This window comes from Jeongeupia chitinilytica (assembly GCF_014652315.1).
GTDB classification, from domain to species: domain Bacteria; phylum Pseudomonadota; class Gammaproteobacteria; order Burkholderiales; family Chitinibacteraceae; genus Jeongeupia; species Jeongeupia chitinilytica.
In genome coordinates this window covers 277,018-330,804 of record NZ_BMYO01000005.1, presented here as the reverse complement: position 1 = coordinate 330,804, position 53,787 = coordinate 277,018, and the positions used below count along the sequence as shown (strand labels likewise).

At 62.9% G+C, this 53,787-nt stretch carries 69 protein-coding genes (1 of these 69 only partly in view); 5 read left to right on the top strand and 64 right to left on the bottom strand.

Features of this window, described 5'->3' with window-relative positions; translation table 11 throughout:
- Together IE097_RS11410 and IE097_RS11405 are read left to right on the top strand one after the other, a co-directional pair.
- Positions 1–1,727, top strand: the 3' portion of a protein-coding gene (locus tag IE097_RS11410) for a M23 family metallopeptidase (RefSeq protein ID WP_189460792.1). Its footprint begins 496 nt before the window's first position; 1,727 of the gene's 2,223 nt are visible here — the last part of the coding sequence; the start codon falls outside the window, past its left edge; its stop codon occupies positions 1,725–1,727.
- A 10-nt stretch (positions 1,728–1,737) separates the two neighbouring features.
- Complete coding sequence (locus IE097_RS11405) at positions 1,738–2,505, top strand: hypothetical protein (RefSeq protein ID WP_189460790.1); 768 nt, start codon at positions 1,738–1,740, stop codon at positions 2,503–2,505.
- A gap of 338 nt (positions 2,506–2,843) precedes the next feature.
- Here the strand turns inward: IE097_RS11405 and IE097_RS11400 are convergent, their stop codons facing one another.
- The 64 genes from IE097_RS11400 to IE097_RS11085 all read right to left on the bottom strand — a co-directional run bounded on the left by IE097_RS11400 (position 2,844) and on the right by IE097_RS11085 (position 52,209).
- A complete protein-coding gene (locus tag IE097_RS11400; RefSeq protein ID WP_189460788.1) occupies positions 2,844–3,536 on the bottom strand; it encodes a class II aldolase/adducin family protein in 693 nt (230 codons plus the stop codon).
- Between the two features lie 62 nt (positions 3,537–3,598).
- On the bottom strand, positions 3,599–4,375 hold the full coding sequence (locus IE097_RS11395; protein ID WP_189460787.1) for an ABC transporter permease: 777 nt from the start codon (positions 4,373–4,375) through the stop codon (positions 3,599–3,601).
- 10 nt (positions 4,376–4,385) lie between these two features.
- On the bottom strand, positions 4,386–5,204 hold the full coding sequence (locus tag IE097_RS11390) for an ABC transporter permease (RefSeq protein WP_189460785.1): 819 nt from the start codon (positions 5,202–5,204) through the stop codon (positions 4,386–4,388).
- Between the two features lies 1 nt (position 5,205).
- On the bottom strand, positions 5,206–6,408 hold the full coding sequence (locus IE097_RS11385) for an MFS transporter (RefSeq protein WP_189460783.1): 1,203 nt from the start codon (positions 6,406–6,408) through the stop codon (positions 5,206–5,208).
- Entirely contained in the window at positions 6,405–7,469 is a 1,065-nt protein-coding gene (locus IE097_RS11380) for a PhnD/SsuA/transferrin family substrate-binding protein (RefSeq protein WP_189460782.1), read from the bottom strand. Before IE097_RS11380 ends, IE097_RS11385 begins: the two co-directional genes overlap by 4 nt.
- The gene (locus tag IE097_RS11375; RefSeq protein ID WP_189460780.1) at positions 7,466–8,545 is read right to left on the bottom strand and encodes an aliphatic sulfonate ABC transporter substrate-binding protein; all 1,080 of its coding nucleotides are present in this window, start codon (positions 8,543–8,545) and stop codon (positions 7,466–7,468) included. The genes IE097_RS11380 and IE097_RS11375 overlap by 4 nt, the downstream gene beginning before the upstream one ends.
- A gap of 18 nt (positions 8,546–8,563) precedes the next feature.
- Positions 8,564–8,974: an ExbD/TolR family protein gene (locus IE097_RS11370; RefSeq protein ID WP_189460779.1), complete on the bottom strand. Its 411-nt coding sequence runs from the start codon at positions 8,972–8,974 to the stop codon at positions 8,564–8,566.
- Positions 8,974–9,681 carry a MotA/TolQ/ExbB proton channel family protein gene (locus IE097_RS19480; protein WP_189460778.1) on the bottom strand — a complete coding sequence of 236 codons (708 nt, stop codon included), beginning with the start codon at positions 9,679–9,681 and terminating at the stop codon, positions 8,974–8,976. The genes IE097_RS11370 and IE097_RS19480 overlap by 1 nt, the downstream gene beginning before the upstream one ends.
- A gap of 9 nt (positions 9,682–9,690) precedes the next feature.
- Positions 9,691–10,485: an energy transducer TonB gene (locus IE097_RS19320; RefSeq protein WP_229797549.1), complete on the bottom strand. Its 795-nt coding sequence runs from the start codon at positions 10,483–10,485 to the stop codon at positions 9,691–9,693.
- 13 nt (positions 10,486–10,498) lie between these two features.
- A complete protein-coding gene (locus IE097_RS11355; RefSeq protein ID WP_189460776.1) occupies positions 10,499–11,539 on the bottom strand; it encodes an ABC transporter substrate-binding protein in 1,041 nt (346 codons plus the stop codon).
- 9 nt (positions 11,540–11,548) lie between these two features.
- Positions 11,549–12,718 carry an LLM class flavin-dependent oxidoreductase gene (locus IE097_RS11350; RefSeq protein ID WP_189460774.1) on the bottom strand — a complete coding sequence of 390 codons (1,170 nt, stop codon included), beginning with the start codon at positions 12,716–12,718 and terminating at the stop codon, positions 11,549–11,551.
- A gap of 202 nt (positions 12,719–12,920) precedes the next feature.
- On the bottom strand, positions 12,921–14,207 hold the full coding sequence (locus tag IE097_RS11345; protein ID WP_229797548.1) for an amidohydrolase: 1,287 nt from the start codon (positions 14,205–14,207) through the stop codon (positions 12,921–12,923).
- Between the two features lie 84 nt (positions 14,208–14,291).
- Entirely contained in the window at positions 14,292–16,526 is a 2,235-nt protein-coding gene (locus tag IE097_RS11340) for a TonB-dependent receptor (protein ID WP_229797547.1), read from the bottom strand.
- A 299-nt stretch (positions 16,527–16,825) separates the two neighbouring features.
- A complete protein-coding gene (locus IE097_RS11335) occupies positions 16,826–17,506 on the bottom strand; it encodes a hypothetical protein (protein WP_189460771.1) in 681 nt (226 codons plus the stop codon).
- A gap of 16 nt (positions 17,507–17,522) precedes the next feature.
- A complete protein-coding gene (locus IE097_RS11330) occupies positions 17,523–18,317 on the bottom strand; it encodes a DNA adenine methylase (protein ID WP_189460769.1) in 795 nt (264 codons plus the stop codon).
- Positions 18,265–18,486 carry a Com family DNA-binding transcriptional regulator gene (locus IE097_RS11325; protein WP_189460767.1) on the bottom strand — a complete coding sequence of 74 codons (222 nt, stop codon included), beginning with the start codon at positions 18,484–18,486 and terminating at the stop codon, positions 18,265–18,267. The genes IE097_RS11330 and IE097_RS11325 overlap by 53 nt, the downstream gene beginning before the upstream one ends.
- Before the next feature lie 136 nt (positions 18,487–18,622).
- Positions 18,623–19,105 (bottom strand): DUF4376 domain-containing protein, encoded by a 483-nt coding sequence (locus IE097_RS11320; protein WP_189460766.1) that lies wholly within the window; start codon positions 19,103–19,105, stop codon positions 18,623–18,625.
- Positions 19,106–19,123: 18 nt separating this feature from the next.
- On the bottom strand, positions 19,124–20,434 hold the full coding sequence (locus IE097_RS11315) for a hypothetical protein (protein WP_189460764.1): 1,311 nt from the start codon (positions 20,432–20,434) through the stop codon (positions 19,124–19,126).
- Between the two features lies 1 nt (position 20,435).
- Positions 20,436–21,011, bottom strand: coding sequence for a YmfQ family protein (locus tag IE097_RS11310; protein ID WP_189460762.1), 576 nt, complete (start codon positions 21,009–21,011; stop codon positions 20,436–20,438).
- Entirely contained in the window at positions 21,011–22,075 is a 1,065-nt protein-coding gene (locus tag IE097_RS11305; protein ID WP_189460761.1) for a baseplate J/gp47 family protein, read from the bottom strand. Before IE097_RS11305 ends, IE097_RS11310 begins: the two co-directional genes overlap by 1 nt.
- Positions 22,075–22,425, bottom strand: coding sequence for a phage GP46 family protein (locus IE097_RS11300; RefSeq protein WP_189460759.1), 351 nt, complete (start codon positions 22,423–22,425; stop codon positions 22,075–22,077). The genes IE097_RS11305 and IE097_RS11300 overlap by 1 nt, the downstream gene beginning before the upstream one ends.
- A gap of 349 nt (positions 22,426–22,774) precedes the next feature.
- On the bottom strand, positions 22,775–23,401 hold the full coding sequence (locus tag IE097_RS11295; protein ID WP_189460757.1) for a phage baseplate assembly protein V: 627 nt from the start codon (positions 23,399–23,401) through the stop codon (positions 22,775–22,777).
- Positions 23,391–24,497, bottom strand: a complete 1,107-nt coding sequence (locus IE097_RS11290; protein ID WP_189460755.1) for a phage baseplate assembly protein — start codon at positions 24,495–24,497, stop codon at positions 23,391–23,393. The genes IE097_RS11295 and IE097_RS11290 overlap by 11 nt, the downstream gene beginning before the upstream one ends.
- On the bottom strand, positions 24,481–25,779 hold the full coding sequence (locus tag IE097_RS11285; RefSeq protein ID WP_189460753.1) for a DNA circularization protein: 1,299 nt from the start codon (positions 25,777–25,779) through the stop codon (positions 24,481–24,483). Before IE097_RS11285 ends, IE097_RS11290 begins: the two co-directional genes overlap by 17 nt.
- Positions 25,779–27,989 carry a phage tail tape measure protein gene (locus IE097_RS11280; protein ID WP_189460751.1) on the bottom strand — a complete coding sequence of 737 codons (2,211 nt, stop codon included), beginning with the start codon at positions 27,987–27,989 and terminating at the stop codon, positions 25,779–25,781. Before IE097_RS11280 ends, IE097_RS11285 begins: the two co-directional genes overlap by 1 nt.
- A 118-nt stretch (positions 27,990–28,107) precedes the next feature.
- Positions 28,108–28,488 (bottom strand): hypothetical protein, encoded by a 381-nt coding sequence (locus IE097_RS11275; RefSeq protein ID WP_189460749.1) that lies wholly within the window; start codon positions 28,486–28,488, stop codon positions 28,108–28,110.
- A 3-nt stretch (positions 28,489–28,491) separates the two neighbouring features.
- Positions 28,492–28,863, bottom strand: coding sequence for a phage tail protein (locus IE097_RS11270; RefSeq protein WP_189460747.1), 372 nt, complete (start codon positions 28,861–28,863; stop codon positions 28,492–28,494).
- 11 nt (positions 28,864–28,874) lie between these two features.
- Complete coding sequence (locus IE097_RS11265; protein ID WP_189460745.1) at positions 28,875–30,296, bottom strand: phage tail sheath subtilisin-like domain-containing protein; 1,422 nt, start codon at positions 30,294–30,296, stop codon at positions 28,875–28,877.
- Positions 30,296–30,478 (bottom strand): hypothetical protein, encoded by a 183-nt coding sequence (locus tag IE097_RS11260; RefSeq protein WP_189460743.1) that lies wholly within the window; start codon positions 30,476–30,478, stop codon positions 30,296–30,298. Before IE097_RS11260 ends, IE097_RS11265 begins: the two co-directional genes overlap by 1 nt.
- Positions 30,475–31,140, bottom strand: a complete 666-nt coding sequence (locus tag IE097_RS11255; RefSeq protein ID WP_189460741.1) for a DUF1834 family protein — start codon at positions 31,138–31,140, stop codon at positions 30,475–30,477. The genes IE097_RS11260 and IE097_RS11255 overlap by 4 nt, the downstream gene beginning before the upstream one ends.
- Complete coding sequence (locus tag IE097_RS11250) at positions 31,140–31,559, bottom strand: gp436 family protein (RefSeq protein WP_189460738.1); 420 nt, start codon at positions 31,557–31,559, stop codon at positions 31,140–31,142. The genes IE097_RS11255 and IE097_RS11250 overlap by 1 nt, the downstream gene beginning before the upstream one ends.
- Before the next feature lie 2 nt (positions 31,560–31,561).
- Positions 31,562–31,942: an HI1506-related protein gene (locus IE097_RS11245; protein ID WP_505735617.1), complete on the bottom strand. Its 381-nt coding sequence runs from the start codon at positions 31,940–31,942 to the stop codon at positions 31,562–31,564.
- A 14-nt stretch (positions 31,943–31,956) separates the two neighbouring features.
- Entirely contained in the window at positions 31,957–32,865 is a 909-nt protein-coding gene (locus IE097_RS11240; RefSeq protein ID WP_189460734.1) for a Mu-like prophage major head subunit gpT family protein, read from the bottom strand.
- An 11-nt stretch (positions 32,866–32,876) separates the two neighbouring features.
- Positions 32,877–33,281 carry a hypothetical protein gene (locus IE097_RS11235; protein WP_189460733.1) on the bottom strand — a complete coding sequence of 135 codons (405 nt, stop codon included), beginning with the start codon at positions 33,279–33,281 and terminating at the stop codon, positions 32,877–32,879.
- A gap of 3 nt (positions 33,282–33,284) precedes the next feature.
- Positions 33,285–34,358, bottom strand: a complete 1,074-nt coding sequence (locus IE097_RS11230) for a phage protease (RefSeq protein ID WP_189460731.1) — start codon at positions 34,356–34,358, stop codon at positions 33,285–33,287.
- A gap of 48 nt (positions 34,359–34,406) precedes the next feature.
- Positions 34,407–34,886 carry a hypothetical protein gene (locus IE097_RS11225; protein WP_189460729.1) on the bottom strand — a complete coding sequence of 160 codons (480 nt, stop codon included), beginning with the start codon at positions 34,884–34,886 and terminating at the stop codon, positions 34,407–34,409.
- A gap of 223 nt (positions 34,887–35,109) precedes the next feature.
- The gene (locus IE097_RS11220) at positions 35,110–35,673 is read right to left on the bottom strand and encodes a phage virion morphogenesis protein (protein ID WP_189460727.1); all 564 of its coding nucleotides are present in this window, start codon (positions 35,671–35,673) and stop codon (positions 35,110–35,112) included.
- Positions 35,670–36,506, bottom strand: coding sequence for a phage head morphogenesis protein (locus tag IE097_RS11215; protein WP_189460725.1), 837 nt, complete (start codon positions 36,504–36,506; stop codon positions 35,670–35,672). The genes IE097_RS11220 and IE097_RS11215 overlap by 4 nt, the downstream gene beginning before the upstream one ends.
- Positions 36,493–38,076: a DUF935 domain-containing protein gene (locus tag IE097_RS11210; RefSeq protein WP_189460724.1), complete on the bottom strand. Its 1,584-nt coding sequence runs from the start codon at positions 38,074–38,076 to the stop codon at positions 36,493–36,495. The genes IE097_RS11215 and IE097_RS11210 overlap by 14 nt, the downstream gene beginning before the upstream one ends.
- A gap of 11 nt (positions 38,077–38,087) precedes the next feature.
- On the bottom strand, positions 38,088–39,749 hold the full coding sequence (terL, locus tag IE097_RS11205; RefSeq protein WP_189460849.1) for a phage terminase large subunit: 1,662 nt from the start codon (positions 39,747–39,749) through the stop codon (positions 38,088–38,090).
- 120 nt (positions 39,750–39,869) lie between these two features.
- Entirely contained in the window at positions 39,870–40,055 is a 186-nt protein-coding gene (locus IE097_RS11200; protein WP_189460722.1) for a hypothetical protein, read from the bottom strand.
- A 7-nt stretch (positions 40,056–40,062) separates the two neighbouring features.
- Positions 40,063–40,572 (bottom strand): DUF1804 family protein, encoded by a 510-nt coding sequence (locus IE097_RS11195; protein WP_189460720.1) that lies wholly within the window; start codon positions 40,570–40,572, stop codon positions 40,063–40,065.
- Position 40,573: 1 nt separating this feature from the next.
- The gene (locus tag IE097_RS11190) at positions 40,574–40,801 is read right to left on the bottom strand and encodes a hypothetical protein (RefSeq protein WP_189460719.1); all 228 of its coding nucleotides are present in this window, start codon (positions 40,799–40,801) and stop codon (positions 40,574–40,576) included.
- The gene (locus IE097_RS11185; protein ID WP_189460717.1) at positions 40,801–41,007 is read right to left on the bottom strand and encodes a TraR/DksA family transcriptional regulator; all 207 of its coding nucleotides are present in this window, start codon (positions 41,005–41,007) and stop codon (positions 40,801–40,803) included. The genes IE097_RS11190 and IE097_RS11185 overlap by 1 nt, the downstream gene beginning before the upstream one ends.
- Positions 41,004–41,603 (bottom strand): hypothetical protein, encoded by a 600-nt coding sequence (locus IE097_RS11180; RefSeq protein WP_189460714.1) that lies wholly within the window; start codon positions 41,601–41,603, stop codon positions 41,004–41,006. Before IE097_RS11180 ends, IE097_RS11185 begins: the two co-directional genes overlap by 4 nt.
- Position 41,604: 1 nt before the next feature.
- Positions 41,605–41,847, bottom strand: a complete 243-nt coding sequence (locus IE097_RS11175; RefSeq protein ID WP_189460713.1) for a DUF2644 domain-containing protein — start codon at positions 41,845–41,847, stop codon at positions 41,605–41,607.
- Entirely contained in the window at positions 41,844–42,374 is a 531-nt protein-coding gene (locus tag IE097_RS11170) for an N-acetylmuramoyl-L-alanine amidase (protein ID WP_189460711.1), read from the bottom strand. Before IE097_RS11170 ends, IE097_RS11175 begins: the two co-directional genes overlap by 4 nt.
- A gap of 98 nt (positions 42,375–42,472) precedes the next feature.
- A complete protein-coding gene (locus IE097_RS11165) occupies positions 42,473–42,934 on the bottom strand; it encodes a hypothetical protein (RefSeq protein ID WP_189460709.1) in 462 nt (153 codons plus the stop codon).
- 92 nt (positions 42,935–43,026) lie between these two features.
- Positions 43,027–43,458: a Mor transcription activator family protein gene (locus tag IE097_RS11160; RefSeq protein WP_189460707.1), complete on the bottom strand. Its 432-nt coding sequence runs from the start codon at positions 43,456–43,458 to the stop codon at positions 43,027–43,029.
- On the bottom strand, positions 43,455–43,871 hold the full coding sequence (locus IE097_RS11155; protein WP_189460706.1) for a gp16 family protein: 417 nt from the start codon (positions 43,869–43,871) through the stop codon (positions 43,455–43,457). The genes IE097_RS11160 and IE097_RS11155 overlap by 4 nt, the downstream gene beginning before the upstream one ends.
- Positions 43,872–43,932: 61 nt before the next feature.
- The gene (locus IE097_RS11150) at positions 43,933–44,841 is read right to left on the bottom strand and encodes a recombination-associated protein RdgC (protein WP_189460704.1); all 909 of its coding nucleotides are present in this window, start codon (positions 44,839–44,841) and stop codon (positions 43,933–43,935) included.
- Entirely contained in the window at positions 44,828–45,277 is a 450-nt protein-coding gene (locus tag IE097_RS11145; protein WP_189460702.1) for a hypothetical protein, read from the bottom strand. The genes IE097_RS11150 and IE097_RS11145 overlap by 14 nt, the downstream gene beginning before the upstream one ends.
- Positions 45,278–45,279: 2 nt before the next feature.
- A complete protein-coding gene (locus tag IE097_RS11140; protein WP_189460700.1) occupies positions 45,280–45,474 on the bottom strand; it encodes a hypothetical protein in 195 nt (64 codons plus the stop codon).
- A gap of 1 nt (position 45,475) precedes the next feature.
- A complete protein-coding gene (locus IE097_RS11135; RefSeq protein WP_229797546.1) occupies positions 45,476–46,102 on the bottom strand; it encodes a DUF3164 family protein in 627 nt (208 codons plus the stop codon).
- A gap of 4 nt (positions 46,103–46,106) precedes the next feature.
- Positions 46,107–46,688 carry an HI_1489 N-terminal domain-containing protein gene (locus tag IE097_RS11130; protein WP_189460698.1) on the bottom strand — a complete coding sequence of 194 codons (582 nt, stop codon included), beginning with the start codon at positions 46,686–46,688 and terminating at the stop codon, positions 46,107–46,109.
- Entirely contained in the window at positions 46,676–47,017 is a 342-nt protein-coding gene (locus tag IE097_RS11125) for a hypothetical protein (RefSeq protein WP_189460696.1), read from the bottom strand. Before IE097_RS11125 ends, IE097_RS11130 begins: the two co-directional genes overlap by 13 nt.
- Positions 47,014–47,283 carry a hypothetical protein gene (locus IE097_RS11120; RefSeq protein ID WP_189460694.1) on the bottom strand — a complete coding sequence of 90 codons (270 nt, stop codon included), beginning with the start codon at positions 47,281–47,283 and terminating at the stop codon, positions 47,014–47,016. Before IE097_RS11120 ends, IE097_RS11125 begins: the two co-directional genes overlap by 4 nt.
- Position 47,284: 1 nt before the next feature.
- Positions 47,285–47,575, bottom strand: a complete 291-nt coding sequence (locus IE097_RS11115) for a hypothetical protein (RefSeq protein ID WP_189460692.1) — start codon at positions 47,573–47,575, stop codon at positions 47,285–47,287.
- On the bottom strand, positions 47,568–47,897 hold the full coding sequence (locus IE097_RS11110) for an XRE family transcriptional regulator (protein ID WP_189460690.1): 330 nt from the start codon (positions 47,895–47,897) through the stop codon (positions 47,568–47,570). The genes IE097_RS11115 and IE097_RS11110 overlap by 8 nt, the downstream gene beginning before the upstream one ends.
- Positions 47,897–48,424, bottom strand: a complete 528-nt coding sequence (locus IE097_RS11105; RefSeq protein WP_189460688.1) for a hypothetical protein — start codon at positions 48,422–48,424, stop codon at positions 47,897–47,899. Before IE097_RS11105 ends, IE097_RS11110 begins: the two co-directional genes overlap by 1 nt.
- Positions 48,421–49,146, bottom strand: a complete 726-nt coding sequence (locus IE097_RS11100) for an AAA family ATPase (RefSeq protein WP_189460686.1) — start codon at positions 49,144–49,146, stop codon at positions 48,421–48,423. The genes IE097_RS11105 and IE097_RS11100 overlap by 4 nt, the downstream gene beginning before the upstream one ends.
- 57 nt (positions 49,147–49,203) lie before the next feature.
- Positions 49,204–51,318 (bottom strand): Mu transposase C-terminal domain-containing protein, encoded by a 2,115-nt coding sequence (locus IE097_RS11095; RefSeq protein ID WP_189460684.1) that lies wholly within the window; start codon positions 51,316–51,318, stop codon positions 49,204–49,206.
- Between the two features lie 11 nt (positions 51,319–51,329).
- Positions 51,330–51,812, bottom strand: a complete 483-nt coding sequence (locus tag IE097_RS11090; RefSeq protein WP_189460682.1) for a hypothetical protein — start codon at positions 51,810–51,812, stop codon at positions 51,330–51,332.
- Positions 51,813–51,867: 55 nt separating this feature from the next.
- Positions 51,868–52,209, bottom strand: coding sequence for a helix-turn-helix domain-containing protein (locus IE097_RS11085; RefSeq protein ID WP_229797545.1), 342 nt, complete (start codon positions 52,207–52,209; stop codon positions 51,868–51,870).
- Between the two features lie 196 nt (positions 52,210–52,405).
- On the opposite strand from IE097_RS11085, the gene IE097_RS11080 reads away from it, so the two are divergent.
- The 3 genes from IE097_RS11080 (at position 52,406) to IE097_RS11070 (ending at position 53,515) form a co-directional block, all read left to right on the top strand.
- Entirely contained in the window at positions 52,406–52,852 is a 447-nt protein-coding gene (locus tag IE097_RS11080; RefSeq protein WP_189460678.1) for a hypothetical protein, read from the top strand.
- A gap of 30 nt (positions 52,853–52,882) precedes the next feature.
- Positions 52,883–53,101, top strand: a complete 219-nt coding sequence (locus tag IE097_RS19625; RefSeq protein WP_189460676.1) for a DNA-binding protein — start codon at positions 52,883–52,885, stop codon at positions 53,099–53,101.
- A 138-nt stretch (positions 53,102–53,239) separates the two neighbouring features.
- Complete coding sequence (locus IE097_RS11070) at positions 53,240–53,515, top strand: hypothetical protein (RefSeq protein WP_189460674.1); 276 nt, start codon at positions 53,240–53,242, stop codon at positions 53,513–53,515.
- The last annotated feature ends 272 nt before the right edge of the window (positions 53,516–53,787 follow it).

Genomic DNA, 53,787 nt, shown 5'->3' with positions numbered 1-53,787 from the left:
GAGAGGCTGGGAGAATATATGGCCATACACGCCAACTACACGTAGAAATCTGTTTTGACCAAGATAACCTAACTCGATTGATCGGCCGAGTCCCTGATTGGGTAGATGCCACGGCCATTCCGGCACCAACCGAAGATGGTCGTAGAGATTGCGTTTTTGGCGACATCTGGTTCTACCTACCCGCTACTACGCCTACATCAAGTAATGCGCCAACCAATCATCTGCGAAGCCCAAGCCAAAGCACGCTTGGTCAAGAGCTATGGGTACGCATGCGGTATGCAAGTGGCGACTGTACCGTAGAAAGCCTAAGTGTCACGGGCCAGTCTCTTGGTGAGGTTCCGTTACGAAACGGCGAATACAACCTTTACAACGAAGCAAGCCGTCGCCACAAGGCCATGCCCCAAACTGATCGAGCGAGCAGCAGCCTCAGCGGGTGGTATGAGCTCCTTCGATTCGGGCGGAACTTGGGGCGCAGTCTCACGGAGCGCGATCCCTTGCCAGCCAACGTGGCCCACTGGCGTCAGATACAAGGCCCCAACGGACAACCCGTTTGGGCCGACCTCAACGCGGAAGGAAGCTTCAAGTTCAGCGATGCTGACTTTTTGCCAATCCAGGGCTGGAATTTTATCGATGACGATACGCAAGCAAACGATCAGCGTTGCGACTCCCCGCACCTGAAAGAATTGATTGCAGACTCCGACACAAGCAATGCTCAGCGGTTAGAGGTGGTCCAGCTTGCTACTCGGCTTGGCGATCGTGAGGTCGCCAGAAAACTGCGAAGAATGATCTGCCGTTTCCCGAGCGAATGGGACCAAAATAGCATTTCAACCCGATATGGGTTTTTACTTGACCTCGAGTCTTTTAAGGACAACCCCGACGCATGGACTGCGCAAGAAGCACATTTGCGCGCCCTGAGTTTTACCGACCTCCCCGCAGAGTACCTCGCTGCTGATTGGAGAGTACATCCGGCAGAATATATTGGTTTCCTTCGGAAATGTGTTTGGTTACAGAGAAAGGACCTGAAGAAAATTTTCAACGGCATTGCAGATGCCTATTTGACACAGGTGCTTGATGAGCTGAACAGGATCTCCGGGAAACACTTCCTGAACTCGACGTTGCGACAAGCGCATTTTCTTGGGCAAATCCGCCAAGAGGCAGGCGCTACAATGGCCGCAACTTCTGAAAATCTCAATTACGCCCCCTCAGTATTGAAGAGTAAATTCAGCTACTACTCAGCACACCATGCAGAAGCGGATCAAGACGGCTATGAAAAAGATGCGAGGGGTAATATCACCCGCCGTGCCGATCAAGAAACAATTGCAAATAAGGCCTACGGAGGACGCAACGGCAATAATCAGCCGAGGGATGGCTGGCTGTATCGGGGCAGAGGCTTAAAACAAGTCACCGGCCGAGGGAACTACCGTAGCTTTACTAATGACTATAGGGGCTCTTGGTCAGCTGGCTGGCAGGATTTTGAGGCAAACCCGGACGAGCTATTGAATTTCCCATATTCTCTACGTTCTGCCGTATGGTTCTGGACCGCTAACGAATGCATGAACCCTGCGGATGATGGGATTACTGACAACCATATCGACCGTGTCACCGCTAAGGTGAATGCAGGTGAATTGGGACGTCGACAACCCGATAACACATATCGTCCAGCGGCGGACAGTCCGGCACTGAATCGACGACGATACGCAAAAGATGCCTACGATCATCTAATTTAGGGAGTGCAGTGTGAAACAGATTTTCCTTCTACCTTTGCTCGCCGTGATGGGCACTGCCCCAGCGCATGCTCAACTGACACTAGAGCAAGCGATCAGCCCCAAAAAGGCCGAACAATATGTACGCTCAATTCAGCGATCCGAACTTGATGCATACGTACTTAAGAATGGCGCACCTTATTTGTACGAGGACGGTAGAACTAGCAACGTTGGTCTAACTGCTGTGACGTCACATACAGAATACGCTTGGCGATTGGATGAGCATGACGTTCTCTATTCCTATGTCAAAGCTTTTCGGTCGGATACAACCCCGCCGCCGGCTTGTAGCGTTGACGCTCCTCCAGATAAAGCACTGAGAGACTCAGAGTGCGTTAAGTCGATCGTCAATTTTGCCGAATGCCATTTGTTTGTGTTTGATTCAAACAGCAAACTAGTTGCGGTGCAGCCATTGAAAATACCGCAACCCGATTATATAGTTGCCAAGCCTTCGTGCTTTGACGTTCATGCAATGGCACCTGCAAAAGCAGTTAAGCATGGCATGCTAATCGTGGCCAGTTATTATGACAGTCGATGGACATGCATGGCAGGGCAAGACTGCGCTTCCAATGGCCTACTTGCTTTTCCAGACCCTCTGTACAAAACGACATTTCTGGTTCGCTTTAATAAAGATGCGAGTGGAAAATTGCTTTTGTCGCAAGATACCAGCTGCCTTGAGCCGTTGAATAACTATTCGACGATTGCAGCTGCGAGGCGGGCACTGGAAAAGAAAGGCTGTAATTAGCAGCCATCCGAGCGGCGTCAGTTCCGAAACCTTTGAACAGGCTGCGGCGTGAGGCAGGCATTTATCTACTGAACCCGAGTCCTCCCACTCCAACTATCGAGCCATTACACAATTAATGGTAATCTCGGCCGAAAAGCTGACGACCACACAAGACACGTATGACCGTATGCTTCCGTCACTTATTGTTCGGTAGGCCAGTCGCCTGCGCACGCATGACCAGCTCCGTGGTCATAAGCTTGTTATGTCGTTCGCTATTTTAAAACACAATCTGAAACATACGGGCGGCGAAACGTCCGGATGCCGCCCGTGGTCGAGCACAGCCTGACTCGGCCGCTCACTCAACCCGCTGCTGCCGGATACAACCCGCCCATGCGCCACTGCTGCTCCAGCACGCCGGGGCCGAATTCCTTGCCGCCGCCGAGCTGCTCGGCCAGCCCCTGGAAGTACGCCGCTTCTTCGAGCAGCAGAATGTATTTCGACACGGCAAGGATGTCCGTTCCCCAGAACGTCGCGCCGCCATTGGCTTCGAGAATGGCCGGGGTGTGCGGGTTTTCGGCGATCCGGTCGAGGATGAAGCTGGCTTCGCTCGGCCGCCGGTCGATATAGACCGGGATCTCGCGTGCCAGCGTCACCCGCTGGGCCGGCGCATAGCGGATCGGCAGTACCCGGTGGGCGCTGGCCCAGCCGCCCAGATACGGCGTATGCACGTGGATCACGGTGCCGATTTCGGGCCGCTGCGCGAACACCGCGCTGTAGCGCGCGCCACCGGCACCCTGCCGGCCGTTGCCGGAAAGCGGCGTCCCGTCGAAACGGATCACCGCCGGCTCGGCCGCGTCGTCGTCCCACGGGCCCGACGCCGACTGCACCACGAGTGCGTCCTGACCGGGTACGCGGGTGATCGCCTGGAAGGTATTGGTGGCCGACAGCGTGCGCGTTTCGCGCAGCACCCGGCTGGCCTGCGCGAAGTCGCGTTGCGCCTGCGCGATGAAGTCCGCCAGTTCGATCTGCGGATTGGTGTGTTTGTCCGACATCATGTGCTCCTTGTTGATTCGTCAGTGCCCGTTCAGGCGGAAATGGGAAACGGCTGCGGCGCTCAGGTCGACACCGCGTCGCGCCAGCGCAGCAGCCAGCGCGCCAGCCATTCGAACAAGCGGCTCAGCGTGTAGCCGAGCACGCCGATCACGGCTACGCACACCAGCACCACATCCATGCGCGCACCGGTTTCGGCAGTGAACATCAGCGTGCCGAGGCCCGGGCCGGCGGCAAACAGCAGCTCGGTGCCGACGGCCGCCATCCAGGCCACCGCCAGCGATTGCGACACCCCGGTCAGCACGTTCGGGCTGGCCGCCGGCAGCGACACCTGCACGAAGCCCTGCCACGGCGACAGCTTCGAGATCGCCGCCAGCTCGCGATAGCGCCGGTCGACGCCACGCAGTCCTTCATACGTACCCAGCAGGGTCGGAAAGAAGGCCGCCATGGCGATGACAAAGAGCTTGGCCGGCTCGCCATTACCGAGCCACAGCCCCAGTAACGGCGCCCAGCCCAGCAGCGGCACCTGTCGCACGGCGTTCAGGACCGGCGTCAGCGCACGGTCGAGCGGCCGCAGCGATGCGGTTGCCACGGCCAGCGCAAATCCCGACCCGGCACCGATTACCAGCCCCAGCGCCATCCGCGACACGCTGGCCGCCAGCGCATGGCCAAGCTCTCCGCTGGAAAGCAGTTCGTCGATGCCGGCCAGCATCTGCCCGGCCGGCACGAAGACCATGGCGTAGGCCGGTCCCTGTCCGGACAGCCATTGCCACAGCACGAGCAGCAGCAGCGGCAGCACCAGCGGCTTGCCCTTGCGTAAACGTTCTGCGAAAAGACTCATCATCGCCTCCTCAGCGCTTCCAGCGCGTGGTCAGGGTTTCGAGCTGACGCACGCTGCGGTCGAGCGCGAAGCCGATCACGCCGGTCAGGACGACGCCGAGCATGACGATGTCGATACGGAAGATCTGCCGCGCCATTTCCATCATCTGGCCGATGCCGTTCTCGGCGGCGATCTGCTCGGCAACGACGAGCAGCATCCACGAGCGGTCCAGCCCGATGCGCAGGCCGGTCAGGATCGACGGCAGCGTGGCCGGCAGCAGCAGGTGGCGGATGACGGCCGGCCGCGACAGCTTGTACAGCCGCGCAACCTCGAAGTAGCCGCGCGGAATGTTCCGTACCGCATCGTGCGCGGCGATCGCCACCGGGAAGAACACGCCCTTGACGACGATGAGGATCTTGAACGTCTCGCCGACCCCGAAGGCAAGGATGAAAGGCGGAATCAGCGCAATCGTCGGGATGTGCCGGAACAGGTGGAACAGCCCGCCAGCGTAATCCTCGACATTGCGAGACACGGCCAGCGCCGCGCCGAATGCCAACCCGCCCAGCGCGCCGATTCCGAAGCCGACCGCCAGCCGCGACAGGCTCACGCCCAGATGTCCTTGCAACTCGCCGTCCTGCCATAACGCAATACCCGCGTCGGCGACGGTCAGCGGCGACGGCAGCAATTGCGGCGAAATCCAGCCACTGGCCGACAGCGCCGACCAGACCAGCAACAGCAGTGCCGGCACGGTCAGCGACGACCACGGCAGGATCGATCGCCATGCCGGCCAGCGCACCGGCCACGGCAGGCTGATCGTTTGTACGGCTACGAATCCGTTCGGTTTGTTCATCTCAGGCTCCCGCCGCATTCAGCCGGACCCGCACCGCATGGCGGCCGGCATGCAGGCGGCACGCCACCGCCGTCAGCAGCACCAGCGGAATCCAGGCAAGGAACACCTGCTGCATCGGCAACCAGCGGTTCAGTACGCTGCCGGCCATTGCGCCGGCAAACGCCCCGGCCATCGACGCCAGATTGAACAGGCCGGAAATGCGGCTTTTGTCCATCCGGTGACGACTGAGCTGCCCCATGTTCAGCAGGTGGATCATCGCCGCCCCCAGGCTCATCAGCACCGCGCCAATCGCCAGCGACACGAAGCCACTCCCCAACCCCAGCAAGGCCAGCCCGGCACTCGCCGCGATGATACTGGCCGGATATACCCGCCTTGCACCCAGCGTCTCGACCACCCGGCCCAGCCCCAGCAACCAGAGCACCGATGCCGCGCCCTGCACCATCACCAGCTGCAGCGCCTCGGCCTTGCTCATGTGCAGCGACTGGATCGCCACGACGACGATGAAGGTGCCGTAAAGCGCATTGGTCGCCCCGGCCAGCACTTCGATCAGGCAGCTGTTGCCGATCTCCGGGCTGCGGAGCATGTCGCGCAAACCGGCAATCATCCCGGCCGGCGCCTCCACCGAAGGCCGCGCTTCCGGCAGGAAGGTATGGCCGTACATCGCCATGACGGCAAAGCTCGCGGCGACGACGGCGAAAATGCCGACATGACCGAGCCGCGCGCCGAGCAGATCGGCCGCCAGCGGGCCACACAGGCCGATGCCGACGACCAGTGCCGCCCGGTACCAGCCGGCCCGGTTGCTGCCGGCGTGCTTCAGGTGTTCGAGAAAGGCGCTGTTCATCGAGACGATCCGGAACGGAATGCACAGGCCGATCAGCAGCTGCGTCAGCGCGATCGCGTACCAGATGCTGGTGAACGGAATCAGCAGGTTCAGCAGCAGCGGTCCGAGGCTGGCAATGAAATACACGCGCCGCGCGCCGAAGCGGGCGATCAGGAAGCCCGCCGGCACCGTCACCAGCACCATGCCCAGCGATTCCATTGCCGAGATCAGGCCGACCTGCGCCGCATCGGCGCCCAGATGCAGCGCATAGAACGTCGTCACCAGCTTGGCCGTGCCGATGGTCGCGCCGCTGAGCATCGCCAGCAGCACGAAGTGCAGCAGGAAACCGCGCGGCGATGCACCGGCGTCGCGGGCGGCATTCATTGGCGGGCCACTTTCGTATCGGTCCAGAACTGCGTCAGCCCGAGCGACTTGAGCGCAGCGTCGACGAAGCGCGGCTCGAACGTCGCCGGCATGTCGACATCGCTGCCGGTCAGCTTCGCGCCCTTGGCGTAGCGCGCCACGTCGCGGTAATGCGCGGCGAGCGCATCGGTGAATAGCGGCGAGGCGCGCTGCTTCCATGCGGTCGCATCGCCGTCGTAATCACGCCGGAGCACGCTTTCGGGCAGGCCCGATGCCGACTGCAGCCGGAGATAGGCATCGCGGTTCTGCTCCAGCGACGCCCAGTGCGCCGCCTTCACGTACGCGTCGACGACGAGCTGGGAGATGGCTGGATTGGCGGCAACGAACTCGCTGGCGCCCCACAGCTCGGCGCGCATCTGCCAGCTTTCCGGCGACTGCTTCGAGTTCCAGATGATCTTGCCGACACCCTTGTCGACCAGCAGCCACGCGTCCGACAGCGTGAAGAACGCATCGACGCTACCCGAGCTGAGCGCCGCTGCGCCGGCCTGCGGGTTCAGGTTCACCAGCTTGAAGTCGTTCTGCCCGAGCCGGTTGGCCTGCGCCAGCTGCAGGAACGGAAACTCCCACGGCCGGCCACGGTGCAGCGCGATGCGCTTGCCCTTGAGGTCGGTGATCGACCTGGCGGTGGAGTTGGCCGGCACGACCAGATACGTCGTCGACGTGCCGCCCGGCACCAGCAGCTTGGTCCTGATGCCCGAGGCATTGGCGATCACCGAGGGCAAGTCACCGTAACCGGCGAAATCGATCCGCCGGTTGGCAAAGGCCTCGTTGATCTGCGGCCCGACTGCTGCGGTCGACACCGGCACCCATGTCAGCTTGACGCCGCGCTTGGCCAGCGCTTTTTCCAGATCGCCCTGCTGCGCGATCAGCCCGGATACGCCCGAGTAACTGGTCTTTCCGCCGGTGGCGTAGGAAATCGTCGAAATGCGGACCTCGCGCACCGCATCGGCGGCAGACGCCAAGGCCGGCAGCAGGGCGAGCAGTGCCGACAGTGCGGCGGTCAACAGCGGTTTGCGTTTCATGTCTTGTCCGTCAATTGGGTTCGGGCGGTCCGGTTCAGCACACGCTGCAGCGGCGCCGGATCGATCCACTGGTCGATGTCGAGGTCGCCCGGCAGGAAGCCGTGCGCCAGCAGGAAATCCTTGAACTGCCCCAGCGCAGCAATGGCCTCGGCCTGCAGGCCGGTGCCGAAGCGCTGGTGCACCTCGTCGCCGTACGCCAGCCGCAGCCACGGCTCGGTCGAGCTCGTTTCGCGCCCGAGTTCGTAATGCACCTGCTTGCGGTTCACCCTTGCCCAGCCGTCGACGTCGACCACACGGGTCAGGAATCGGTCGACCAGATCCGGCCGCTCGGCCAGCAGCGCCGCGCTGACGGTGATCGGCCGTGGCGAGCCGTTGTTGATGCGGATGGCCGGATCGGGATGGAAGCCGATGTCGGTGATCACCCGCGCACCGAGCAGCTGCGCAGTTTCGAGGCCTAGCGAGCCCTTGGCGTAGATCGCGTCGACCTCGCCGCGCACCAGCGCCCTGCCCTCGGCCGCATACAGCGACCGGCTGGTCACGCTGCCCGGGTTGGCGAAGTGCGCGCGCAACGGCTCGGCGTCGATCGGCGTGGTGCTCACCGGCACATCGACCAGCTCGACGTCGGCCAGCGTCAGCCCGGCGAGCGACAGCGCGCTGGCAAAGCCGCGCAGCGCGGCGGCCCGGAAAATGTCGATGCGCTCGCCGGCGCGCAGCGGCAGGCCGATGCGTTTGCCCTTGAGGTCGGCGATGTCGCGGATGCCGGCCTGCGGCAGCGCCAGCAGCACCTGCGATTCGTCGATCCAGCTCAGCCCGATCACGCGGGTGTCGGCGCCGGCGGCGCGCGCCCAGATCGCCGGAATGCTGCCCCCCTGACGGAAGGCATTGGCCAGCGAGTGATCGACATGCGCATGCCGGACGGCATCGGCGCCGGCCTGCTGCATCGACCGGACGCGGACCGGCTCACCGGCGAAGGCGTCGTCGAGCCAGCCCAGATGGGCGGCGATACCGAGCGGTGTCGGCACCGGGCAGCGGGTGAACCAGAGCGTATCGGGAGAGGAAGTCGTGGAGGTCGTCATGGTGTATCCGTCAGGAGATCAGCTGCCCGGCTGGGTCAGCACCGACAACCGAGTAATGCCGGCGCGCTCGATGCTGGCCATCGCCTTGGCGACGTGGCGGTAGGCCACGCCCTCGTCGGCCTGCAGGTTCAGGCTGATGTCGGCAGTGCCGCGCTTGAGCGCGGCCAGCTCGGTTTCGAGTGATTCGGCCTTCACTTCGCGCTTGTCGATGAACACGCGCTGCTGTTCATCGATGCTGACCGTGACGGCTTTTTCCGGTGCCGGCGCGGCGGTGGCCGCGGTCTTGGGCAGGTTGATGTGGACCGCGTTGTTCAGCAGCGGCGCGGTGACGATGAAGGCGACGAGCAGCACCAGCATCACGTCGACCAGCGGCGTGATGTTCATTTCGCTGAGGACTTCGTCGCCCTGGCTGGAGGTCGAGATGGCCATCAGGCTGCGACCTCCTTGAACGCCACGCCGCGCACCACCGTCGGTGAGTTGGCCGCCGGGCGGATGCGGAAGCCGTTCTGCTGCGCGAGGTTGACGAAGTCGGTCGCGAAATCGTCGAAGTCGGCGCCGGCCAACTTGAGGCGGCGCAGGAAGAAGTTGTAGGCCAGCACCGCCGGCACGGCGACGGCAATGCCGACGCCGGTGGCGATCAGCGCCTCGCCGATCGGGCCGGCAACGACGTCGATGCTGGCCGATGCCGCGTGACTGATCGCGCTCAGCGCATGGATGATGCCGAACACGGTGCCGAACAGGCCCACGAACGGCGCAGTGGAGCCGATCGACGCCAGCACCGCCAGTCCGCTTTCGAGCGAACGGCGCTCCTTGTGGATCTGCTGGCGCAGATGCCGTTCGAGCAGCTCCTGCCGGTCCCAGCTGTGTTCGAGATCGTGCACGGTGCCATCGCTACCACGCAGCGCGGCAAAGCCGCTTGCCGCCAGCCGGGCCTGCGGGCCGGTCGCGTCATCGAGTGCGGCAGCCTGCTCAAGGCTGGCGGCGGCCCAGAACGCCTTGCCGTAACGGCGGTCCTGCTGCGCGATACGCCAGTGCTGCCAGCCCTTGATCAGGATCAGCGACCAGGTCAGCACCGAAAACACGCCCAGCGCCCACAGGGTGCCGTCGACGATCAGGGTGGTCAGGAATTCGGACATGATTTACCTCTAGTTGGCGAGTTTGAATTCGATGGGAACGATGGCCCAGCTGTCGACCGGTGCGCTGCCGCGCTTGCCGGGTACGAAGGCCCAGCGTTTCACGGCCTTGATCGCGGCCTCGTCGAGCATCTTCCGGCCGCTCGACTGCTTGATCTCGATGCGGTCGGCGCTGCCGTTGGCGAGTACGAAGACCCGCAGCAGCACCTTCTCTTCCCAACCCTGGCTCATCGCCATCGGCGGGTAATCGGGTGCCGGGTTGTGCAAATAAGCGGTCGAGCCGTTGGCTTCGGTAACGGTCTCGGCGGCTGCAGCGGGCGCGGCAGCCGGTGCCGGCTCGCGGCTGACGGCAACCGTATCGGCTGCAGGCGCAGCGGCCGTCGTGTTCGGCACGGCAACCGGGCGAGCTTGCGGCGTGACCACCGCGGCTTTTGCCACCTGGGGTTGCGGCCTGGCCTGAGGCACCGGCGGACGCGGCACCGGCGGTTTGGCCGGCTGCGGGAGCGGCTTGGCGGCCTGCGGCAGCGGTTTGGCCAGCTCGATCCGGATCGGCGGCACCTTGGCCGGCACGATGGCCGGCGGCGGCGCTTTCTGCCCGGACAGCAGCGCTGCGCCGCCCCAGTGCACGGCGGCAACCAGCAGCGCCAGCGTCAGCCAGATCCTGTACGGCGCGGCCGGTTCGTCGGGCAGCACGACCGTTGCCGGGGCCACCCGGTGAACCGCCGGTGCCGGTCGCAGTGCGGCATTCCGTTGCGCAGCGCGACGCGGGGCACGGCCCCAGCCGGTCGCCAGTTCGGCACTGGTCATGGCGTTCTCCCGGTCATGCGGAAATCCGACGCGCGTGTTCGGCCAGCGCGGCCAGCGGCGCCGGGTCGATCCAGGCATCGATGTCGACGTCGGCCGCGAGGAAGCCGTGCCGTAGCAGGAAATCCTTGAAGGTTTTCAGCCCGGCGATCGACGTCGCGGCCAGATCGGTCTGCAGCTGCGTGTGTACGCTGCGGCCGTAGGCATAGCGCACCCACTCGTCCGACGCGTCGGTTTCGCGGCCGATGTAGGCGACCGCGTCGTCCGGGTGTGCAGCAGCCCAGTGACCGGCGGCGACCACCTGGTCGAGGAAGCGTGCAACCAGATCCGGCCGGGCATCGATCAGCGCCTGGTCGACCGTCAGCGTGCGCGGCGTGCCGTTGCCGTTGCGCACCAGCGGGTCCGGGTGTCGGCCGAGGTCGGTGACGACATGCGCGCCCAGCATGTGCACGGTCTGCAGGCCGAGCACGCCCTTGACGAAGACCGCATCGACGTCACCGCGCAGCAGCGCCTGTACCTCGTTCAGATAACCGTGGCGCCGGCTGCCGCCAAAGGGGCTCGGATACACAGGCTGGTCGCCCGCTTCATTCGGTGGAGGATCGCGCAGGTCGACCAGCTCGACCTCATGCAGGCCGATCGCTTCGAGGGCCAGCGCACTCTCGTAACCCTTGAGCGCGGCGGCACGCGTGAAATCGATGCTGATTTCGTGTTTCGGCAGCCCCAGCCGCCGGCCGCGCAACCCGGCGATGTCCGCGATCCCGCTGCCCGGCAGCGTGACGATGCCCTGGAACTCGTCGGTCCACGACAGGCCGATCACCCGCGTGGTCGCACCGCGCGCACGGGCCCAGATCGCCGGGATGTTGCCGCCCTGGCGGAACGAGTGCGCCAGCGTGTGATCGAAATGCGATTCGCGCAGCGCGGGGTCGCCGGTTTCCTGCAGCGAGCGCACGGTGATGCCGTCGGGTCTGAAGGCCTGCTGCAGCCAGCCCTGCTGGAAGGCGATGCCCAGCGGTGTCGGCACCGGGCAGCGGGTGTACCAGAGTGTGTCGATGCTCATCGTCTCCCCCTAGGCCACTTCGGCCAGCGGTGTCGGCGCCACGCTGCGGCGGGCCGCCTGTGCCACCAGCGGCAGCACTTCCTCGCCGACGCGGTACGCTTCTTCGAGGTGCGGATTGCTGGCGAGGATGAAGGAACTGACGCCGATGTCGACGTACTCGGCCAGCCGCTCGGCCACCTGCTCGTGGCTGCCGACCAGCACGCAACCGGGGCCGCCGCGGATCTGCGACATGCCGGCCCAGATGTTGGGACCGACGATCAGGTCGTCGAACTGCTGGCTGCCGCCGTGCAGCGCCTGCTGCCGCGCAGCGCCGACCGATTCGGACTTGCCGCGCTGGCCACCGAAGCCGAAGCCGCGCGTCGTATCGCTCACCGTGGCATGCATCTGCCGCAGCTCGGCCCATGCCTGCTCCTCGGTTTCGCGCGCCAGCACGTCGATGCGCATGCCGAAGCGGATTTCGCGTTCGATGCCGAGCGCGTCGAGCGTGCGGCGGGTCTTGTCGATCACTTCCTGCTGCTTCGCCAGCGGCTCGCCCCAGGTCAGGTGGATGTCGCCATGCTTGCCGGCCACGCGCATCGCCGCGTCGCTGGCGCCGGCCAGATAGATTTGCGGCACCGGCTGGGCATCCAGCGGATGCAGCAGGCCGCCGCCTTCGACGCGATAGTGTTTGCCGTCGTAATCGAACGGCGCGCCGGCACTCACGCCGCGGACGACGTCGAGGAATTCCTCGGTGCGCGCATAGCGCTCGTCGTGGGCGCTGAAATCGCCGTAGCCGCGCTGTGCAACCGGATCACCGCCGCTGATGACGTTCCACTCGACCCGGCCGCGCGAAATGCGCTGCAGGCTGGCCGACATCTGCGCCGCGTACGCGGGCTGGATGAAATGCGGTTGCAGCGCGATCAGCAACCGAAGGCGGCGGGTTTCGCGCGCCAGTGCCGCTGCCACGACCCACGGCTCCTCGGTCATGCGGAAGATCGGGATCAGCGCGCCGTGGAAGCCGTTGATCTCGGCGGCGCGCGCCACCTGCGCCAGATAGTCGATGTAGCCGAAATCGTCGTTGTCGACCTTCGGCGCAACGCGCGAACCGGTCTGGCGATTCCATTCGCCGCGAGTGTGCAGATCGTGGGCGCGACGGCCGTCACCGTGCTGCGGCAGGCGCCAGAGGAAATCGAGGGACATCGTGGATCCTTGTGATGAGTGATCGCCCATGGGGCTTTGAACCAGTAATTAGCAGCAACCGTGCCAGCACACGAAAACCGCCACACACCAATGTTTTAAAAGGAAATTTTCAAGTCATGACCGGACCAGCAACCCCACCCAAGCCGGATGCTGCTGCACACGCGACAACCAGCTGGTGACGGGGTGGTGGTGCATCACCACCTCACTCACCACCAGCCCTGAGGGTGTCAAGCATCAGCCCGGCAAGCACGCGCACACCGACCCGCAGCGCCGCGTCGTCGACGACGAAATCCGGCGAATGGTTCGGCGCGGCGCGGCCGGCCGCGATGCCCGGCGGGGTGACCCCAAGCCCGACGAACAGCGCCGGCACGGCGCGGGAGAAATAGGCGAAGTCGTCGGCGGCATAGCTGCCCGCCCCCAACGTCACCCGGCCATCCGGCGCCAGCGTGCGCAGCACCGGCAGGTAGCGATCGACCAGCGCCGGGTCGTTGTGGCCGGACGGATAGCCTTCGGTGATCCGCGTTTCGGCCCGCCCGCCGGCACTGGCCGCAATGCTGCCGGCCGTCTGCTGCAGCCGCGCCAGCACCGCCTCGCGCTGCGCTGGCGAGACCGTGCGCACGGTGCCTTCCAGCGTCACGGCTTCGGGAATGATGTTCTGGCGCACGCCGCCGTCGATCCGGCCGACACTGATCACCGGCGCGGCCTGCGCCTGCAGGTCCGACTGCCGGCTCGGAATCGTCTGCCACGCCAGTACCACCTGCGCCGCCAGCGTCACCGGATCGATCCCCGCCCACGGAAACGCCGCATGCGTCTGCCGGCCGATGATGCGGGTGACGAAGGTGTCCGAACCGGCGGTGACGCGCTCGCGACTCAGCGACACGCTGCCCGACGGCCCCGGGCCGACGTGCAGGCCGAAGAAGACGTCCGGCTTCGGATCGGCCAGCACGCCCTGCTTGATCATCAGTGCCGCGCCGCCCTCCTCGCCGTCGGGCGGGCCTTCCTCGGCCGGCTGGAACACCAGCTTGACCGTCCCGTGCAGTTGCGTGCGCCGTTGCGCCAGCAGGGTGGCGACGCCGAGCGCCATCGCCACATGCGCGTCGTGGCCGCAGGCGTGCATCACGCCGACGTCGCGGCCACTCCAGGTGCTGCGCGCGGTCGAGGCGAAAGGCAGGCCTGCCGGCTCGGTCACCGGCAGCGCATCGAGTTCTGCACGCAGGGCCACGGTCGGCCCGGGATGGTCGCCGCGCAGCACCGCAACCACGCCGGTGCCGGCGACACCGGTTGTCACCGCGTAGCCGAGCGGCCGCAGCGCATCGGCAACCAGCGCAGCGGTGCGGAACTCGCGGTTGCCCAGCTCCGGATGCCGGTGGATGTCGTGCCGCCAGGCGACGACTTGCGGATCGATCCGTTCGATATCGGCATCGAGCGCCGACCACGGGCCGGCATGCGCGGCACCGGCAAGCGCCAATGCCAACAGGAGGATTTTCATGGGGAGTTCCATGCAGCGGCCGGTTGCCGGCCGCGGAGATCGGTCCGCGCCCGCCGGGCCATGACGGCCCGGCGGCGACGCGGTTCAGAGCTTGCCGGTGAAGGTCAGGCCGAAGGTGCGCTCGTCACCCCACAGCGACTGGTAGGCGCCGTAGGACGGCACGAGGCCGAGCTTCTTGTACTGCTTGTCGGACAGGTTGTTGCCCCACAGCGTGACGCTGTACTTGTCGCCGAGCGCGAAGTAGGCCAAGCGCGCGTTGATCAGCGTATAGCCGTCCTGCCACAGGTTCGGATCGGTCTGACGCGTGGCGCTGAAGTACTCCTTGGCGCGGTAGATCAGGTCGCCGCCCAGCGAGATGGCGCCGTCACCCAGCGGCACGCGGTAGTCGCCACCGAAGCCGGCCGTGGTCTTCGGCGCACGGGCAAACGAGTTGCCGACCGCCCAAGGCACGTTGTCGAACTCGGTGTACTTGGTGCGCAGGAAGCCGAGGTTGGTGTACAGGCTCAGCGCACGGGTCGGCTGGCCCTTGAACTCGAGTTCGAGCCCGTCGGCCCGGCCCTTGCCGGCGTTCGACAGGGTTGCGACGCTGTCGCCGGTACCCAGTGCCGACGGCGCCAGCGCAAACACCTGAATGTCCTTGTAGTCGTAATGGAACGCTGTGGCGTTGAAGATCAGCCGTTTGTCGAACCATGCGCTCTTGAAGCCGATCGAGTACTCGGTCAGGTATTCCGGGTCGACGGTATTGAACGACGCATCACTGTCGGCGCCGGTGTTGTAGCCGCCGGAACGGAAGCCGCGGGCGATGCGTGCAAACACCAGCGCGTCGTCACTGAGGCGGTACTCGGGCGAGAAGTCCCACGTCGGCGCCGACCAGGTGTTGTCCTGCTGCTGCGACAGCGTCACCGGCAGGCCGTTGCTGCCCTGCTGCCACCAGTTGCCCGAATCGCCAAGCGCGATACCCGGCTTGGCCGTCACGCCGTGCAGGTCGATCTGCTTGCGCTCGCGCGTCCAGCGCAGGCCGGCGGTCACGTTGAAGCGGTCGGTCACGTTGTACGTCGCGCTACCGAAGATTGCCTGGCTGTCGGTATCCTGATTGAACCAGGTCCGCTGGTAGGCCGTGCCCGCGGCACCTTTCGGGCCATTGGCCAGCGTGCCGGTCTGCGCATCCGAGCCGAGGTTTTCGCCGAACAGATGCAGGCCGGCGATCCACGTCAGCGTCTGCTTCGGCGACGAGGTCAGCCGGAATTCCTGCGACCACTGGCCGGAGCCCAGATTGCTGTGACCGCGCGCGACCTCGTTCGGCGACGCGTCGTTGTCGCCGAAGAACTCGCGGTCGACGCGCTCGTAACCGGTGATCGACGTCAGCGTGATTCCCTGCGGCAGCGCCCAGTGCCCGGTCAGCGCCGCGCCGCGGGTTTCGATTTCGTCGCCCGACTGCGCGTTCAGCGCCACGTGGTCGACATCGGACGACGCCTTGAAGCCGTACAGATCCTTGCCGTTGAAGATCCCGGTGCTGCGCCACGGGTTGCCCGCACCGGTGTACTTGCGTGCATGCACGTTCAGCAGCAGGTCGGAATCGTCCGACGTCAGCGCCAGCAGCTGCGCCCGCACCGCGTTGTCCTTGAAGCTGCCGAACTGCTCGCCGGTGTAGTCGTTGGTGATCGAACTGTCGCCCTGCTCGTGGTAGACCGAGACGCGCGCCGCCAGTCGTTCGTCGACCAGCGGGGTACCGACGGCACCTTCGAACACGTTGCTGCGGTTGTTGCCGAAACCGAGCTTGGCGTAGCCGTCGGTATCGAAACCCGGTTTTTTCGACAGCACGTTGATCGCGCCGCCGATGGTGTTCTTGCCCCACAGCGTGCCTTGCGGACCGCGCAGCACCTCGACCCGGTCGAGGTCGAACAGCGGCACGCCCTGGCCGAAGACGTTGTTCAGGTAGACGTCGTCGAGATAGAAGCCGATCGGGCTCAGCGAGGTCGGCGACGGATCGTTGCTGCCGACACCGCGCAGGAACCAGCGCGGCCGCTCGCGTCCCTCGGTCGACTGACCGTTGAAGTTGGGCACGTAGCGGGTGATGTCGTTGACGGTGCGCAGTTCGTCATTGCGGATTTCGGCACCGCCGAGCGCGGTCACCGCGACCGGCACGTCCTGAATGCCCTGCTCGCGCCGCAGCGCGGTGACGACGACCGACGACAGCTCGACGCCATCGGGGTTTTTGGCGCTGCTCGTGGTGTCCTGGGCGTGGACCGGTGCGGAAAACGCGCCGGCAAAGCCGAGTGCCATCAGCACGGCCAGTTTGCGTTGACGGGGATGTTGCATCTTGTAGTGGCTCCCTGAAGCATGAATCGGATGCTGCGACTCCCTCGTTCGGGGAGCGCGTGAGTGACAAACCGGGTCATGCATCGCAATTCGCGTGCCAGCAACAAAACACCTTCAAATTCAATTGATTAGAAGATTTGCCCGATCACAGGGAGGGACCGGCTGTTGCAAGCCGTACCGCCCATGGTGGCCAGCTGGTGCCCCATCACCTGTAGCGCCGCGAGATTTTTGGCACCGATTGGCACCACTTTTGTCACGCCCCCCCCTTCCCTGGATTCACGAATGTTTTGGCACGGCGCTTAGGTCGGCCCGTGGTAGGTTGCTGCCTCTTCTTGGTATATGAACACCTCTTTGGAGACTTGCAGACGCTGCTCGCCCTCTACACCATCGGCAGCTATGTAACTGAGGATCAAACTGAAGGCATGGCGGCCAGTCGTCGAACGAAATCGAAGATCGCGCGTATCGTCTGTGCCAACGAAAGCGAATCTCGGGGGCTGCGCGTCGATCCCAGGCACATCGGTCGACACCCTTACCTCAGCTGCGCCAGAACCTCGGTTCACGATCGTGAAATCGGCATAAAAACCAGAGTTATCGCCTGAGCCGCTGATGAAACGAATTTGAAAATTTGGCCTCGATGCCGCACGTTTTTCTCGCGCAGCCAGTTCTGCCTGCTGCTGCTCATGCAAAAGCTGTTGTTGCTGGGTCTCGGACATAATCCGCTGCTGCTCAACGGTGTTCCGCAGCTCTTCGGCTTGCAACCTCAGTGCCTCGCTGTTCTGCCTCAACTCCTGGCCTTGCTGGATGTAACCAAGCACCAACCAAAGGAACGCAACGGGGGAGAAAAAGCCTGCAAGCACGTTCCCCCATCCATCCAGCGTCACGGGACGTGTTGCCAGCGAAGAGCACGCCAGCAGCACTCCGCCTACGATCCATAACAACGAGGCACCAACGCCAAACTCGAATACCGTTGGTTTCCGCATATCCCCTCCTTTTTGACTAAAACAAACCGCCCATCATAGTCGGCCCCCAGTTGCAGATCACCAGCTCACGGCTGGTCTGTGGCGCGCCGTGTGTGTTGCCGGTGCTGTACTTGATATCCAGTCCTTCCATCCAGAATCCGTCGAATACCTCGCGGATCGCCGGGTGGTCGTTGATGCTGACCATGACCTTGCCTTTGCAGGTCCGCATGAACTCGGCCATCTGGAGATAGTTGTCGAAGTCCCACGGCACGCCGTAACCCTCGGTCTCCCAGTACGGTGGATCGCAATAGATAAAGGTATGGGCACGGTCGTAGCGCTGGACGACGTCCTGCCACGACAGGTGCTCGATGTAGACACCGGCCAAGCGCCGGTAGGCGGCGCGCAAGTTGTCCTCGACGCGGCACAGGTTGGTGGTTGGCGCGGTCGTTGCCGTGCCGAAGGTTTGCCCCTGCACCTTGCCGCCGAACGAATGCTGTTGCAGGTAATAGAAACGAACCGCACGCTGGATGTCAGTCAGCGTCTCCGGTGCCTTCTCCTGCTCCCACTTGAACACCTGACGGGCGCTGGGCATCCAGCCGAGTTGCCGAACGAATTCGTCCAGGTGGTGCTGCACCACCCGATATAGATTCACCAGTTCGCCGTTGATGTCGTTGAGCACCTCGGTCTTGGCCGGTACTGGCCGCATGAAGAACAGCGCCGCGCCACCGGCGAACGGTTCGACGTAGCACTCATGCGGCGGAAAAAGCGGGAACAGCTTTTCAGCCAGGCGACGTTTGCCGCCCAGCCAGGGAATGATCGGACTCGCGTCCATGATTCGCTCCTGGTGTGGGCGCTCGCTGGCGCACTGGTGTGAGGCTCTCGGCCTTCAGATGATTCAAGGCCCGACAACGTGGGCACTTGATGGTGAGGAGGGTGTATTGGCCTTCGGCCAGTTTGCGGCCGCAATGGCCGCAGCGGATTTCGTGCGCGTTAGATTTCATTCTGCAAGTGCCAAATAAACCGCTAAACTGCCGGCGCTTTCGGCCGAAGGCGGCAGTCTTGGGTTGGCTTGCAGGCTACGACTGCGGGTCAGCTGTCCGGGTGGGTGTTAGCGCACCCACCCGGTCACTGTCTTGTTTACTGTGCTGGCCAGCCCGGCACGAACGATTCAAGCTGTTCTCGGGTCATCGTCGCAATGTCGGATTCCATCGCAAGGCGGCGCTGGTAGATCTCGGCACCGCGGGTCACGCAGGCGGCCCATAGCTGCTGAAGCTGCGCCAGCGTCGTCGGCACCGCAGCGCGATCGGCATCCACCCAGACGTTGCCGGGAACGATGCCGGCGAGCAGCGCGTCGCGAATGTCCTGCAGTGCCTCTGGCGTGGTGCGCCAGCGATGGCTGGCATGATCGAGGCTGGCGGCCCGTTCGGTAAGCTCCCAGCCGGGCAGCGTGGCGAGCGCTTGATCCCGCAGCGAATCAAGCCCAACTGCCATTTCGGGCGTATTGCCTTCGGCGATCCATGCTTCGTAGTCGTCCCACCAGCGATGGCCGCGAGGGATGCTGGTTCCGTCTTCAAGTCGGATGACTACGTCCGTGTTTTGGGTAAGTTTGTATGCAGTCATGATCGGCTCCCGTTCGGATCAAAGTTCAGCATCGGCAGTCCATCCGTAATAGATGACTTGTGTTTGCGGGATGTTTTGCGCGGATGAAAACTGAACAAAAATGGAGCCCGGCCCGCCATCAGCTAGAGCAGTACCGGGGTAATCGACAGACCCTGACCGGATAGACCCTAAAGCCCCTGTTACGTGATTGATTACCGTTTTGGCTGGCGTTTCTCGTTTTGTTACTGCGAATCTTGTGGAGTTGCCCGGGAAATACAGCGCTGGAACGCCAGCGCCAGAACCAGTGCTGATGTCGCCGATACTAGCGACGCCAGGGGCTACATTAATTCGGAAGCTCTTCTCGTAATACCGCTGGCACATCGCCAACTCGACTGGTGCAGGTCGTTGCTCGAATGGCGTCGCGACCGAACCTTCCTCAAGCTGCACTTGGGCAATGTCGAACGTGCCGGATTGCTGACCGATATTCGACGATCGATCTGCACTCGTAACACCGGCATCCAGCCACAAGACGACAGACAGGTAGTCATTCCCGCCGGAGATGGATTTTCCGGACATCGTTGGCAGCACCCCCGAAACCGTGAACCGCTTCCATGCCGTCGTGAGCGCGACTTGTTGTTTTACCAGCCCGCTGGCCTGCGCAGACCCGCTCGACCCGAAGGATTGGTACAGCTCAACACCAATGTTTTTGGCCGAATCTGCCTTGGCGTAGAAGCTCAGCGTCACCGGTTTACCGGCCAGTGTGCGGACGTTTTCGATGCGCTGCTGAATGGTTACGAAGTTGTTTGCGCCTGCAACTGAGGCGACAACGGCGCGATGGAAGAAGGTCGGCTCTCCCGGAACTTCGGTCTGACCGGGGGGAAATGCCTGTTGGCTGGGCGTGACTGTTGAGCCTAGGACGTAGGCCAGGAAACGGTCAGCCAGATAACTGGACGAGGTTACAGGGGCGGATGTCGTGCCGCGCTGCCAGAAGTCGAAATTGCCGTTGATGATCCGGTTACGGAAGTTGACGCTGCCGGCGGAGCCTATCCGCGCAGATACAAACTCGGTTGTGGCCAGCTTTGTACTCGCGTCGCCAGCCGTAGGCGTCGGCCCAGACACGGAGCCAATGAAGTTGGCACCAGTAAGCAGCGCGTACTTGGAGTACTTCTGGAGCAACGCCTGCCACAGATTGTCATTGGACGACGAAGCCGGAATTCCTATCGCCACAGCAGGCGCCATGATCTCGGCGTAGACCGCATTGAGCCAATCAGCAGTGACCGGCGTCCCCAGCGTCGCAGTAGACGGATTACCGTCGTGGAAGAGGCTGTCGGGTGTTTGAATCGGCAGCATCTCAGCTCCCCAAGTAGGCGAAATCGACGTAGGTCCACGCCGGCTTCAGGTCATTGAAAATCGTCTCAAGCACTGGATCACCGAATGCCAGCAAGCGCTCACCCGCACCCGATTGGCCTGCCCGAAATCGATACGGCAAGCCGTTGCTGCCGCCACTGACGTTGACACGCCAGCACCAGATCGCATCACCGTGAAACAGCGTTTCGCCTGCGCGGCTGGTTCCGGCACGAAACGGCTGCGGCTCGGTAATCGTGATCGTGTAGCCGAGGCCGGCAGCCAAGCGGATGAAGTACGGGATCGATAGCCCGCCGGTCTCGGCCAGCTTGGCGAGCACGGCCTGCTGACGTTGCTGATAACCGGCGCCGGCCGGCGCTGTGATCCCGCAGACACGCTCCCAGTCGGTTAGCAGCGTTCGGGCATCGAACACGGTCACACCCCCGGCAACGCGAGTGGCCGAGTCTTGGACGGCATCAAGTCGCGCGCCTTCGGCCGCTTGCTCTGCGGCAATTCGTGACCCGGTCGGCGCGTAGCTCACCGGCGGCAGCAGCAACGCCAGCAGTCCGGCGTGCGCGGCCATCACAGCAGCCCCACGGTGATCGCGCCGACTCGCAGCCACTCGACCTTCGCCGCATCGATCACTGCGGTCACATTGGAGGCCGGGGCACTGACCTGTCGATCAGCAACACCGGGCAGATCGGAAATCAGCGCCTCAAGCTTGGATTTGATCAACTGATCACCAGGAGCGATGCCGTCGAAAAAGCCCGTCACGGCGGCCGTGATTGCCGGCGTGAGCGTGGCGACGGTGTAGCCCGGCATGGGCGTCACTGCCACGGTGACGGGCACCGTCTTGATCGTCGGAGCAATGACCGCCGCGTTCTTGGCTGTCACCGGCCGGACGTCGTCAATGTAGGCTTGCGCGGCGGTGATCGTGTCTGGCGCCGGAAGCCCGCCCGCTGCCGTGATCACCACGTCGACAGTGCCAACGCCCCGACGCAGCGGATAGACATAGGCATTGGTCACGCCTGGCACGGCCAACGCCCAGCGCCGGAAATCGTACTTGTTGCCACCTGCCGGAGGCCGACGGATCAGTTCGAGCAGGCGCGCGAGCAGCTCACTGTCGCTTTCCTCGTCGACGCCGCCGGTCATCGTGACTAGGGCAGCCTGGCTGGTGACGCCCGATGGAGCCGCAGTCAGTTCAGCCACCGAGTTGGTCGGCGCGTTGCCCTGGAGTCCCGCCACGACGGCCGCAACGCTGACATTCACCACGCCGCTCGCATCGATCACGGCAGCTTGTGTCGTGATGTAGGTCTGGTCACTTCGCTTGGCACTCGTGCCCACCGGGATGGCGCTGCCCGGCGTACCGGTCACGCGCAATTGCCCTTGGGCCGCCACGGCCGGCTTGCGGTTCAGCCTTCGCACGCGCGCATGCAGCTCCAGATACGCGCGGTCCGCCGTGTCCGGGAAAATCTGCCGGACGATCCATGCCTGGTGCTGGTAAAGCCCTTCGACCGCGCTGGCCACCGAGGAGGCACGGACGAAGTAGTCGCTGTCCAGGCCAGTGTCGGCCTCGGGCAGTTGATTCTTCAGGTCGCGCAGCAGGTCGTCGCGGATCTGGGCGAAGGTGGGGACGAGGAACGGCATCAGGCCACCCGCACCGGATGCTGGAAATGCTGGATGCGGCCGCTGGCGTCTTCGACTTCGATCTGGAGTGCAAGCCAGCCTGGCTGCGTGCGTGCCGTGGTCACGCTGACTCGATTCGCACGGCCGTCTTGGGTCAGCGGTGCAAGAGCTTGCTCGCTGTATTGGCGGGCCAGCATGGCCACGCGGCTGACATCCTTCTCGCGCTGCAGCTCGTGCAGTCGGGACCCAAGGGAGCGGTCAGCCCACCAAGCGCCGAGGGGCGTCATCAGCCGCAGGTACACGGCATTGGCCAGCGTCTCGGTGCGGGTACCGGCGTAGTCACCGGTTTTCGGGTCGATTAAAGCGTCCATGCCCCGAATTGTCGGGGCATGTCGCTACGGCCAATCAGCTGACGGCCTTCAGTCCTATCTAAAAGCTAGGCCACTTGGGCTTTAACAAACGCCGTCATTCTTGCCCGCACGTCCTGCAACCTTTCCCATGCAGCTTCAAGCGCTATCGATTCATCTTGGGTAGGGTTTGCGGTTGATGTTCCGGCACCAATAGCCAGAAACTTGGCATTGACGGACGTGAAGGCCGCAAGTTGCGCTTTACGTGCTGCACGGTGTTCCTCGCACAACGTCTGCCATTCCTCTCCAGGTGATGCTTGACTCATAGATTAACCCCCAGTGTTGATGCCACACATGAGCTGGATTAACGAGATCACTCTGGCGGCCCTGTTACGCCCCCGGAGTCACCACGATGCGTGTGGTGCATCAGGCTAGTACCACCTGCGACCACGTCTTGAGTTGTAGTCAATCCACCCTCAACGTGCGCGCCACTCCCGCCCTTGATCGCCATACCGCCGTTGCCGTTGATCTGCGCCCCAGCTGTCACCTGTTGGCTGGCAGTGAGCATCGGCGTATTGAAGTCCGCCTTGTCACTGGCGTTTACTTCCCAGCTCTTGCAGTTGACCTTGAAAACGTCACAGTCAGTTTCTATCAGGCGTCCGCGCTTCATCACGATCTTGGCCCCTTCATCCGTGTACAAGGCCACCTCCCCCGGCTTGAGCGACTGCAATCGGTAGCTTCCATGCTCCGTGGCAATCACGATGCCGTGACTGGTTTTGCCGCCGACCGGCAGAATCACGGCCATACTGCCGGGCGGTGGATTGCTCGTCAGACCATAGTGCTGGAAAACCTCGTTGTCCTGCAGGCGCTCGCCGGCCAAGCCGTCGACTTGTGCGAGCTGCACGGCCGGGCCGCTGTTGACGCGGGTGATAACCCCACGAAATGCCTGGCGTACACCTGCCATAGCACGGCGGATGCGCTTGTCGACGTCAGCCCACATCGACGATTTCCAGCACGTCACCGCCCTTGGTGCGACCCTTCGCACGCTTTTTGGCCCGCTTGTGCGGGTGGGCATCGAGCACCCAAACGCCGTCCTCCTTCAGCGTCAGCTCTGTTTTCGTCCCTTGGTCACGGCCACCACGGAACTTGCGGGCCATCAGGAAGAACACGGCATCGATCTCGTGCGGCTCGCTGATGACGTGGATGCGCTGGCCGGGTTGCCACAGCACGCCGTCGCTAGTGCGGTGCCCCTTCACCTCGGCGCTCAAGGTGAAGCCCCGCAGGCGAGAATCGGACAGCAGCTTGCGCGCCCTGGCACGAGCGGCATCGATGTTCTCGGCGTCATGGTCGACCACAATACGCGGCCGATGCGTGGCCACGGCCGGATCGCGCACGCTGGCCTTGATCGCATGCCGGCCGTTTTCCACGGCGGTGCCGTGTGCCTGGCCAAGCACAGTGATCTCCGAGTAACGCTCGGCCATGCTACGCGTCCGGCTCAGGCGCTCGACGTTGTTGCCCTTGCCGTCACGACGCACGATCAGCGTGGCCACCGGTGGCTTGCTGTAGTCCGGACCACCGATCACCAGCGTCCCGTCCGGGTCGAACCACGGCCACAGCCCGTTCGCTTCAGCCGCGTGCACCAAGGTGTCCCAGGCAGTATCGCCAGGCTCTACGTTGACCTTCTCGCGTGCTGACGTTTTGTCGGCATCGATACGGGCCTTGGTGATGCCAAGCGGCTTGACCACGTTCGCCACGACCTCGGCCAGTGTGACCTGTTTGGCGGTGAAGATCGGCGACGAGCAGTCGGTCAGCACGGCCGCACCATCGCGACCGCTGATTGACAGCGAATGTCCGTTCTTGTCGATCGCATCACTGATGTCGTCGATGCGCCCGGTCAGTACGGTGTCGCGCCCGATGCGCACCTGGACTGCGGCCCCTTCGGCCACGGCCGGCGGGAATTCGCCCTTGGGCAGACCGAGGCCAACACGCCAGGCATCGGCCGGGATCAACAGATCCGAGTCGATCTCGTAGCTGGTCCAGGTGCTGTGCACCTTGCCACCGATCAGCAGGCTGACCGTGTTATCGGGCGTAGGCATACAGCACGTCTCCGGCCTTCAGGGCGTTGGGGTTGATCAGTTTGGGATTGAGCCGGGCCAGTTCCTGGGCGCGGGTGTAATCGCCGTACCAGCGGAATGCGACCAGGTGCAAATTGCCGGGCGCCTCGACGGTGCGCTGGGTCAGCGGCGGTCTGGCATCGATCACCGCGATCGCGGCCTCCTGCACGCCCAGCGCCGTGTCCTTGAGCGCCTCGGTCACGGGCCGGGCGGCCTCGATGTCGAACTGCTCGCGGTGCGTATCGATCGCCTGCTGGACGTTGTCGCGCACGTCGTTGGTGATCTGCTCGATCTCCTGCGGCGCCAGTGTCGGTTGCTCGGCTTCCTGAATCAGGATGTCGCTCGCGGTCTCGGCCAGCGTGGTGGCCACCGCGACCTGGACCAGTGTTGTCACCAGTGCGACGTCGGCCGGCTGTGCCGAAATCGGTTTGACGCCAACCACGCTGCCGCCGTCGCCGCCCGGAGCTGAACCCGAACCGCCGGACGAGTAATCCGTCGCGGTGGTAGCGCCTGCCGTCACCCGGCCTGGCAACTGCACGAGGTCGCCGAATTGGCCGACCAGGCTTTTCCAGTCCGACTGGATGACGCCGACGTCGAAGCCGCGCAAGTCAGCCATGCCGCTGACCAAGCCCATCACATCAGCGGCGAACGAGCGCGGGTAGTCGATCAGGTCGAGCGTGCCACCGGCCATGCCCTGCACCTGGCTGCGCATCGCCCCCAGCGTCCCCGCCATCACTTCGCGCAAGGCGTTCAGGCGCGATAGATTGCCCTTGGCATCGCTGAGGCTGTCGATCGCGCTGGCAAAGGCTTCGATTCCGTTAAATTGGGCAGCTTCGGCGACCTGTTTAACGGCCTCGGCTTGTTGAACGGGCAACTGCTGCACGAAAAACGGATTGCCAGGCGTCGCCTCGACGAAGGTCAGCTCGACCGTGCAGAAGTCCGGCGACTCGGCATCGTGGCCCAACTGGTAGCTGACCAGTTGAGCGGCCTTGATGCTGCCGAACACCGGGTGGATCAGTTCGCCGGCACCGGCCTGATCGAGCACCTGGACGAAAGCCTGCAGCCGCGTCTCATAGTCGTTGCCGTAGAACACAGCCGACAGGGTTATGCGGCGGGCCTTGCGGCCGAGGTCCTCGATGTCGGCGCCGTCGAGGTAGGCATATTCGTGGCTTTCGTAGCCGCGTTCGACAGCATCCTGCGTGCGCAAGCAATCGAAAGTCACACCACGGAACGAGGCATCGAGCAGGTTATCTTTCCAGGCCATCAGCGCCTCCGGGCGTCTTGGGCGTTGGCCGCGTTGACGGCGGCAACGATATTGCCGTTCTGTACGTCGACGGTGACCTTGATCGGGATCGGCTGGCTGAAGGTCTGCTGCATCGCGACGGCAGCCATATCCAGCTTGGTCGATGCGTTGATGGCGTTCTGGACCATATCCGACTGCGGAATCGGTGCCGCACTGCTGGGCGCGTTGCGCTGTGTCACGAGCGGCGACAGCTGCTTGGTTCTGGCTTCGTCAGCCTGATATTGCTTGATCCACTGCTCGTTCTCGGCGGCGTAACCATCGCCGAACTGATACCAGGGCTGATAGCGCTTGCGTGCCGCCTTGATCACCTCCGGCGAGTATTGCTCTTGCAACGCCTTCATCCTGGCGTCGCCGTTCTTCAACTCATCCAGTTCTTCGTCGGTGTTGAAGTTGGCCACGGCCGTGGCTGCCGTTGCGATGCCAAGCGCCCCGGCCACCATGCCGGCACGCGCAGCCGGGCCAGCCGCTGCGGGCGCCATGCCGGGCGCACCACCTGGCATACCGGGCACGCCACCGCGTCCCATCAGCAGCATCGGAATGGCGGCAGCACCGGCGGCCGCAGCCAAGGCCGTCACCGCCGTCGTCGCGCCGGTCAGCGATGCGGTCAGGCCCGGATAGGCGTTACCGTACTCGGCCAGCTTGCCGGCGATGTCGCCAACGGCGTTGCCGAATTTGCCTAGGGCGTCGTACTGGCCCTGTTCCCAGGTGTTCTGGGTCTGCTGGAACTTGAACCCGGCCTGTTCCTTGATGAAGCGCTGGTTGACGTCGACATCCTGCTCTCCGCCCAGCAGGATCGACGCTTTCATGTCCTTGTAGGCTTTCGGGTCGAACAGCATCGGCAGCAGCGCAAGCATCGCCTGCCGGTCCTGGATCGTTTTGCCGACGCCCCGCGCCTGCAGGATCTCGGCCATGCTGCCGTACATGGCCGATTTTTCCTTGTCGTCCTTGGCCGCGCTGGCCAGGCGCTGCAGCCGGGAAAATTCCTTGTCGCTCTCGGCGACTTTGCGCACCAGGCGCGTGAATGCCTCTACCGGGTCCGTGCCCTCCTCGCGGGCTTTGGCCAGTGTGCCGTACAGATCGATGCCGGCTTCGCCTTTCTGCTTGGTGCCCATCGTGCGGGCGCTCAGCTTCTTGAAGTCCTGGGCCGTGTCGGCCGAGGTGATCTTCTGCAGGAAGTTGACGACGTTGTTGCCGGCCTCGTCGTTACTGCCTGCAGCCGTCACAGCCAGTTGGCTGGCCGACAACACCGAGGCCAAACCATCGGTGCCACGCAGACCGGACAATCCGCCCATGGCCAGCATCTTCGGCAGCCACGACGCCATGTCCTTCAGCTCGAAACCGCCCAGTTGGCCAGCGCGCAGCGCCATACCCAGCGCCTTCGGGATCTGGTCGACGGGGATCTTGGCGTTCTGCACCGCCGACATGGCCACCCCGGTCATTTCTTCCGAGGACGAGCCGGCAGCGGTCGCGGCCTTGCTGATCATCGGCAGCAACTGACCGGCCTGCTCCGGCGAGAAAATCCCCCGTGCGATCAGCTTGTCGAGCGCGGCGAGGTTGTCGTCGCGCGTGCCACCTTCGACTGTTGCCGCGCGGACATAGCCTTCCAGTTGCGACTTGCCATCGCGACGACGCTGCAGCTGCTCGTCCGTCGACAGGGTGCGGCCGTTGACTTCCTTGTCGTTGAACGCGGTATTCGACATCTGCGCCAGGCGCATGTCGTAGCTGGCCACACGGAGGACCGGGCTGGCCACCACGGCGGTGCCTGCCGCGACACCGACGACGCCAGCAGCAGCGCCCCTGAGCTGTTTGGCACCGGCCAGCATGCCGCGCTGCGCCTGGCTGACGCCGCCCATCTCGCGGCGCAATTCGGATACATGACGACGCATCGCCTCGTAGGCACGCGACTGCTCGTTGGCCGACAGCGTCCCGCTGCTGGCCAGCCGCTTGTAGGCGGCCTCGGTCAGTTTGATTTCGCGCTGGATCGCCCGCTCGGCACGCACACCGAGCTGTTCGCGCGCCCCCGCCATGCGCTGGCTTTCGCGTGACAAGCCGACCACGGCTTTTTCGGCACGCTGGGTATTCCGCTCGGTGTCCTGCATGACCCGTGCAACGGTGCGGGACGCTTCATCACGCGCCTTGAGCGTCAGGGCTACTTCGGGATTTCGGGCCATTAGCGGGGCTTCTTCTTGCGCTGTGATTTGATCTGGCGCCGCTCGCCACCACCCGGCCTGGGCTTGCCGCCGTTCAGGCGGTGGATGGCGGCGAGATAGCCCTCAAACTGCGCCGCGTTCAGTTCGAGGACGCGGGATTCGGGGATGCCATGCTTGCCGAGGGCGACGACGGCAAGCCGGAAATCGGCAAGCTGGGCTTCGGCCGCATCCGCTTTTTTTTGAGCTTCTCCCGCGCTTCGGCCAGCACGTCGAAATCATCGTCAACGAGACCTTTTTCGAGCAGCTCGTAGGTGATTTCTTCAGGCGGAATGTCGCCCAGTTTGACCAAGCCGCGCGCCATCATTGCGACGTTGAGGCGTAGGTTGGTCGAAACGCCCTGCGCCTCGATCGCGGCGATGTTGTCGCCGATCACCGGCAGCCGCAGCTCGAAGTCGTAGTGCAACTGGCCCGATTCCGGCGGGTATTCCACGCCATAAAGCAGCGAATCTTGTTCAGTCATGACTTACTCCTTCACCTTGCGCAGCGCCTGCAGCTTGAGATCGCGGCGCGCTTCGTTGTCGACGCTGTACTTGTCACCGATTTCGGTGCTGAAGCAGTCGAGATAGCTTTCGCGCTGGCCACCGGGGCTGAGCGGATAGATCGTCAGCTTGGCGCCCTCGATCGCTTCCCAGTCGAGGTCGCCGGTCAGCGGGATCGCCACGGTCACCGACAGGTCGTACTCGGCGATGCCCTTGGCAAAGCCCTTGGCGCGGCCGGTTTTGTTCATGGTCTTGACCAGCTTGCGGCCGGTACGGGTGTTGATGCTGACGTCGATGACCTCGACTTCCTTGCCGTCGACCTCGAGGACGACGGCACCGGCATATTCCTGAAGCATTCAGACTCTCCTTAGAGCAGCAGATCGATGCGACCGGCGAACACGTGCAGGCCGTTGACGACGTCCGCCGGGATCTTGGCGTTGAGGCGGTTGTTGTCCTGCAGATCGCGCTCGACGATCAGGCCTGCCTTGTTAGCCTCGACGGCCTCGACGAACTCCAGCTCCTCGCACTTGGTCAGCACGTCGAGCAGCTCGGAGCGCACCTTTGCCGGCGTCCGTTCGGACAACTTCTCGCGCGGGAAGCGCAGGCTGATCCGCTCGCGGCACGCTTTGCGCACGTAATCGAGCGTTCGGATGGTCGTGATGTCGAGCAGCGCCACGTCGTCGATGCCCTGGGCATCCTTGGTGTACGTGCTGATGGCTCGCACGATCTGCACGCGATCGCCCGGCCCGACCTCCAGCGGCGTCAGGCCGTTGTAGAGGGCATTTTCCTGTTCGGTCCGGATCGGCCGATCGACCAGGCTGGTGACATCCAGTCCGCTGATCTCCAAAGTGTTCAGCGGGCGGGCCGGGTCTTCCTCGCTAGCCAGCACCGCCGCGTAGCCGGCGGCAATCTCGCAGCTCAGCCTGGCCGATCCGCGATGCCACGCACCGGTGATCCGGCCGCTGTTGAGCTGCCCGGCCAGCGTCGTACCGGTGGCCAGTGTGCCCGGCCAGCCGAAGGTGCCGATCGCGCCACGTTGCTCCATCGGCCCGGACACGAACTCCAGATGGGTTCGCAGGGCCGTCAGGCTGGCCTGGTCGGCAAATGGACTTGCCACGATGTGGTGGCCGGCACCCGCGACGGCAGCCAGTGCCAGCGCAAGGTCGGGATCTACCGCGCCGCTGGCCATCGCCACGACAGTCGCCGTCACCCCTGCAGCACTGCTGCCCGCCTTGAGCTTGATGCCGTTGCCGGCCGCGCCCTTGTGGCGGGCGGTCAGCGTAACCACGCCTGCAGCCACGACGGCCGTCACCGGCAGATCGGCCTGCTTGTCGATTGCAGCCTTGAGGGCTGCAGCCACACTGGTCGCCGTATCCGCGCTGGCCACGGCAACGTCGACGCGACGCGTGCCGATGGAGAGGCTGACCACGCCGGTGCCGGTCGCCGTGCCGGTGAGCGTCACCGTGCCGGTCGCGGCCACGCCGGCGGGCGCGTCATCGACAGCGATCATCGTCAGCTGCAGGTACGGGTTGGCCGTGATCGCCGCCCGCGCCATCAGATGAGCATAGGAGCCGCGACCAAACAGGATTGCAGCCTGCTCGTCGCTGAACACGTCGACCGGATCGAGCGCGGCCTGGCTGCCAGCGGTGGTTTTCTGGCCGACCATCAGCACGCGCTGCAGGTTGCCCGGCAACGTGCGGACTGCAAGCTTGGTGTTGAACTCGATGTACTTGCCCGGCTTGCGGATGCTCGACGGGATACCGTCGAAATTGATGTTGGCGCTGGCCATCACTCGGCTCCTTTCTTGGCGTCCTTTTTGTCACCGTCACCGACGACGATCAGATCGCCATCGGTCACGCTGCGCAGGTAATAGGCGCTGTCCGACACCGTGACCGCGTCGGTCTCGGTGATGTACTCGCGGGGCTTGTCTTCCTTGGGCACTTTGATGCCCGGTGCGGCTTTGACTTTCATGGGTTGCTCCCGGTGAGGAGATCCTGGGCATCGGCTTTGCCGTCGTCCGGGTTCAGGTGGTAGTTCAGGCCGGTACGCAGCCAGTCCGGATCGGGCTGGCCGGTCTTGCCCTGATGTTTGACGAAGACCATGTCGGGGTCCGCCTCCGCGCCTGGCGTACCCGGCGCCGGTGGGCTGGGCCAGTGGCTGCGCGGCAGCGCCTCCTCGATCCACGCGGTCTGGAACTCACAGGCGAATACTGAAAACGCCTGGCTCTCCAGCCGCGTGTTGTAGAGGGTGCGCACCCGGCCCGGCATCAGCGGGTCGATCGGCAGATCGAGATCCTGGGCGGACAACAACCGGCGCACCGCGTAGACCAGCGGATAGCTGCCAACCTCGCCCAACGACGGACCACCACGGCGGCCGGCGGCCTCATTGCGCACATTGCGCTCGCCCACCATCACGACGAACTGGCCGGTCGCCTTGAACTTCTGGCGACTGGTACTGGTGGGTTCGGTTTTGCTGACCCCGCCAAACGTCACCCATGCGGCCGGGAATCGACGGATCGCGTCCGGCAGCGCTTCGTCCAGCTCGCCGCCGTAGCAGCCGACCTCCTTCACCATGCGGCCGAGGCCGAGCCGCAGGCGGGCGATGACGGCGTCCTCGATCTGGGTCAGGATCATCAGTAGGCCCCACCGTCACGGGCAAACACCCGCGAGCCGCTGGCAAACTGCACAGTGTTGCCGGTCGGCGCCGGACCACCACCCGGCATGCCTCCGAGGCTGACCTTGCCGTTTGCAGCCAGCTCAAGGAATTTCACGGCATCCCGATAGCGTTCGCGAATGTCATCGGTCAGCAGCGCGCCGCTACCGCAAAGGCGATAGCGGGCAATGTCGCAAGCGTAGCCAGTCAGGATCTTCGGCGACTGGGCGAATGGCAGCGGATAACGTCCAGCAAGGTAACCGTCGATCTCGTCACCGGCCGTAGCAAGCGCACCGGCCAGCACCGCATCGTCGATCTGTCCGGTGTTATCGCGGTCAGTCAGCGCGATCACCTCCTGCGCACCGAAGCGGGTCACCATGTCGTCGCGGGCGGCGTACATGGTCAGCCCGCCTCGCCGATCCGGGCCGGCGTCACGACCAGCATCGGCTCGCCCATCAGCAGCTCAAGGTCGCCCTCGCGCAGCGCATCAAGGCGGATCGTTTCCGGTTCGCGGCTAAACACCCGGCCCGCACGACGGAAGTACTCGCACTTGGCCACGACCTTGATCGCGTCCGGCCCGAACAGCTCGGCAACGCTGCTATCGCCGGCCGATGCAGGCTTGACCTCGATCGGGCTGTCCGTCGATTGCCCCTGGCTTTCACCTGCACTGGCAGTATCAGTTTGCATTGTGGTCGGTTGTTGCTGCCCCTCGATCGAAGTCGACTGCTGCAATTCGCCCTCGGCCGGCGTGGCCGGGGCATCCTTGGTTTTGCGTTCAGCCATGATCACGCCCTCCTTTAGGCCACAGAACCGTCAGAGCCGTAGGCCAGCTGCCAGAAGGCGTAGCCACCATTCCCGCGTGCTTCAGCGCCGAACTTGAACTTCTTGCGCATGAACACGGAGTCGGCCTGCGGGTCGGTCTGCTCGACGAAGACCGGCTTCATGCGTTCCTGGTAGATGAGCGGCTTGACCGGCTTGGTCGTGTCGAGCAGGAACCAGGCGTCGTCCGAAGTCAGGCGACCGTCCACCACCAGTTCGGCCGTGCCTTTGTAGGGGTTGGCTTTGCCATCTTCGAGGCGGTCGTTGGTGAGCAGCGCGCGGGCAGTGTCTTCCAGCGCCGGACCGACCAGCAGCACGTTCGGCGTGATGTTCAGTGGACGGCCTTCTTCGTCCTTGAACTTCTTCATCGCGGTTCGCCCAGCGCCGTAGCTCGCCTGAGCGGCGGCCTGTGTAGCGACCGACAGCTTCTTGGTGCCCTTGTTGGAGACCGACTGACCATTGACCGGATGGTCGACGTCGAAGAAGTACTGGCCGTCGTAGCAAAGGGTGGTAAAGCCGCGATTGACCAGGTCGAAGACGATTTCGTCGGGCAGCTGTTTGGCCGACTGGCCGGCCATCTGCGCCTGGGGTGCGTAGATGCCGAGGTTGTCGTCCATGATGTCGTTGCGGTCGACCTCGACGGTGGCTTCCCAATCGTCGTTGGTAATGCTGTAGCTCGATGCAGCCAGCGCTTTGACCGCCTTCTCGCCGATCCACTTCTGCATGCGCGGAAAGGTCGACAGCCACTTGTAGTCGTTGGAGCGTGCTGTCGACGGCACCAGCATGGCGATTTTCTGCCACTGGCTCGGCGCAGTATCGAAGGCGTTGTTGAAGGTGGTCTTCAGGTTGATGAAGATCGCCTTGAGGTTGGAAGCGTTGATGATCATGGGTTGCTCCTTTAGATGACCCACACACCGTCAGCGTCGACGGCGACGACAATGCCGGCTTGCGAGCGAGTGTTGGTGCCGTTGGTTTTGGCCACGGTCTGGTTGTCGACGATGAAGCACGCCCGGCCGAGGCTGGCCTGGGTCACCGGGTCGCCACTGTCATTGGCCCACTTGAACGCCTTGCCGCGCTGGATGCGCACGGCCAAGGCACCATCGGCGCCTGCAGCGTTGTCGACGGCTTCGTCCGCCATGCCGAGGTAAGCCAGCGTCGTGGACGTCGCGCCCGGCGTGCCAAAACCAGTGGCATTGGCGCAAACGAGGGTGCCGGCCGGAATCTTCACGCCGGCAGCGACCGGCGCGACGACCATTTCGCCGTCCTTGAACGGGGTATTGCGGTCTTGCGAGGTGGCGGCCATGACTTACTCCTTCATCGCGGCCGCGATCGCGGCCGGGTCATTGCCAAATGCCGCGCAGATCGCCAGCGCATCCCCGGCCAGTGCAGCTGGCGCAGTTGCGGCCGGCGGTTGGCCTTGGGTTTGCGTGGTGGTCAGCGCAGCGATCTTGGGCGCCTTGGCGAGGTAGTCGCTCAGCGCTGCGAGGTTCGATGTACCGAGGTCACGCGCCCAGCTTTCCATCGACGGCATCAGGCGGCCGTCCGACAGCGCGGCGACCACCAGCTTGTCGAGTTCGCCGGCACTGTTCTGCGCCGTCAGCGCGACGACCCGGCCCTGCAGTTCGGTGTACGCAGCCAGCGGCACATGGGTCGCCGGGCTGTACTGGCTGGCCGACAGCGCGGCGATCTGGCCATCCTTGCCGGCCAGCAGCTGCAGCAGGTCGACGTTGGCCGCAGTCATGCCCTTGCCACCGGACACCTGGTCGATCAGCTTCTTCAGTTGGGTTTCGATGTCGTCGGCCGTCGCGCCAACGGGCAAATTCAGCAGCCAGATCAGCTGCTGCAGGAGGTCTTCCATCGCATGGTCCTCGTGGTGGGGGGAAAGGGACAAGGCGACCAGACGTGACAAAGCCGCCACCTGCAGTTCAGGCAGCTCGTCCAGCGCGGGGTTGTTGGTCAGGGCGACGTGCAGCAGGCCGGTGACGCGGCCTTGCTTGTCGTAAGAGAAAACGGGGGAGAGGTAAAGGTATTCCCTGGCCTCGATCATGGCGGCTGCGGTTGCAGTCCAATCCACGTCGGTTGCGTAGAGGCCGTCCTGTCGCCACTCCAGCGTGCGGAACCATCCCGCCGCAGGCGCTGGCTTGCCGTTCTCGACGCTACGCAGCGTCTGGTGTTCGTAATCGATTACATAGCGCGTCTCCCGTTGATTGGCTTCGGCAATCAGGGCAACGGCCAGCACCTCGTCCAGATGCCATGCAGCGCAATCGACCGGACGGCCGTCGCGAGCGCGGAAATCACCGGCCGGCAGCAGCTTGATTGCTTTCTGGCCTTGGGAGATTTCTACCGTCAGAGCGGCAATGAGGGGAGCTGGATGTGCCATGCCCCGCATGTTGCGGGGCATGGAGGGGTGTTGATTAGCTGACGGACTTCAGTTGGATGCGTACCCGTCCCGGTCGTGTTTGGCTTCCACGTACCGGATTTGCTTCTGGATGCCTTTGATCGAATCTTCCAGGTTATTGAGCTTGCCCATCGTCAAAAGGACACGAGCTGGAATGCCCATCACGATAGTGAAGACCAACAAAGCCTCGGCAAACACCATGGCAGCACCTTCGGCCCTATATGGAGTTCCACTATGCAAAACGTCGTTTGCAGCAAAACAAAGCGAGGCGAACAAGATCAAGCTGAAAATGAAGTAGCAACCCATTTCAGCGAGATACCGGATCAATGCCGTTGGCTGGTCGTGCAATCGATTCAGCCGTTCGATCTGGGACTCAAGGCGCCTCACTTCGCCTCCTTTGAGCTTCTGAATTGCTTGCCGGACAACTACCACGCCCTTGGCTACAAAACCGATAGCCGTCACCAAGGTCACACCAATGGTCACGATGTTGATTATTTCAGAAGAGGCCATTCCCGTACGGTCCATGTTTTAAAGGAACCGAAATCATAGCCTGTTCGCGACATGGTCGAATTTAAGCCCGCTTTGTCCGCACCGGAGCCAGACGCCGCGCATCTGAAATGCATGACAGGGCGTTTAGAACCCGTTTAATTTCTCTGATCCATTCTTACGACTACCAACGTCACGCTCAAATGGCGAAAACGCGCCAGAACGCCGCATTTCAGCTTTCCCAGAATCACGGCCCAATGGCTTCGCGCAGGTACGTTTCCACCGTTGATTCGATCTCTGCCACGTCCGTGTCGGCTAGTACCAGGAACGGCCGCGCGGGGATGTCACTGCCGGGATGATTGACCTTGCCCACCGGGTGCCGGCCACCGGCCCAGGCAAGTGCCTTCTTGTTGCGCGGCCGGATCTCATGCGGCTTGGTTTTGCCGCCGAACTGGTGGATCGCCGCGTACTTCACATTGGTCCCGACCACCGCGTTGTCGTTGCTGCTGTTCTGGGTGATGCTGCTGGCCAGCCGTCCGGACGACTGCAAGATCTTGCCGCCGCGCACTTTCTTGTCGAAGCGGGCAGCCGACACCTGACCGGTCTTGGTCAGTGCGCCGGCCCGTGACAACCAGGAGCCGGCCTTCAAGCCTTGCCACTCCGGTCGACCTTCACGCGCGAAATTCTCTTCCACTGCGCCGGCCATGATGCCGGCAATGGCCTGCATGACTGGCGCGCGATGCACCACCGCTTGCTCAAGGCGTTCCAGCGTCTGCACAAAGCTGCTGCGGTCAATCTTGATGTCGATCATCGGCTGGCCTGCGCCTGAGTGAACTGCTTGGCCAGCGCGGGCGGGTATCGCCCGAGGTCGGGCTGCCAGGCGGCGAGACCGGGGTTGAGGCCGAAGCCGGCGTCGGCCATGAAGCGCTTGCCGGTCGCCGGGTCGTTGAAGACGATCGCGGGCTGGGTATTGCCCTTGCGATCGACGACCTGGTCCACCGTTTCGAGGCGGCCTTCGCTGCTTGAGGCGGCCAGCCCGAGGCGTTCCATGTCGGACATGCTGCGGGTACGCACCCGGCACCTGCAGTTCCAGCCATTGGGCGGGTAGAAGTTGCGCCAGAACGGATCGTCGTACCGGAACACGCGACCGTGCAGGCTGCGGTGCGCTGGCCGGGTCCGGTTGTCGAGGATCGCAACGTATTCCCACATCGGCCGGAACTCGACGTTGGCCTGTTGTGCCTGGAAACGCCCGGCACTGTAGGCCGACTGCATGTTGGTCCGGAAAATCGTCTCCAGCCTGCGCGGATTGAGGCGCTTGCCTTCGATCTCACCGGTCGCCTTGTCGATGATCCGGCCTTTGCCCCACCAGCCCTTGGCTTCGAGCAACGGCTGCAGTCGCTTCTGGAAATCCGCCAGGGTCTCGCCATTCTTCAGCGCCTCTTTCAGGGCGTCGTGGATGTCGGTCAGGACATCGAGTTTGGTCACGCCACTGACGGTAAACGAACGTGCGTGCGCCTCGGCCCAGACGTCCTGCCAGTTGAAGCTGATGGCATAGCCCTTGCTCTCGAAGTACTGGATCGCCGCTTCAGGCTCCAGCCCGATTGCGTAGGACAGGTCGACCTTGCTGGCGTCAGGTGTCGGCATTCAGGCGCCCCCACACGTCGGCGACAAAGATCGCGCGGGCCAGCAATGTCGACAACGTGGTGTCGTCCATCTCCGGGTAGGACGCCGTGAGCGCCTCGATCGCGTCATCGGGCGTTGCACCGTTGCGGACTGCCTGGATCATGGGCGCGAGCATCTGCTCGACGCCGGCATTCACTGCGTCGGCCGGGAGGTCGACGGCATCCAGCGCGGCCTGATCGGGAAAAACCACCTCGTCCTGGTCGTTGGTCAGCACAGCGCGGTAGCTCAGCGCCGCCCTGGGTTCCTTCGGCCGCAGCTCGGGCGGTAGGGCCATCTCGGGGCGAGGCGCCACCAGCACCTCGTCGTCCTTCTTCGGCTTCGGGATCGCCAGTTTGTCGTAGACCCAGTTGGTCGGCACCTTCAGGCCCAGCCCGACCAGCGCCGGCAGTGCTTCCGAGTACAGCTGCAGATCCTCGGCCTCCCGGGTATCGAACACCAGGCGGGGCATCCGGCGCGGGTCGACCTGGCCGAAGTTCAGCACGGCCATCGGATACAGCAGATCCCGCGTAATGGTGCCTTCCAGTTGGCGTGCGTCGCTGACGGTCAGGTCGTGACGTACTTCGTTGTGGATCTTGCCGAGCGCATTGGTGCTGCTCTTACCATCGGCCTGGCTCGTGAGCGTGCCGCCGAGGACGGCCTTGGAGACCGTGCGCTCGCACAAATCCGTCATGGCCAGAAATGGCGCTTCGCTGCCCTGGGCCGCGTTCTGGAACTCGATCAGCATGCCTTCGGGGATGATGCCTGCCGCGTTGTGGCCGATTTCGGCCACGGCGCGCAGCAGCGTCGCTTTTTCCTGATCGGTCGAGCCACCCGGATATTTGCCGACCCGCATCGGCAGACCATAGATTTCGAGAAACTCGGCCAGATCGCGCACGGAGTAGTTCTTGAACAGGTAGGGCCATGCCAGCACACGGTGCAGACCAGCACGGGTCAGGTAACCGGACTTGGCCTTGTGCTTGTGGATCACCCAGCCGAACTGCCACGGCTCGGCCCCTTCGAGCGTCCCGTCCCGAAGCCGCAGGGTGTTGCCGTCATGCGGTGCGTTCTGGAACCAGCGCTGCGGCCGATGGGTCAGGCTGCTCGGCAGCCAGTCACTGCCGAAGCGCTGCCAGGCGATCTCGATTGCCGAAAAACCGTGACCGATGCCATCGAGGCAGTCGAGCAAAAAATCCTCCCAGTCGGGCATATCGAGCAACCATTCCTGCAGCTGCTCGGCCTGCTTCTTCTCGGCCTCACTGGCGTTGCGCGGCGGCTGGACCGACCAGTCGAGCGTCAGCAGCACGCGCTTGCGTTTGCTCATCTCTGCGAAGATGTGGCCGTCTTTCTCTTCCATGTCCGTGAACAGGTCGGCCTGCGCAGCGAGGTGTCCCTGCTCGGCATCTTCCAGGATGCGGTGCAGCTTCTGCGGCGTCAGACCACGCGAGGGGTGATCAGCAAACTCGCGCGTCACCCAGCCCACGCGGGCGGTCTGCGGCTCCGACGTCACCTCGCGCTGGATGGGTTTGCCGAAACGATCAAGAATTTGCGCCATATTTGTCACTCCTACCAGGCGCCGGCCGAAAAGCGGCCATAGCCCGAATCATCTCTGCCGCCATCGTCGCTGCTGGCTCGCAACACCGGGGTGTATTCAATCCGGCCGCCCCCCGACAACGCCGCAGCCCACAGCATCTGCAGGGCGTCAGGGCCGTCGTCGTGGTCAGCTTTGGGGAAATGGCGCAACTGCTCGATCAGGGTGTGCTGGCTCGGATGCAGCCGAATCAGCTGATTGGCCATGTGGGGCTGCAGCGTCTCGATACGCAGCGTTTTGTCCGCAATCGGCGTCACCCCGCGAGCCGGAACCGGGATACTTCGCGCGGCCGATCTTTTCACCAACTCGGTACGCATGAACTCCTGGAACTGCACCGACTCGACCACCCACAGCACGCAACGGTATTGCGCATGAAAGGCGATCACGTCTTCGATGATCCGGTCTGGCAGGCGCTTGCGGATGCTGGCCTCGATCACGTCGAGGATGCCGGTGAAGCGGTTGTAGCCGCCGACCAGAATCGCGCTGGGATCACGCGAGCTGCCCGCCTTGCCCAGCGATGGATCGCAGGCACCATAGAAGACCCACTCGGCCAGCCGATTGACCCAGAAGTGGATGCACTCGGCGAACGGCGCATCATCGCCCGACAGCGGATCGTTCTGCTGTTCGCTGTCGAAGGCGGCCTTGCCATCCCGCGCCCGCTTGATCATCAGCTTGTAGAAGGTCGTGCCGCCCGGCCAGCAGATCCGGACGTCCCTTTCCATCTCGACGAGGTTGGACACATAAAACGCCCGCGCCTGGTCGGCGCCCTGGCCGAGCAGTATCTCGGTCCAGGTATCCCACAGGTCCATTCGTTCCGGCCATTGCTCAACCGCCTGGAACTTGGCGCTATGCCACAGCGGATTCTTCAGCAGCCGAGCCAGCACCGAGTCGTAATGCAGGATCGTACCGATGATGAACACGTCCATGCTGTCGTCGGCCGGGCCGAGTGACAGCAGGCTCTTGGTGATCCAGCTCATCAGCTTGTCTCGCTGCTCGGGGCTGCGGACGTTTTCGTCGTTCTCAAGGTCGTCACCGATGACCAGATCCGGCCGGTGCGGACCGTGGCGTCGGCCGCGAATTTTCTTGCCGGAGCCGAACACCTCGACCTTGACGTCATTCAAGGTCACGATGGTCCCGACCTGCCACACCCGGCCCCGGCCAGAGGCTTCAGGAAAATCGATGCGCAGCCGGGGATTGAACTCCAGCTCGGCCTTGATCGCCTCCAGCATCGGCAGCGCCTGGTCGAGCGCATCCATCACGATCAGCGGGTAATGCTTGCGGCCGGTACAGATGCACCAAAGCGTGCCGATCTGGGTGATGAGCGTCGACTTGGCATGGCCCCGCGGTGCAGCAACGGCGTCGTGATCACCCATCCCGTTATCGACCACGTCCTGGAAGCGATCGAACAGGTAATCGTGCAGCGAGGCCGGATCATGCTTCACGTAGTGCGGGAAGTACGTCTTCGCGAACACGCGGAAGCTGGCCTGTGCCGCCGCACGCCGCTCCCGGCTCTTAGCCGGGTCCGGATCGAAACCGTCCACCTCCGCCTCGATCTGGACGCGGTAGTCGATGGCCAGCTGCGCGACGACCTGCAGGAATTCCTTGCGCGTGACTTTGTCGGATTTTTGCTTTCTCATTGCTGCAGCTCGTTTTGCTCCGCCGTGGCCCAGACAACCATGGCGAACCAGCGACGATCTTTCATCGCCAGGAAGTGTTGCCAGCGGCACCAAAGGCGGACGTGGCTGTTGTGCAATGCCTCAGACATCAAGCGCAGCCAGTTCGGCGCCCAGCAATGCGATCGCCATCGCAGCCGATCCACTGGGATAGGCCGCCATGACGTCCCGGATCTGCTGCGTTACTGCATGGACCTGTTGCTGCTCGTCGGCCGGCAGCTCGGCGATGGCTCCCTTGATCAGCAGCAGAGTGAGTTGGTCTTCGTTCATGGTTTTTTCATCCAAAGGACTTGGCCAGCTCGGCGCCAAAAGGCTCCAGCACCTCGACAAAGGCTTGCGCGTGCTTGGGGTAGCGGTCACGAATGAATCCGCCCAGCATCTGCACGACAGACATCGCCGTCGCCAATTCGCTGGTTTCTGGCAACACGCGCTTGGAGGCCGCAACGGTCTTGTTGTACGAGTCGGCCAGACTGGCCAGCATCTCAACGCGCTTGACTGCACTCAGTGGGTTTTTCGGGTCATCGGTATTCAGGGCTTCCATCGCGGCCTGGTACTGCAGCAGGAAGCCGGCCAGCATCTGTCGAGCCAGATCCTCCATGCTGCCGCCGGCCAGCGTCTGGGCCGCGCGCAGCTTGTCCCAGTCGTCACCTTCATCGTCGGCGTCTCGTTTCCAGCGTCGGGCCGTTGCCGTGGGCACGTTGAACTTCAACGCGGCCAGCTCCAGCGCCATCTGGTCGAAGATGTAGGCGCGGCGGACCTGCTCTCGGGTTTCCTTGGGGTGCGCCATATCAGCCGGTGATCGCCCGCTTGATGAACTCGACGGCAAGTGCGGTGCCGACTGCGGCAATGGCGCCACCAAGCGCACCGGACTTGGCTGCCTGCGTTTCCACTTCACGCAGTCGCTCCTCAATGCCGTCGACGCGTTCATTCATTGCGGACTGATTGGCCAGCACCATGTCGAGCTTGCCCTCCATCCGTCCCAGCATCAGCGCCAGGCTGTTATCGTTTTCGGCCATCAGCCCTTCCTTTTTTCGGCTTGTTGTTGGCAATGAATGCAGCGGTGGCAGCCTGGTACTGCATGGCGGCGTGCCTCCGGAATAGCCACCCCACAGTCTTCACAGTGGCTGCAGCTCAGTCCGCGTGGCCGGTCGCGGTGAATGGCCAGCGCATCCTCGCGCTGCTGAAGTTCAAGCGCCGCCGCGCGGTCGTAGAAATCGGTCACTGAAGCGGCACTCCCTGATGCAGCTCGATGTAGGCGTCTAGTCGGCCTTCGAGCTGCTGGCACCACTGGCCGTAGTCGCGGGCATGGGCGAGGAGGTCTTGAGGTGGTAGCCCTTGCTCGGCGCCGGGGGCTTGACGGGCTTCTGCAGCATTTCCGGGGTCGGCTGCGGCCCCTGTATCACCACCGGTTGCGGTGTAACCAAGCGCGGTGCTGTAGACGCGCAGGCTGTCAGGGCCAAGGCCGGTATAGCGAGGACCATCCACACGGACGGCTTGATTGATCTGCGCATTCAGCAGCTCCTTGGTCTTGGTCAGTGCGGCGTCGGTGTTGAGCAACTGCAGGCCGAGCCGGCGGGCCTCGTCGGCAAAGAAACGCTGCTTTTCCAGTGCGGATCGCAGAGTGGAGGCAGCGCTTTCGGCGGCGTCCCGCGCTTCGCTGTCATGCTCGGATTGCTGCTTGGACAGCCTGGCTTCGTAGACACGGGTCGTGCTGCTAGTGCCGGCGTAGAAGCCCAGCCAGCCCACCATGCCGAAAGACAGGACGATGGCGCCGACACGTAGCGCCTTGCCGATGGCGACCCCGTAAAGTTCACCCATATCAGCCCTCCTGCTCCACGGCGGTGGCAGTGGCCTTTTCACGCAAGGCGGCGATATAGCGCAATGCCGCCACGTAACCGCCGACGAGGCCGAGGTAGACCGCCCACGCTTCGACGGTCAGCGTGCCTTTGATTCCCTGGTAAATGAAAACACCCGTCGACGCCGCACAGGCCACGTTGGCCCACAATTTCGTGTGTGAGAGGCGCCCGGTGTCGGGGTTGGAAATGAGTTCGAGGATCTTCATGCCGCAGCCTCGATCAGGTGCGACTTGAGCGGCTGCAGGCCACCGGCGAGCCAGTCGGCGACGTTGAAGCCCGGGCAGGTTTTGGTCCACTCGGACGGCTGGATCGTGCCGTCGCCGTTCTTGTCCGGCGACAGGTCGCGGTGGCCGACGATGCGCGCCGCCGGATAGCGCGCCTGCAGGCTGCGCACCTGGCTGTGCAGGGCTTCCCATTGGCGCTGGGTGAACTTGTCGGTGCCGACCATGCAGACGCCGACGCTGTTGGCGTTGTGGCCCGCGACATGGGCGCCAATTTCGCTGTGCGCGCGGCCGGTTTCCTGCCGACCATCGCAGTCGATCACATGGTGGTAACCCAGTGCATACAGCTGCGGGTTGAAGGCTTCGCGGGCGACGGTGTCGCGGCGGAAGCCGCGCTGGCTATGCCAGACATCGATGGTGGCGGCCGCAGTGCGCGTCCCGCCCTTGTACAGCGCCTTACCATTCGGCGTGGCGGCGCAATGAATGACGATCAGGTTGATGGAGCGGGACATGGCGGCCTTCGGTTGAAAGGTACGCCGCCAGAATAAAAAAGCGCCCCTGTTGGGGCGCCATGATGGGCTTCAGTAGCAACTGGCCCTGCTCTACAAACTCAACCGCTATTCCGTGAGCACCGAAGTCTGGTCCGATCTCCGGGAAAGAAAGGGGGAAGCCCGTCCAGGCTAGGGCCGCCGGTACTCTCTGCTACCGATTGTTCAACGGCGCATCCCAAAAGTGCGAAGCGCAGAATCCAATCATCGGGGCTTCGCTGCAACAGGGATTCAAAGTTTCCCGCCCTGCTCAGCTCGCCGATTCTCATCACCATCGAATGCACCAGTAACCCAGCTGCATTCCGCTTTGAAACTTTGAGCGAGTCCCACATGTAGGGCAGCCTTCCTTCCTGGGAAAACCTGATTTTCCACTCCTCAAGCCAACGCCACGACCATTCGGTGCCGCTCAACACGTTGCAAAACGCACGCTCCATTTGGTCATGGCTAGAACCGCTGATCAAATGTTTGTCCAATGCTTTAAGCAGACGCATCTTGGTCTCTTCAGCACAATCGACCGTGCTCATTATCTGCTGAAACCCTTCCTCAACTAGCTCACGGGACGGACAGAATTCAGGACGCTCCACTGCGATACCTCGAAGACAAACACGCTCACATCCTAGAACAGCGCAACCTGCCGCGTCTCATTCACTTGGTCTGCCTTCTTCAAAACCAGCCATACATTGCGTTCGGTCATTTGGTACTTTCGCGCCAGTTGATTCACTGCGTGCACCGCTGGCTGGATTCGGGTCGACTGATCGAACTCCGCTCGCATCATGCGATCGCGAACCTCCCGTAACGCGACTGCACAGCGGGGAATCGACAGCACCTCGCCGCCGAAATGGCCAGTCAGGATCTTCGCAGCCTCAACCCCCACCACCTCGGACAACGCCTCGAACCGGATCTGGCCATCGCGGCGCTTGTTCTTCGATACAGGGAAAGTCGTTCCGCCCCACGCCTCGATCAGTTTCAGCGCCTTGGGCAAACCGATCAGCCGGGCGATCAGTTGCGCCAGCTCCGGTAGTAGGTGCTCGAAATCGGCCAGATTCATGCGCCCCTCCTTTCCGCATCAATACTCAGCGCTGCAATGACGTTTTTCAGACCATCGCTCGTCGACCACTCGATCTGATCCACGCCGGCCAAACGACGCAACATCGACGGCCGCCCACCACTTCCCTTGGTGAGGTAGTCCCACGGCCGCCCGGCATCGGCAAGTAACGCCTCGATCTTGTTCAGCTGTTTCTTACGCGCTGCAGTGACCACCGGCCTTTTGCCGTGCCCGCTCTTCGGCTTCCAGCCGCAGCGCTGCAGGTGTGCTAGCACTTTGGCCGACGTCATGACGGTCAGGTCTCTGGACGACGACACCCCGGCCACGCTGTGCAGCATGGCGCGGTAGGTGGCGTCGTCCATGCCGAGGTCTTTCTTGGCGATATGGATTTTGGCGAGGTCGCGGTTGGTGGCCATGTCGGTTTCCGTTAAATCACATCGCACAGCCCGCTGTTTCTAACGGGCTGTACGCTGGGGTTTAGGCTGGCATCTCGTCGCCGAGCGCATTGATTAACACCGGAATGAAGCCGCGCAAGGTGCCCACGGTCAGCACCAGGCTGCTGTCGAAAACCGCCGCTTGGTCGACCGCGTCCATGTCCTTCAGCTCCTCCTGCAGCACGTCGAGCATCGTCAGGCGCTTGATTTCCAGCTTGTCGGTCAGCACGAACGACAGCTTGTCGTCCCAAGCGAGCGACAGCTTGGTGGCCAGCAAGCCGTTGCCCAGGTGCTGCTTCACCTCGCTGGTGTCCATCGGCTGACGGCCGAGCTTGGTGACCGCGCCGTCGTCGCCTGGCGCGTTCAGCTCGGTGTCCTGACCAAGATCAAAGGGGCCGGCGTCGGCAGTTTCAAGCCACAGCGTCATGGCTGTTTCCGGCGAGACGTGGGTGTTGAGCAGCCGGGTCGGCAGGCTGCCGAGCGTCTCGCGTAGATTGGACAGCAGCTGCTCGGCCTTGCCGGCCGAAGCGGCCTCGACCATTACCAGCCCGAGCTGCAGGTCAATCAGCGCACGCTGACTACGCGAGCGGGAGAACGCCTTCGGCAGCAGTTCCTCGGCAATGCGCTCGCGCAGCTCCTTGGCTTCCTTGCGGCCGACCTTGCGGTTTTCCTCGGCCTCGATCCGGGCAATCCGGTCTTCGGCCTCTTCCTTGACCACGCTGGGCGGGAGCAGCTTTTCCTCGGTTTTCTGCACGACCAGGACAGCATCTTGCTGCTCGTAGGCGATCAGATCCGGCGCGTGCCTAGCCGGAGCAACCCAGCCCTGACTCATCGGGTCGTGAGGGCCGCAGGCCACAAACGGACGCTTGGCCAGCGCTTCAGCGACAGTCTCGGCGCTCAACGCATGGTCGGCGGCGAGCCGGTAAAGCTGGAGATTTTTAAACCACAGCATCGGTGAGTTCCTTGGTTTCTTTCTCGATCACGGTGATGGCGTCGCAGACCTTGCACAGGTGATTCAGGGCAGCCTTGCCACTGGCCCAGCTCATCCAGTAAGTGGTGATGGTCTTGGTCCAGTAAGGCTCTTCTGCGCACATTTTCTTGAAGTGGCGCTTGCCCACTGCCTTCTCCATGCGGTCCCGATCAGCCTTAGAAGCCACCGGCCGAACCGATTTGCGCAGAAATTTCTGTTCCGGATAGGACTCCGAACCAATCATCCATTTGCCATGAAAACTGCCATTCACGTAGGTGCCTACCCGGTAACTCATGCCCTTGGCGCGTTCGACCGATAACGTGATGCGGTAACCATCGCACTGCAGGTCAACTCCGCCCCACGGCATGCTCAGGGTGGCTTCCAGTTTTTCGCGCTGCTCCTTGCTCAGCTTTGCCATGTTTAATCGCGCTCCAGTGAACGAATCCGGCTCCTTACCGCACGCTCGACTGTCTTCTGCAAATCAGTCAGTTCAAGCGCAGCGAGGCATTGCTGTTTGGTGAAGGTTTTGACAGCCTGCATTCGGTCTTCGGCGGTGACGTGGTAGCACTGGTGGCCGTTGTAATTTCCGGCAGCGAATGGATGTACGTTGGCCATCTCACACCCCCGCCACATCGAGGCTGATCGGCTCGTAGCGGTCGGAGCCTTCGACACGCTCATACACACGGATATAAGGTTTGCTGCCCGAGACCTGGACGCTGTCGCCAATCGCCTGCATGGCGCGCTGCCACTTCTCGTCGGTGATGTTCATCCGGCGCAGCCCCAGCACGCGGCCGGTGCTGATCTTTCCTTCTTTGCTGACCTGGAAGGCGTCGTGGATCAGCGCCTTGATGTTGTCGCTGCTGCCTTCGGCCCACTCGCTGATGCACTCGTCGATCAGCTGCTTGGCCGCTTGCAAGCGCTCGTCAAAGGTGATGGTGTCCTGCATCTGCCGGATCACCTTGTAGCGGCCGTCGAACGAGGTCAGCGTCACGTTGCCCTTGATGCCACCCAGTTTCACGTCGTATTGCTCGGCGCTCAGCTCGACGAAGGCGCCGACATCGGCGAATACCCCCGCCTTGAACTGGCCCAACTGTGTCGACATGGTCTTGGCCTGCTCGACGATGCCGCGCACCAACGCGTCGCGCTCACGGTCGACCGGCTTGATCAGATTGACCGGCACCAGACGGCCGAGCGGATCGGTCCAGTGGCTGTCGTTCTCGATGTTTTGCACTTGATTTGTCACTGCGTCATTCCTTTAAAAATCCACGATCGATGAGCGCTTGCCGTGCCTCGGCCGACATAGCCCGCTTGCCGCCGGGGTCCACCGGCGCGGGCGGTGGCGGTGGACTACGCGCCGATGCTTCAGGCCGCACCACGTTGTCGAGGACACTACCGCCGGTGCTACGTGCCGCCTCGCGCTGGCTCTCGACTCGTGCGGCCAGTTGTTCGGCTTTGCCGGCGACCACTTCGTACAGATAGCCGTGGGTTTTCAGGGGCAGGCGCAACGTGCTGCCGGGCTGCCGGGCGCGCTCGACAACGTCGTCCATCGCATCCCGCCACAGCTCGGACGTGATCACGTAGACATTGCCGGCCCGCTTGATCTGATTGGTCGGGATGATCTCGGCCAGCTCGCCGATCAAGCGGGCGGTCTTGCTCGCGGTCGCCTTGCGGCCCTGAACGTTGAACAGCCGCATGTAGCCGACCACCGCAAGCCGTACAGGCCGGGGCATGGCCAGCGCCGCCGTGACGGCGCGGCCCTGGGCCTCGGTCAATAAGTACGCTTCCAGCCCGCTCATGGCACCGCAGCAGGGGCAGGTCAGATCGAGCATGCCCGCCCCTGCGCTAGCCGCCGCCTGGCGATGTGCGCAAGCCGGCCCAACAGCCAATCTGCGATCGAGATCTGCGCACGCAATTGCTGTTCGGCCAGCACGACCAGTTCGGCCTTGTCGAGGCCGAAGCGCGCAGTGCGGCGATACTGGCAAGTCGCCCGAGCGGCCCCCACGTAGGTTTCGCAGACCAGCTCGCCATACCGGCACAGGTCGCGCATTCGTGAGCCGGCATGCGAATCTCCCGTTGCGCGAATGACTTGTGCAGCGATGAAAGGCTCAGGCAGCACCGCGATAGCGGCACGGACCAGATCCAGCTTGGTCATCGTCATGCCGCCTCCCGCCAAACGACCTCAAGGCCAGCAAAACGCACCTTGTTCAGGATCTCGGCACCTTGGCGGCGCCGTACCGGTTTGCTCCCCTGACCATCCAGGCAGCGGCAGGTCGCGGCATCGATCTCGATGGTCAGGCATGAATCCTGCGACACGCGCAGCACCGTGCAACCCAGTTCTCGCAGGGACCGAAGCACCCGGTTCTGCATGGCCAGCCGACTCAGGCTCGTGCCGTTGAAAACAACCACGTTGCTTTGCTCCGACATCTCACACCCCCTTCTCGAACCACTGCACGGCGCAGCCGTTGACCATCGCGCGCCACTGGATTTGCGGCCCGCGTTCGTTGCTGATGCGGCCGATCACCTCCGCGTCATGCTTCTGTTTGAGCAGCTCGCATTTCGGGCTGTGCGCGATCAAGACCCACGGACCTTCACTGCCGCTACCCGAGCCTTGCAGCAGCACCTTGAAGCGGTGTTGTGCCAGCCAGCACACGCAATGCAGGCAGGTCGCGATCGCGTCACGGACCGCCGCGTTGAAAGAGAGCGCCTCGCTATGCATGGCACACCTCATCGCGGTGTTTGCACGACTGGCATGCGCGCCAGTGCGCGGCAGCGGCCGGGCTGCTGGTTGGTACATCTCTCAGGGCGTACTGGCGGCAAAGGTCACCGGTCAGCGCTTGGCCCAAGTGCGGGCATGCGATCGTGTCGAGCTTGGCCAGCACCGCAGCAGCGATGCGATCCGTCTTTCCCGGATACTTGTCACCCAGCACCAAGCTGATCGAGGCAGGGCTGTACCCGAGGCGGTCAGCGACGGCACGCATGCTGGTCCGCTCAGCCTCGGCACGCAGCAGGGTCAACCATCGGGAGGTTTCGTGCGTCATCACACGCCCCCCTTCTGTTTTCCCCAAGGCATCGGCAGTTCACGGCCACTGTTCGGTTCAATGACCACGTGGCGGCGAGAGTCGATGCGAGGTGCCTCCGGGCCGAGGTCGTCAATCAGGGCAAAACGAGGCGGAATCACCGCGCCTGCACGGACAACCAGGCCAACCCGCGATAGGGTCTGGAAATACCCTGTCAGCACCGAAGCAGCGGTCTTCTCCTCGACCCGGGCGGCCATCATGGCGATGTCGGAAATGCCAGCAGCCTTGAGCATGCGGAGCGCTTGCCAACCCCGTGCATACAGTGGCTGACTGCGGCGCATCGCTTCGCCTTCGGCTGCGATCTGCCCTGTGCTGGTCAGATACCAGCGGCCGCCTTTCATTACCACCAACTCCTGGGATTGCAGCAACTGCAACCGAGTGCGAACGGTTCGTTCCTCTTCACCAGTTCGGCCGCAGAGCACGTTGAAGGTCAGGCCTTTTTCGCTACGCCACAGGAGCTGCAAAATCGAATAGGTAAGTTTGCTCACTTGGCCCCCCGGCGGGCGGACTGCCAGTCGTGGGCCAATTCGGCACCGCGCATGTCTTGTAGGCTGATCGACTTCAAGCCGTTGACCTTGGCGAACTGCTCGATACGAGCGATGCCGTTCAGTACCAGACGCATGCGGCCGGCGCACTGCCGGTGCAACTCGGATACCAAGCAGCGGCCGATCTCGACCTCGGCCATATCACGGCAGGTCAGCATCACGTCGGTCTCGGTTACCGGCTCGAACTTGACCACCGTCGCAATCCGGCTAGCGACTTGCGGGTAGCGGGCCAGCTTCTGCTGGATGCGCTCCATACCGACCATCACAACCGGGGTCTGGCACATGTCGCTGATTCCGCGCAGCGCCTCGATCGTGGCGCTGCAGGCAACGACATGATCTGCCTCGTCGACCACGATCGGCACCTGGTTGCGCATCACATGGCCAATCACCGAAGCGCGGGTGTCGCGCAGCGTGTGATGCGCCGGAATGCCTGGCTTGCTATTGGCCATCGCGCGCAGCATTTCGCTGACCGTCCAGCCCGACTGGGCCGTCACGAAAATGGCGTTATTCTCAAGCGCCCAGCGCGTGATGATCGACGTCTTGCCCAAGCCAGGCTCGCCGTTCACCAACAACATGCACGCCTCAGCTGCCCCCCGGTTGTCGACGGCCTGAATACCGTCCGTGAATCGTTCCCAGTTCGAGGTCTTTACGAAAACCGCCTTCATGTATCATCTACTCCGTAGTTGTGGCCTTACGGCCGATTGCTGTGGTGGACCTGCCAGTCACACCGCTACTCCGGATGCGTCGCCCTGCCAGGCGATGCATTCGTTCTCAAAAATGTCGACGCGCTCTGCGTACTCATCACTGGCCACGTAGTCGGTCAGCCACTCCCGATCCGCCCCTGTCCACGCCCCGCGATGCGCCATCAACCAGCGGTAACGATCTGCCGCCCGATTGAATAGAGGCCGGCGGACCTCCGTCATGGCGCTAACGCTCGCGACCTCGATCGCCACCGGCTCGGCCGGCACCACGTCGATCACGGCAGGCGTTGGGCGTGCGTTCAGTGCCTGGTTGAACTGCTGCTGGGTAAGCGTGATTTCCGGGGCCGCCAGTTGTCCCATCAGCGGCGCGGTCAGCCCTTCCATCACGTCGTCGACCCTGGCATTCAGTCGTGCCAAGCGCCCCTCTTCGCGCTTGACCCGGTTCTGCTCGATCACCGGCATCGGCATGTAGTGCGCCTCATTGGCGCCCCAACCGGCCTTGGCGATGAAGGCACCGCGCTGGTCGTAGACCCACACCCAGTTGGCGTCGTGGACGTCGTAAGAGACGCGGACGAACTCACCGTGGAACTCTTCCAGCGCGGCGCTGAAGTACTTGTTGTTGAACAGCTGGACCTCGCCGCGAACCACCTTACGTGTCGCCTGCGGATGGAACAGGTGTTCAGCCTCGGCGGCATCGACGCGATGCAAGTCCGCCGTCGCGCCCTTCTCCGCCCACACCTGATCCGGCGTCCGGCCACCCAAGCTCTTGTGTGACCGGGCGTTGTAGTCGGCAACCTTGCGGTGGCAGAAGGCCATAAATTCAGGCCAGCCCATCAGCGGCTGGGTGCCGCCGTGCTTGAGCGCGCGGCGAGTGACTTTGTGCGCCAACTGACCGGCTTGCCGATCCATGTCGGCGCCGATGTATGTCGTCAGTTCCTTGGCCGCCGCAACCCACAGTGACTGATGCAGGCGCTCGATCACGCCACGTGCCTGCGAGTTGTACGGCAGGCTGTGAGTCATGGTGATGCCCAAGCGATTCAGCAAGCCGGTCGCTTCGTCTTTGAGCATGTCGTTGACGTAGCCACTGCCGTTGTCGACGTAGAAGGTCGCGCAGACCCCGGCATGCACAGCCGAATATCGCAGCGCGTCGATCACGGCCAGGCCAGACTCAGCGAGGTCGACCGAGAAGCCAACGACGCGTCGCGTGGCAATGTCGATGATGCTGGTGATTTCCGGGCGAAATGGCTTGCCGGTCAGCGGGTGGCGCACTTCGGCGTCGAAGCAATGGCCGTCCGCGCTATACACGTCGCCCGGCACCAGTTGATCGAACGTCCGCCGAACAAACGGTTTGATGTTCTTGATGTCGCGGCTGCCCATGCGACCCACTTCGCGGCTGACATTTCCGAGCTTGCCGATGAAGCGGCGCACCTGGTCCACGCTCGGCAGTACACCTTCGGTCCATTGCACCGAGAAAATCCGGTACGCGGCTGACACGCTCGGCTTTTGCGGCGTTTGCCAGATCGCGAGGAAAGCCGGCGCCCATGTCGGCACGCGCATTTCACGCTGCACCTGCTTAGGTGCCAAGGCTCCAACCTTGTCGGCGGCAAACCAGCGCTTGATCGTGCGTACGCTCGGCAGCGTGCTGCTACCCTTGCGGCCGCGCTCGTCCTCGGCCAGCTTCAGCGCGCGGGCCAGTTGGCCTTCGGGGTCTTTCTTGGCCTCGACCAGGACAGCCGTGATCGCCGCCTCTTTGCCAATTCCGCAACCCGCCATTAGCCGCTCGACCGACATCAACACGCCCTTGCGGCAGTCGGTACGCAAGCGCTGCGCATCGGTCAGCTGCAGCATGGTTTGCGCAGCCGGAACCGGCACGCCCATCACCACTTCGGACGTCACGGTCTTGAGGCTCGACGGCACCGGCAGCTTGGCCGAGTCGGCGAGCAGCTGTTGCGCAGTTCGCTCACGGATCTGAGCCATGACGGCTTCAGGCGGTTGAAACTCCTTGCGCACACCTCCGTTGCCAACAACCTCTACAAATGACCAAGCTTCTCGTTCGACGAATAGCAGGACCCCCTTCTTCGACCCCGGCACCCCACAAAGTCGCATCTCGGCCAGCTCAGCTGCGCTGTAGTGCATTTTGGACGCCGTCATGCTTCACCGCGCTCAAAGAGGGCCAACTCTGGCGAGGCGGCCTTGCTGACGTTTTCACGCTGCCACGCCAGTTGGTTCAACGTTGCGGTCAGTGCCGATACCGTGTCTTCCAACCCGGAACCATGTTGATAGAAGCGCACAAGTTGTGACATGGCATCAGTGAAGGTGGCCTGCATCTCCAACAGATCGTTCGCCTTTGAGGCACGCCCCATCGGAACAGCAATGACGACACGTCCAGATGCCACCGCGAGGTAATCACTGATGAAGTGACAGCCCGAAAATGCTTCGAACTGGCGGACCCGATGCAAGGGCATTGAGCTTTCGGCAAGCCAGCGATAGTAGGTTTTGAGTTCTACCCCCATCAGATCGGCCATGACTTTGGCCGGGCGACGGGCAATTTCATCGGCATATTCGGCGGTCAGCTGGATCGCCTCGTCGAGGCTGAATGCCTGCACTTTTTTCCAGTTTCTTTTTCGCATTGCTGTATTCCATCACCTGAGAAATAAGGCCGTAGACCGGCGAGCCAGTCCGCACCTAAGCTGCAACGGCGTCGCGGTTCACTTCACACTTCGCTACACTTCCGGGGGAATTAAGCGTGCCAATAACAGCGCTAAAGACCATCTGCACAATTTCAGGGGAAAGCTCTGCGGCTTGCCGCCGATAGCGACTCGGCCAGATTTCGGCCGGACTCGTACCGATAGCCTCTGCAATGAGCCGCTCTGCCTTCGGCCAAGGCCGCGAGAGCGCACATTTGAGCGTTCCTCCATCCGCATAGCCGTGGTGCAGCGACAGTTTTCTTAACGACCAGCCTTGTTTGCGCAACGCACAAACAACGTCGGCTGGATGCCAGTCTTCTAAGGCTGCTTTTTTTGTCATGGCAACTTCCCTCATGGGATGAGATGAGGGAAGTCTAGGTGTGTAGAAGTGTGTAGTCAACGCTTCACACCTAGGTGTCACCAATAGAAATCAATGAAATTCACGTAAATCATTGATTAATAAACACTTTGCTTGCTATTTTAGCGAGCAAAAGGTGTGTATTTAACTACACACCTTCACATTCATAGGTGTGTAATTGAGTAAGTCCCTCTACACAGCTGCAGAAATCGCTGCCATGGGCCTAGCCGGACTCCCTGGCACGAAGAAGGCGATCCTGACCCGCGCAGACCGTGAGGGCTGGTACGTCGAAGAGAGAGTGGGTTTTGGCGGGACAAGGAAGATGTTTGAGATTCCAGCCAAATACCTATCAGCAACGGCGCAAGGCACCTCGGAAGAGGTGACCACTGCAGCACCGTCGCCTGCCGTAGCCGGTGCGATTGGCCCTGGCGGTCAGTTGGATGCGGAATTACTGGACGCGGCCCAACAGGTCGCCGACTGGTTCTACGCAGCAAATCCGGGGCGTTACAAAGAAGAGATGAAGGGCGACCTGGTGATGATCCTGTACCGGTACGCACTCAAGCACCGTTGGCACGGCAAACTTAACGGCGACCAGATCAAAGAACTGCTGCAACTGATCGCATAGCGTTAAATAGCCATTTCGTCGACTGACACTATGAAACTGTTAAGCATTGCGGAAATCTTGAAACTACAGCTGCCAGGGATGCCGAGATCGCGTGAGGGAGTCAGGTCTAGGGCTAACCTGGAGGGCTGGTCTTACAAGGAGCGCTCAGGCTCTGGCGGCACGCAGAAGCTCTATCTCGTACCAGCGCGCTATACCAATGGCTCACTGATCCCGTTAGATGTTTTGAGGAAACCCCACCTCAAAATCTGACCAAAATAGTCAGATACAACGAAAATTTTGCTTGGCTTGCCGCTGAACCAGCCAATTTAGTGAAACGTCATAAATCAATACTTACATCGGCGACAGTTTATTTACACGCTGATATTCTTGCAGCTCAAGGTAGCTGCAATGAAAGAAGAACTAGAAAAACTCAAGACCTGGCTGCAAGAGGCGCAAAAGCCAGTAACACCCCAAAACGCCTCAGGCTTCACGATCGGCAAGTTGCGCGTTCGCCCCATAGATCAGGCCCATGCGGCCACGCTACATGCCAGCAATGAACAATCTGCTGATCCACGTAGCATCAAAAGCCCAATCCGTGCCATTCAAAGTGCAAAACGCGAAGAGATTCCGCGCGTTTTTTCGCAATCCTGCTCAAGACCCTTCCACGCCCCCGACGCCGCGTAATCCGCGCAAACATTAGGCTTTTTGGCTTTTTTGCTTTGTTGTTGATGGTGACAATCTGAGTACCACCCCACATCACCACACTGCAATGGTCCGACCTCCGCAGTCACCGGCAACCGATCTGGTGATCCACCACCACCGGAGCAGCAATCGCTGTGCAGAATCCAGCAGCCGGTCGTCGACGGATCACGCGCCAGCGCCAAACTGTCGCATGGCTTGCTTCTTGCTTGAGTCCGTCTCCGCCTGCTGCACTGCACGGGCGGCATTTTCCAACC

Bases quoted from the DNA above. Each gene is read 5' to 3' on its own strand.
- IE097_RS11400 (WP_189460788.1), bottom strand. From the start codon at position 3,536: ATGTCGGACAAACACACCAATCCGCAGATCGAACTGGCGGACTTCATC.
- IE097_RS11395 (WP_189460787.1), bottom strand. From the start codon at position 4,375: ATGAGTCTTTTCGCAGAACGTTTACGCAAGGGCAAGCCGCTGGTGCTG.
- IE097_RS11390 (WP_189460785.1), bottom strand. From the start codon at position 5,204: ATGAACAAACCGAACGGATTCGTAGCCGTACAAACGATCAGCCTGCCG.
- IE097_RS11385 (WP_189460783.1), bottom strand. From the start codon at position 6,408: ATGAATGCCGCCCGCGACGCCGGTGCATCGCCGCGCGGTTTCCTGCTG.
- IE097_RS11380 (WP_189460782.1), bottom strand. From the start codon at position 7,469: ATGAAACGCAAACCGCTGTTGACCGCCGCACTGTCGGCACTGCTCGCC.
- IE097_RS11375 (WP_189460780.1), bottom strand. From the start codon at position 8,545: ATGACGACCTCCACGACTTCCTCTCCCGATACGCTCTGGTTCACCCGC.
- IE097_RS11370 (WP_189460779.1), bottom strand. From the start codon at position 8,974: ATGGCCATCTCGACCTCCAGCCAGGGCGACGAAGTCCTCAGCGAAATG.
- IE097_RS19480 (WP_189460778.1), bottom strand. From the start codon at position 9,681: ATGTCCGAATTCCTGACCACCCTGATCGTCGACGGCACCCTGTGGGCG.
- IE097_RS19320 (WP_229797549.1), bottom strand. From the start codon at position 10,485: ATGACCAGTGCCGAACTGGCGACCGGCTGGGGCCGTGCCCCGCGTCGC.
- IE097_RS11355 (WP_189460776.1), bottom strand. From the start codon at position 11,539: ATGAGCATCGACACACTCTGGTACACCCGCTGCCCGGTGCCGACACCG.
- IE097_RS11350 (WP_189460774.1), bottom strand. From the start codon at position 12,718: ATGTCCCTCGATTTCCTCTGGCGCCTGCCGCAGCACGGTGACGGCCGT.
- IE097_RS11345 (WP_229797548.1), bottom strand. From the start codon at position 14,207: ATGAAAATCCTCCTGTTGGCATTGGCGCTTGCCGGTGCCGCGCATGCC.
- IE097_RS11340 (WP_229797547.1), bottom strand. From the start codon at position 16,526: ATGCAACATCCCCGTCAACGCAAACTGGCCGTGCTGATGGCACTCGGC.
- IE097_RS11335 (WP_189460771.1), bottom strand. From the start codon at position 17,506: ATGCGGAAACCAACGGTATTCGAGTTTGGCGTTGGTGCCTCGTTGTTA.
- IE097_RS11330 (WP_189460769.1), bottom strand. From the start codon at position 18,317: ATGGACGCGAGTCCGATCATTCCCTGGCTGGGCGGCAAACGTCGCCTG.
- IE097_RS11325 (WP_189460767.1), bottom strand. From the start codon at position 18,486: ATGAAATCTAACGCGCACGAAATCCGCTGCGGCCATTGCGGCCGCAAA.
- IE097_RS11320 (WP_189460766.1), bottom strand. From the start codon at position 19,105: ATGACTGCATACAAACTTACCCAAAACACGGACGTAGTCATCCGACTT.
- IE097_RS11315 (WP_189460764.1), bottom strand. From the start codon at position 20,434: ATGCTGCCGATTCAAACACCCGACAGCCTCTTCCACGACGGTAATCCG.
- IE097_RS11310 (WP_189460762.1), bottom strand. From the start codon at position 21,011: ATGGCCGCGCACGCCGGACTGCTGGCGTTGCTGCTGCCGCCGGTGAGC.
- IE097_RS11305 (WP_189460761.1), bottom strand. From the start codon at position 22,075: ATGCCGTTCCTCGTCCCCACCTTCGCCCAGATCCGCGACGACCTGCTG.
- IE097_RS11300 (WP_189460759.1), bottom strand. From the start codon at position 22,425: ATGGACGCTTTAATCGACCCGAAAACCGGTGACTACGCCGGTACCCGC.
- IE097_RS11295 (WP_189460757.1), bottom strand. From the start codon at position 23,401: ATGTGGGCTGACGTCGACAAGCGCATCCGCCGTGCTATGGCAGGTGTA.
- IE097_RS11290 (WP_189460755.1), bottom strand. From the start codon at position 24,497: ATGCCTACGCCCGATAACACGGTCAGCCTGCTGATCGGTGGCAAGGTG.
- IE097_RS11285 (WP_189460753.1), bottom strand. From the start codon at position 25,779: ATGGCCTGGAAAGATAACCTGCTCGATGCCTCGTTCCGTGGTGTGACT.
- IE097_RS11280 (WP_189460751.1), bottom strand. From the start codon at position 27,989: ATGGCCCGAAATCCCGAAGTAGCCCTGACGCTCAAGGCGCGTGATGAA.
- IE097_RS11275 (WP_189460749.1), bottom strand. From the start codon at position 28,488: ATGACTGAACAAGATTCGCTGCTTTATGGCGTGGAATACCCGCCGGAA.
- IE097_RS11270 (WP_189460747.1), bottom strand. From the start codon at position 28,863: ATGCTTCAGGAATATGCCGGTGCCGTCGTCCTCGAGGTCGACGGCAAG.
- IE097_RS11265 (WP_189460745.1), bottom strand. From the start codon at position 30,296: ATGGCCAGCGCCAACATCAATTTCGACGGTATCCCGTCGAGCATCCGC.
- IE097_RS11260 (WP_189460743.1), bottom strand. From the start codon at position 30,478: ATGAAAGTCAAAGCCGCACCGGGCATCAAAGTGCCCAAGGAAGACAAG.
- IE097_RS11255 (WP_189460741.1), bottom strand. From the start codon at position 31,140: ATGATCCTGACCCAGATCGAGGACGCCGTCATCGCCCGCCTGCGGCTC.
- IE097_RS11250 (WP_189460738.1), bottom strand. From the start codon at position 31,559: ATGTACGCCGCCCGCGACGACATGGTGACCCGCTTCGGTGCGCAGGAG.
- IE097_RS11245 (WP_505735617.1), bottom strand. From the start codon at position 31,942: ATGGCTGAACGCAAAACCAAGGATGCCCCGGCCACGCCGGCCGAGGGC.
- IE097_RS11240 (WP_189460734.1), bottom strand. From the start codon at position 32,865: ATGATCATCAACGCTTCCAACCTCAAGGCGATCTTCATCAACCTGAAG.
- IE097_RS11235 (WP_189460733.1), bottom strand. From the start codon at position 33,281: ATGGCCGCCACCTCGCAAGACCGCAATACCCCGTTCAAGGACGGCGAA.
- IE097_RS11230 (WP_189460731.1), bottom strand. From the start codon at position 34,358: ATGGCACATCCAGCTCCCCTCATTGCCGCTCTGACGGTAGAAATCTCC.
- IE097_RS11225 (WP_189460729.1), bottom strand. From the start codon at position 34,886: ATGGCCTCTTCTGAAATAATCAACATCGTGACCATTGGTGTGACCTTG.
- IE097_RS11220 (WP_189460727.1), bottom strand. From the start codon at position 35,673: ATGATCGACATCAAGATTGACCGCAGCAGCTTTGTGCAGACGCTGGAA.
- IE097_RS11215 (WP_189460725.1), bottom strand. From the start codon at position 36,506: ATGCCGACACCTGACGCCAGCAAGGTCGACCTGTCCTACGCAATCGGG.
- IE097_RS11210 (WP_189460724.1), bottom strand. From the start codon at position 38,076: ATGGCGCAAATTCTTGATCGTTTCGGCAAACCCATCCAGCGCGAGGTG.
- terL (WP_189460849.1), bottom strand. From the start codon at position 39,749: ATGAGAAAGCAAAAATCCGACAAAGTCACGCGCAAGGAATTCCTGCAG.
- IE097_RS11200 (WP_189460722.1), bottom strand. From the start codon at position 40,055: ATGAACGAAGACCAACTCACTCTGCTGCTGATCAAGGGAGCCATCGCC.
- IE097_RS11195 (WP_189460720.1), bottom strand. From the start codon at position 40,572: ATGGCGCACCCCAAGGAAACCCGAGAGCAGGTCCGCCGCGCCTACATC.
- IE097_RS11190 (WP_189460719.1), bottom strand. From the start codon at position 40,801: ATGGCCGAAAACGATAACAGCCTGGCGCTGATGCTGGGACGGATGGAG.
- IE097_RS11180 (WP_189460714.1), bottom strand. From the start codon at position 41,603: ATGGGTGAACTTTACGGGGTCGCCATCGGCAAGGCGCTACGTGTCGGC.
- IE097_RS11175 (WP_189460713.1), bottom strand. From the start codon at position 41,847: ATGAAGATCCTCGAACTCATTTCCAACCCCGACACCGGGCGCCTCTCA.
- IE097_RS11170 (WP_189460711.1), bottom strand. From the start codon at position 42,374: ATGTCCCGCTCCATCAACCTGATCGTCATTCATTGCGCCGCCACGCCG.
- IE097_RS11165 (WP_189460709.1), bottom strand. From the start codon at position 42,934: ATGAGCACGGTCGATTGTGCTGAAGAGACCAAGATGCGTCTGCTTAAA.
- IE097_RS11160 (WP_189460707.1), bottom strand. From the start codon at position 43,458: ATGAATCTGGCCGATTTCGAGCACCTACTACCGGAGCTGGCGCAACTG.
- IE097_RS11155 (WP_189460706.1), bottom strand. From the start codon at position 43,871: ATGGCCACCAACCGCGACCTCGCCAAAATCCATATCGCCAAGAAAGAC.
- IE097_RS11150 (WP_189460704.1), bottom strand. From the start codon at position 44,841: ATGCTGTGGTTTAAAAATCTCCAGCTTTACCGGCTCGCCGCCGACCAT.
- IE097_RS11145 (WP_189460702.1), bottom strand. From the start codon at position 45,277: ATGGCAAAGCTGAGCAAGGAGCAGCGCGAAAAACTGGAAGCCACCCTG.
- IE097_RS11140 (WP_189460700.1), bottom strand. From the start codon at position 45,474: ATGGCCAACGTACATCCATTCGCTGCCGGAAATTACAACGGCCACCAG.
- IE097_RS11130 (WP_189460698.1), bottom strand. From the start codon at position 46,688: ATGCTCGATCTGACCTGCCCCTGCTGCGGTGCCATGAGCGGGCTGGAA.
- IE097_RS11125 (WP_189460696.1), bottom strand. From the start codon at position 47,017: ATGACGATGACCAAGCTGGATCTGGTCCGTGCCGCTATCGCGGTGCTG.
- IE097_RS11120 (WP_189460694.1), bottom strand. From the start codon at position 47,283: ATGTCGGAGCAAAGCAACGTGGTTGTTTTCAACGGCACGAGCCTGAGT.
- IE097_RS11115 (WP_189460692.1), bottom strand. From the start codon at position 47,575: ATGCATAGCGAGGCGCTCTCTTTCAACGCGGCGGTCCGTGACGCGATC.
- IE097_RS11110 (WP_189460690.1), bottom strand. From the start codon at position 47,897: ATGACGCACGAAACCTCCCGATGGTTGACCCTGCTGCGTGCCGAGGCT.
- IE097_RS11100 (WP_189460686.1), bottom strand. From the start codon at position 49,146: ATGAAGGCGGTTTTCGTAAAGACCTCGAACTGGGAACGATTCACGGAC.
- IE097_RS11095 (WP_189460684.1), bottom strand. From the start codon at position 51,318: ATGCACTACAGCGCAGCTGAGCTGGCCGAGATGCGACTTTGTGGGGTG.
- IE097_RS11090 (WP_189460682.1), bottom strand. From the start codon at position 51,812: ATGCGAAAAAGAAACTGGAAAAAAGTGCAGGCATTCAGCCTCGACGAG.
- IE097_RS11085 (WP_229797545.1), bottom strand. From the start codon at position 52,209: ATGACAAAAAAAGCAGCCTTAGAAGACTGGCATCCAGCCGACGTTGTT.
- IE097_RS19625 (WP_189460676.1), top strand. From the start codon at position 52,883: ATGAAACTGTTAAGCATTGCGGAAATCTTGAAACTACAGCTGCCAGGG.
- IE097_RS11070 (WP_189460674.1), top strand. From the start codon at position 53,240: ATGAAAGAAGAACTAGAAAAACTCAAGACCTGGCTGCAAGAGGCGCAA.